This is a genomic window from Massilia sp. YIM B02443 (assembly GCF_030411955.1).
GTDB lineage: Bacteria > Pseudomonadota > Gammaproteobacteria > Burkholderiales > Burkholderiaceae_D > Telluria.
Window position 1 is genome coordinate 1 of the sequence record NZ_JASNRA010000002.1, and the last position, 57,240, is coordinate 57,240.

A 57,240-nucleotide genomic window follows, 5' to 3' on the forward strand; every position below is an offset into this window, starting at 1 on the left:
CCCCCTATGCTAAAACATCTCCTCCTCCCACTCGCATCGCTTATCTGCACGCAAGCCATTGCGCAGTCGATTCCACCTCTACCCGGCCCAATCGAGCCTGGCCCCAAAGACACCGAGACCTTCATATGCGCTGTCACAAGCATCAACGAAGACTTCATGGATCGTTCCAGAAACCTCTGGACAACTGCTGCACGCGGTGGCAAGTTCCAAGCGGTCACTCCGATTAAACTACGAGTCAAATCTGAATCGGCCAAAACGGCTACAACAGATGTTTTCAACTTTTATAAAAAATATGCCGCTGCTGCCTATGTGAAGTCGCCGATGTATGACAAAGGTACCCAGCGCACTCAAGAATTTGTTGTTAGCAAATGCGAAGTAGACGCAAGTAGGGCAACAAACGTCGCACTAAAAAAGTTGCCTACTGATGCGTATAAGCCACTTCGAACAGATCGAGAGCAAATTCTGAACTACTTGAAGCTTAACAAGACTCGCCTCACCGATGAGCAGCTGGCGTCGTTGGTGTCAGACAAGCCCTTCCCCACCGATGCGTTCGAGCGTAGAGACCAAATCCAACAGATTGCAGATCAAAGCAGGATCGAGATGAAGAAGTTGCCACTTCAGAATATCGTCTTAGAAGGAAACCTTATTCTTGGCAAGTACGATTTCGATACTAACACCTTTGATTTGTCGAACCTTAAATCTAGCGCCGAAAAATACGTGTATGAGTCTGAACGCGGCAAGACTGCGAGGACACCCACATATAAACTGACTGTACCTGCCAAGTTCTTGGCTTATAAACCGGCGTCTATAGCCGAAGCGAAGAAAATCGAACGTGCTCGCAATCACAGTTCTTACATGCAACTGAAGAGTTACATACAGGTGACGGAAGCAACCTATGGACAAGGCGTACTGATCAACGCTAATCTGGCTGGAATTGAAGTGAGGACTCGAGAAGGTGAACTCCTTTTCACCCTATTTGCACAGTAAACGCGATCGTAAATGAAAAGAGAAATGAAATCAGCGTGATTTCATTTCTCTTAACTTATTGATACAATCATAGACAGTAGGCAGCCCATCAGGAAACAAAATTAAGCTGAACTCACCCCGAAGCCCAGAGCAAATTAACCTCGCCGATATCTAACGAGTCTCCGTGAATACTGTCCTTTTGCATAGTACCATCCTGGCACTTATAGAAATAAACCCCAGGACAACTGACGCTTTCAAAAACTTCCTCCACTGTGCGCATCGCGTAGTCCTCGCGGTCCTCACGCTTGGATTGGAGGCTAATTTTAACCTTCGAAAAATCTCCTCCGATAAGAAGCTCGACCACATCCCCGAAATTATCAAGAATAAATCGAGCGTAATAACATTCGTCGTCAACTATGACCAATGCGTCTACGTGAAACAGCTGCACGTTTAACGATAATTCAACCGATCGATAACACTGCATTCCGGGCCGAGAAAAAATTGCCTGGAGGACATCGGAGTTCTTACACTTCCACTGTTGGTCTACTTGGAACATGTTAGAGAGGTGAACAGGATGAGTAGAGCAGGACCGGCGATCCTACGTTAAACGTAGAATATAACCCAAATTTACCGGATTGGCACGGTTTTCGCTAGGAATTTAAAAGAAATTTCTTATCACGGCATGTCGCTCATCAATGGAGGAATGACATGACTTTTAGGGAATGTTCCAGCTGAATCGGACTTACGGCTGTAAGACTTATGGCAGTGATCACGCGACAGACTTCAATGAACGTTTGTGAACAAGACTAGAATCCCGGTCTACCGCGTCGAGCGGGCTGTCAAGTCTCCAATAATCGATACCCTGCATATGCGCATTTGCCGCCCATCTCGCAAACTGTTCTAGAAAAAGCGCCTCGGCTTTCTTAAGCCGAGCGATTTCAGCCCGCTGTGTTTCAATAATTAGAAGAGCTTGGTCCAGCTCGACAATTCCAGTATGCTTTTTTACAGAAGGACCCTGTGCTAGATATTCGTTCTTCTTGGCGTAGGCGGCTTGAACTAATTCATGCTTCGCTAATGCCTGCCGGGTGTACTCAACCTGAGTAGAACGCTCAATAGCATCGATAAGTGCGTCCCAAGTCAGGCGACCCTCTGACCAACGATCAATAATAAACAGAATGCCGGCGATCCGCTCTTCTGTCAGGTTCGGCGCCCTTTTTTTCTTCTCGTTATTTTTCAACGTATCGAGCCTATCAATTCTGTGACTTCGTTAAACCAAGCAATGAGAACCCGCCCTCCTGCGCCGGTTTCGAATTTCCTTTCACGGCGCCAAGTTCAGTGTGGCCGCTATCTTCAGCCGCAATGCTGCGAACATGCTCAATTCTAGAATAATTTCCTGCTCCGTTCAACCGGATGGGGACGCCATATGGTACGTTTGGATGGTCCAAGATAGAAATGAGGTCGGACGCTCGTTTCAATTTAATTTTCTGTCGTTCAAGCCAGCGATCGGCTCCATATACACCGGATTCACAAGCAGCCTCAGCTCTAGCTATTAAAGACTCCAGCTCTTCTCGTTCGCGCCTTATATTAGTTTCTTTGACCAAATCACCTTTGATACAAAACTGCTCACTGCAATCTAAACATTCCTCATGTTTTTCACACGGGGCTGCCGAGAAATCGTGTACGCAGTAGCCGAACGCTGTGGTATGCCCTGATTCGATCCCTAGACGTTTGAATTCGTGCCTGGCATACAACTGTATCGGGCTGGCCTTAGCCACTGGAAGAGTCGATGTCGCGTCACCAACAAGCAGCGCTGCCCTATTTGCAATTTCAGAACTACCTACATGGTTGTAGGCCTCACCGCGAGAAGTCCGACCTGACCAAAGGTCAATGTCAATATCTGACAACTCACCGCTCTCGTGAGCAAGGTGGTTCAAATAGTGACGAAACGAGTGTGAAGACACTTTGAAGGGGACCACAACTCCATCCACTACGTCTGCAAGTCCCACTTTGGCGAAAATCGACGTCTTATTTCGACCGTCTAAACGATAATTGAGATCTACTCGATCCATCGGAACATAGATGCACAAATACGGCAAACGGGCGGTATTACTGAATTTCGGAAGGGTGAAGAGGAGTTCACTGCATTTCCAACGCTGGGTGTTATCTGCATACGGAAAATGCCGTGGCAGATTCTTGATAACCGCATCTTCCAAATCGGCAAACCGATGGAGATATTTTCGCCCATCTAATTTAGCGACAGGAAGTTGATTGCTCTTGCACCATGTATATGGATCGATCGTCTCGTCTCCCCACAAGATCAAAGAAATTTCGGATCGAGTGACTAGCTCTTTATTCCGTAAATACTCAAGGTGCTTAGGAAGGTAAATTTTTGTAGGCATCGAACGCGCAGGTGAAATCTGATCTTCATACCATTTTGCGATTTTACGAGCAGGCTCAGTAATCTTCTTTATACGTCCGATTGCATCTCTTACTAAATCTTGCATTACTCCTGGGATGGCTTTCAGTTGGGGCAGCGCTCCTTTTGAGGGCCACCAACGCAGCGCATATCCGAGCGAACCGTCACCTAGCGTTGTTGACTCGCAGTCAACCAGCAACGAAACGACTTCATTCGCCCGGTCTGGGGAGCTCAACATCAACGCACACATCGAAGAATAGACAATGTCCTCTGGATCAGAAGCTAGATGATAAGCGTTGCCGAGCGCTGTAAGAATTTCGCTACTTGGCAGCTTTCTAAGCCGGCGCTTCTCGAATTCCTCGCCGAGACGTCCGCGCGAAACCGGTGCTTCGAGCGGGCTTCGCCACTGGATAGGTGCGTCACCAATCATTTTGTCGTCTAGCAATGACGAAATTTTTTGCAATACGCATGCGATACCGTGTGCGGCTTCCGCACTGTGCTTTTCCGTTATGACGTTTGCCGCGATATTGAAGACGCTCGATGTTAGTTTCGTGGGGCTACTATGACCGCAAGCATTTAGCGCATGATCTAGCGCACGAAGCGCCTGAAGATCTCTAACAAAAGTTACCTTCTGAGTAAGCTCATATTGATAGACAACATATGCCTTCGCGAATTGCAAAAAAGGCCCGGAGATCCACGCGATCTGGACATTCTTACTCGGCCGTGGCTGCCCCCATGCGCCAAAAACGATTGTAGTCTGACTGCGTTTTGATTTCTGCGCGACCTGCGCCGTGACGTCCCAAATATTCGAATTGAAATTAAAATTGCTGCCGAATGCAGCGCTACTCCTCGCCTGAGCAACAAAATTCGCCAAATTTAATTCTGAAGCAATGACTCGCTTCGACGAAAATTGAACAACTGAATTGCTCATGAGTCGGCTTTCTCGTTACATTGCAAGATGACTTGCGCTACAGCTAATATCGTACGATCATGAAGCATCGTCATGTGCACGTCTTTTTCAAAATCTGCAGAACGTTTCCTGCGACGCTCCCAAAGAAAATCGAATATCAATTCGTGTGGAGCATCTTTCCATGGGCGGAATTTCTTACATGTATAACAAGCGACAGGGGCTGCATAACCACAATAACCGGTCTTATCACATTTCCCCAACTGCTCGCCCGAGGGGACTAACCTTAAATCCCTAATAACCGCTCCGTTAGATCGGTTATCTGCCTCAGTCAAAAACTCGCCCCGGAACGCCTGAGCAAGCGGAGCCAGTTCAAATGCCAACGATTTATCAAGCCGATCCTGAAGACGTGAGGTCGCAGCAATATACGGTTTGCTGCTCCTAATATCTCGGTGTCCAAGCATCGCTGCTAGCACGGGAGCAGGAACATTGTCCGCAGCCAATCTAGTGCCATACGTCTTCCTTAATCGCCGCGCATTCAGAACAATTCTATTTCCCACACGCTCGGATGAGAAATCGAGACTATCAAACACGTTTCTTAGCACATCAATTACGGAACTGACCGCCATGTGTAATGACAAATTTGCGCCACTGTTTTTAGACTCGCGGCTTTCTTCTCCGCGCCCCTTATTAGCTGTCGGAAAAATTGGCTGGGGAATACCAACGTCACAATATACTTCATCAGTAAACAACGGTGATTGGTCGATATCATTTACGAGTCCGTCAAACATCTTTTCCTGATTACGGCCATGCTTGTAAAGTAAGCTACCAATTTCATCGATAACCGGCCACTCATACATTTCATCCCGTGGAATCTGACCTCGTTGCTTAATACGTGGAATCGAAATTGAAAAGGATTCAGTTCCGTTATCTGTTTTCCGCAAGACGTCACAGACCTTAAGCAGCGCAACCTGACGTGGGCGAATTCCCAACGCCGTGACAAGCCACGTTATTAAGAATTCGTGTTCCTTCAATCTTGCTTCAGCATATGCATCGATGAGGCTTTCGTAATAGCCCTTGAATTCGTTATCAGTTAACGGACCTGAGATCGGATCCCATGTCAGCACAGACTCGCCAACGATTCGACGAGTTACCTTCTGTCGCCTCAAAAACTCGAGAACTGCTTCATCGATCCCAGTAAAACGATTTTTCGTCCAACGCTCGATAACACCTCGAAATAAAAATTTGTAATCCTCAAGTACGTTCGCATCATTCCAAAAGTGACGCACACCGGCCAAATCAATACGTTCTAAAATCGTTCCAATAGATAACGATTCAATAAATTTTTCAACGCTTTTGTGACACTTAACCAAATAAAGCGGCGATACTTCCTGCGCCGCATGAACCAAAATGACCTTTATATTTTGAACAAAATCGTCAGAAACGTTGCGACGAAGAAAACAGAAATCTATATACACCCAATCCAGACCATCATAAAAGTCCCAAACATCAGCCCGTGGATTGAATTGCACGCCAGAAACAGTTATAGCAAAGTCAGGCAATTTTGGAGCGCCTAACGAAGCTACAGCGACTGAGTTCTGGGTGCCTCCATTTTTCATTTCAGATTTCTCTTTCTAAAGCCGTGAATTTTTTCTTGCACCTTGATTGATTCTTGCTGGGCTTTCTTGTTAATCGCCAATGTCGAATAGTAATTCGGCATCTTACTCTTATCGGACCATCCATTTTGATTTTTCATGAGGTCTTCGCGAGTTTTGTCCTGCATATTAGATTCAAACGCGTGCATTGTAAAGAGGGAATTCCATGTGTGTCGTAACACGTGCGCACTTAATGTCGGCGGAAGCCCAGATACTTTTCTCCTAAGGGCATAGAAAATATCACGAGCTGCACTTTGGCTTAATGCCTCTCCCCGCCGGCTGGATACAAACAGATATCCGTGACTTGCGTTAACGTAGTCACGCCGCATTTCAAGATATTCTTCGGTGAATTCAAGCAAGGTATCGTTAATGCGCAACTCGCGTTCGTTCGTTTTCACCAGAGGAGGGTCGCTTCTAGGATCGTGCGGATTGTCTGGACGCCGAACGATTTTAGCCGAGCCAGAACCAAAAATAATATCTTCTAAGGTCAACCCGAGTGCTTCACCCTTCCGAAGGGCAACGTCGAGCAGCCAGTAGATATAGAGACGGTTTCGGTAGCGATTGAAACCGGGACGCCATGGATTCTCTGGAGATTCTGGGTCCAACACCTCGTGCAGTCGCGTTATCACTTCGGTCGTCAGCCCCATGCGTTTCATTTTTGATTTCCTATTTCCGCGATGGATACGCTTTGACTTGATCGCCCCGAGGGCTGCGTCAACATTTGCCCTCGTAGCGAGCTGGATAGAACTATCCGCATCAATACGCATGATTTCGCGAGCAGTGAGCCATCGCAGATAGCTATGGATGTAGCCAAGGCGAATGTTTGTAGTGCCACGATGAACAGAGAGAACCGGACGTTCCGGCGTGCGCGCGCGGAACGCCTGCAGCAACTTTGCTCCGTTTTTAAATTTGAATTTGGGTTTGGCCCGAGCGTCGGGCGCGCCGGGAGGAACATTCAATCTAATTTGAATTTCGGAAAACTGGAGTTTACAAAGGGAAGTAAGCTGCTCCACTTCACCCATATCGAAGAGTCTGCCACTCTTGTGAATCCGGTAATGGACGTCGATCGATTTCGAATTCAAAAATAAAATTAGTATTCGGATCGCATACATCGCTTGTTTTATTGTCGAGTGCGCATCTCCGCGCTTTCGCAACTCGAGCATCGCAAAAACGGTGGGGTCGATGAGAGGGACGCCGGTCTCTGCATCGACGAGCATCGCAAAACGCTCTCCAGAGACCCACTTTATTGATCTAACAGAAAGCTCGGGGATACTTGTTGACATATTCGATTTCCGACTGATAATCGTGGTATAATAGTTATCAGAATTATAAGCGTCAACAACTTTTCGGCGCTTCCCCTATGAGAATGACGGAGTTGTTTACAAATGAGTGAATTACGTTACTTATGGCACGACTATGAAACCTTTGGCGCCGTGCCGCGCCGCGACCGTCCGGCCCAGTTCGCCGCGATCCGCACCGACGCCGAACTCAACGAGATCGGTGATCCGATCATGCTGTACTGCCAGCCCGCCAACGATTTCCTGCCCGACCCGCAATCGTGCCTGATCACCGGCATCACGCCGCAGCACTGCCTGCAGCACGGCGTGCCGGAACACGAGTTCGCGCGCCGGATCGAGGCCGCCTTCAGCGAGCCGGGCACGATCGGGGTCGGCTACAACACGATCCGCTTCGACGATGAAGTCACGCGCTTCCTGTTCTGGCGCAACCTGATCGACCCGTACGCGCGCGAATGGCAGAACAATTGCGGACGCTGGGATCTGCTCGATGTGGTGCGCATGGTGTACGCGCTGCGCCCGGACGGCATTCAATGGCCGAGCAAGGAAGACGGCAAGCCGAGCTTCCGCCTGGAACACCTCACCGCCGCCAACGGCCTGGCGCATGAGGCCGCGCACGACGCGCTGTCCGACGTGCGCGCCACCATCGCGCTGGCGCGCCTGATCCGCGCCAGGCAGCCGCGCCTGTTCGACTTCTGCCTGGAACTGCGGCGCAAGGACCGCGTCGCAGCCGAGATCGGCCTGCACCTCGACCCGTCCCAGCGCCAGCCCTTCCTGCACGTGTCGGGCATGTTCCCGGTCGAGTACGGTTGCCTGGGGCTGGTCTATCCGCTGGCCCAGCACCCGACCAACAAGAACGAGATCCTGGTCTGGGATTGCCGCCACGATCCGTCCGAACTGTTCGCGCTCGACGTCGACACCATCCGCACCCGCATGTTCACGCGCAGCGCCGAGCTGCCGGAAGGCATGACGCGGCTGCCGATCAAGAGCGTGCACCTGAACAAGTCGCCAATGCTGGTCGGGAACCTGAAGACGCTCAGCGCCGACCTGGCGACGCGCTGGGACATCGACCTGGAACGCGGACGCGCGCACGCGGCGCTGGCGGCGAGCGGGCCGGACATGAAGGCGGTGTGGGCGCAGGTGCTGAACAAGCCGGGGTCAAGCGAGCCGGTCGACGTCGACGAAGACCTGTACAACGGTTTTGTGAGCCGCGACGACCGGCGCCAGCTGGAGTCGGTGCGCATGCAGACGCCGGCGGCGCTGGCCGGTAAACGCTACAGTTTCGAGGACGAGCGCCTGAACGAGCTGCTGTTCCGCTACCGCGCGCGCAACTTCCCGCAGACCTTGTCGGAAGAGGAGCATGCGGCGTGGGAGACGCATCGGGCGGCGCGGCTGTTCGATGGCGCGGCCGGGGCGCGCACGGTCGATCAGCTGTTTGGGGAGATCGATGCCTTGTCGGAGACGGCGGACGAGCGTGCCGAAGAGATCCTGGGCGCGCTGTATGAGTATGTGGAGATGATTGCGCCGGAGCAGCACTGACTCGCAGGTGCGCTGGCAACCGGTACTGCAAGCGTCTCGGCTGCTCTACGGACTTGGGTCCCCGCCTTCGCGGGGACGACGGTTTTTAAGGTAACGAAATTCGTCCAGCTAACCTGCAATCGACGGTGGCTGCTATCCTCGACACCGTCGTTCCCGCGCAGGCGGGAACCCAAGTTCCCACGCAGCACCACTAACGGCAATTCAGCCGCTACGCCCGCCGCGCCGCATTGATCGCATCCCGCGTTTCGCGCGCCACCCGCTTGGCAGCCGCCGCGAAATCCTCGCCATCCTTCGGCGTCGCATACAGGATCGCGCGCGACGAATTGATCATCATGCCGGCGCCGTCCGCCGTGCGCCCCGCCTTGACGGTGGCCTCGATATCCCCACCCTGTGCGCCGATCCCCGGGATCAACAGCGGCATATCCCCCACCAGCGCCCGCACCTGCGCGATCTCTTCGGGGAAGGTCGCGCCCACCACCAGCGCGCACTGGCCGTTGCCGTTCCACTTCTCGGCCACCAGTTGCGCCACGTGCTGGTACAGCGGCTTGCCGCCCACGTCCAGGAACTGCAGGTCCGAGCCGCCCGCGTTCGAGGTGCGGCACAGCACGATCACGCCGCGCTCCGGCCACGCCATGTAGGGCTCGATCGAATCGGAGCCCATGTAGGGGCTGACCGTCACCGCGTCGGCGCCGTAGCGGTCGAACGCTTCGCGCGCGTACTGGTGCGCGGTGGCGCCGATGTCGCCGCGCTTGGCATCCAGCACCAGCGGAATGTGCGGGTAGTGCTCGCGCAGGTAGCGGCAGATCGCTTCCAGCTGGTCTTCGGCGCCGAGCGCCGCGAAATAGGCGATCTGCGGCTTGAAGGCGCAGGCCAGGTCGGCGGTGGCGTCGATGATCGCCTTGCAGAACTGGACGATGCCGTCCGGCTGGCCGCGCAGCTGCGCCGGCAGGCGCTCCAGGTCGGGATCAAGCCCGACGCACAGCAGCGAATCGTTGCGCGCCCATGCGGCGGAAAGTTTGTCGATGAAATTCACCTGTGGCCCCCAGTAGCTTGAAATTGCAAACCCTCTATTGTACCGCCGTGTGCGGTGCGTGGTGCGCCGCGCCGACCGGGCCTGCCCGGCCGCTGCGCCGTGTTGTCGGCAATTCGGGTATATTTTGATTATTCAACAACTTGTACGGACAACACCGATCATGAGCCAATCCTTCCTCTTTCGCTGGACCCGCCTGCTGGGCGGCGCGGTCCTGGCCGGCGCCCTGCTGTCGGGCTGCGGCTACAACGACTTCCAGACCAAGGACGAAGCCACCAAGGCGGCGTGGGGCGAAGTGGTCAACCAGTACCAGCGCCGCGCCGACCTGATCCCGAACCTGGTCAATACCGTCAAGGGCTATGCCTCGCACGAGCGCGAGACGCTGGAATCGGTCACGCGCGCCCGCGCCGCCGCCACCAGTTTCCAGATCACGCCCGAGGTGCTCAACAACCCGGAAGCGTTCCAGAAGTTCCAGCAGGTGCAGGGCGAACTGTCGGGCGCGCTGTCGCGTCTGATGATGGTCTCGGAAAAATATCCCGACCTCAAGGCCGACACCAGTTTCCGCGACCTGCAGTCGCAGTTGGAGGGCACCGAGAACCGCATCACGGTGGCGCGCCAGCGCTACATCGCTTCGGTGCAGGACTACAACGTGACCGTGCGCCGCTTCCCGAACAACCTGACCGCGATGGTGTTCGGCTACGACACCAAGCCCTCGTTCACGGTCGAGAACGAAAAAGCGATTTCGACCGCACCGAGCGTCGACTTCGGCAAGTAAGCGCATGAACGCACCGCTGCGTTTCCTCTTTGCCCTGCTGCTGGCCGTGGCCACGGCCATGCCGGCCCTCGCCCAGCTCAAGGACGTGCCGGCCCTGACCACACGCGTCACCGACCAGGCCGGCATGCTGGACGCGTCCCAGCGCCAGCGCCTGGAAGCGGTGCTGGCCGAGTACGAGCAAAAGACCGGCAGCCAGATCGCGGTGCTGCTGGTCAAATCGACCGAGCCGGAACCGATCGAGCAGTACAGCATCCGCGTCACCGACGCCTGGAAGCTCGGCCGCAAGGGCGTCGACGACGGCGTGCTGCTGCTGGTCGCGCGCGACAACCCGAGCTCGCTGCGCCGGCTGCGCATCGAGGCTGGACGCGGCGTGCAGGGCGTGCTGACCGACGCCCAGTCGAAACGCATCCTGCAGGACACGATCGCGCCGCACTTTAGACAGAACCATTACTACGAAGGCCTGGTGGCCGGCGTCGGCGCGATTGCCACCCTGCTCAACCAGGAAGCCTTCCCGGCGCCGGCCCAGCAGCCACAGCAGCAGCCCGCCACGCCTTATGCTGGACTCCTGACATTTCTTGGGATACCACTCCTCGGTTTGATCATGCTGGTGAGCATCATGGGTCTGACTATTGCAAAAAAACGCAAAATCACAGTTCGCAGCCACCGCAGTCAATCCGACTGGGGCAACGCTGCCGCCGGCTTCATTCTTGGCAGCGTGCTCAATAGCGTAGGCCGCAGTGGCGGTGGCGGTGGTGGTGGATTTGGCGGTGGTGGATTTGGCGGTGGCGGCTTTTCGGGCGGCGGCGGCAGCTTTGACGGCGGCGGCGCCTCGGGAGACTGGTAATGACTGACACCATGCAACAACCGAGCTTCGGGCAACGCCTGCGGCGCGCCTGGCGCCACTTCAACAGCGGCACGGGCGAAGCGCGGCGCGCTTTCCCCAGCACCACTCTGGACTCCATCGCTGCGGCTATCGACGCCGGCGAGCGCACCCACCGCGGCGAAGTGCGCCTGATCATCGAGAAGGCCCTGCCCTTCGAAGACGCCTGGAATGGCGTCACCAACCGCCAGCGCGCCCTGGCCCTGTTCGCGGACCATGGCGTGTGGGATACCGAAGACAATTGCGGCGTGCTGATCTACGTGAACCTGGCCGAGCACAAGATCGACATCGTGGCCGACCGCGGCATCGACCGCAAGATCGACCGCGCCACCTGGCAGGCGGTGTGCGCGACCATGACCGAGGGTTTCCGTCGCGGCCAGTTCCACGACGCCACCCTGGCCGCGATCGCCCAGGTCAACGAACTGCTGCGCCAGCACTTCCCCGCCAACGGCGAGCGGCCCAACGAGTTGCCGGACCATCCGGTCATGCTCTGACCAAGGCAGCGCCCGCCAACGTTCGGCGCGCCATTGCGTAGAATGGCGGCTTTCCGATTCCCTAGAAAGCCCGCCATGAAACTCCAGAACAAGATTGCCATCGTCACCGGCGCCAGCCAGGGCATCGGCCTGGCCTGCGCCGAACGCCTGGTGCGCGAAGGCGCGCGCGTGATGCTGGTCGACATCCGTCCCGAAGGCGCACAGGCCGCCGCCGCGCTGGGCGAGGCGGCGCGCTTCTTCCGCGCCGACGTCGGCATCAAGCAGGAAGTCGACGCGATGGTGCAGGCCACGCTGGATGCTTTCGGGCGCATCGACATCCTGGTCAACAATGCCGGCGTGACCCACGCCGCCGACTTCCTCGACCTGGCGGAAGATGACTTCGACCGCGTGCTGCGCATCAATCTGAAATCCATGTTCCTGTGCAGCCAGGCGGTGGCGCGCGACATGGTCACGCGCGGCGAAGGCTGCATCATCAATATGTCGAGCGTCAACGCCGAGCTGACCATCCCGAACCAGGTGCCGTACGTGATCTCGAAAGGCGGCGTCAACCAGCTGACCCGGGTGGCCTCGATCGCCCTGGCCCAGCACGGCATCCGCGTCAACGCCATCGGCCCCGGCACCATCCTCACCGAGCTGGCCAAAAAAGCGGTGCTCGGCAGCCCGGAGGCGCGCCACACCATCCTGTCGCGCACCCCGCTGGGCCGCTGCGGCGAACCGGAAGAAGTGGCGTCGATCGCCGCCTTCCTGGCCAGCGACGACGCCTCGTACATGACGGGCCAGACCCTGTACGCCGACGGCGGCCGGCTGGCGCTCAACTACACGGTGCCGGTCAAAGAGTGAACTCCATGAAAGGTAGCGTATAACATACAGCAGGAGATATTACGCAATCGCATGTCTGGTATCCGCATTCGCAATTGGACACCCTTGCGGGCGAGGCCGATAATTACACCTGTCTCCACTATTCTCCTCCAAGAAAATAGTTTTAAGCCCGCAAACTGAGCGGGCTTTTTTTTTGCCCGTGCAGCTCGTGCGGCCTCCGCTCATCACCTTCATTAATCAACCGCTCCGTTCAATATTCACTACGGATGATGCCGCGGAAACCTTGCGCAGCGTCATAGCGAAGTCACATTCCCTGCCTATACTGGACTTACTGCGATACACGTAACCGATATGCGTGATGGCAGCAGGTGTGCTGCGCCCCGGGTGCAACACACCAACCGGTTTCCGCGTCTCTTGGCCCTATCTTGGGTTGTGCCCGCCACTGGCGGGCATTTTTTTCTGCACTGCAGAAAGCTGCGGCAAAAAAATGGACCGCGAGGCTTGCAGCCTGCGCCGATTTGACTATCATGAAACTCCGCTTCCGGATTCGCAACGCCCCGGAATGCCTCGTACGACGAAACGATCCAGGAGCCTGTCCTATGAGTTTACGTGTACCCGATGACGCCATCTACCCGCCGGAAGCCTGCCGCCGCCAGCATGAAGCCGGCGACCTCATCCTTAGCGAACTCAATCCGCATGCGGTCGTCGATGCGGTCGACGACGACAGCGTGCCGCTCAACCTGCTGACCTTCGGCAGTGTCCGCGAAATGTGTCCCAAGTGCCAGCACACCCACCTGAAGCTGGTCCTGCGCCAGGGCAGCGTGCGCATGGCCCACCTGTTCTGCGCCGACTGCGAGAGCTGCTTCGACGCGCGCTACGCCAATGGCACGCCGGCCCTGAGCATCTAGGCCCCGGCAGTGTGGGTGGGCGCCGGCGCGGCATGGTATCGTAGGCGTTTTCACCATCCCGTCTTGCCATGCCTGCCCTGTCGACCCTGTTCCAGCTCGAACCGAAAGTGCGCCAGGCGCTGCACGCCCTGGCGCTGCTGCTGTTCGCCGGCATCGTGGTGGCCGGCTCGATTCCCGGCGCGCGCGCCGAGGTCGGCAACTACGCCTCGGGCGTGGTGCTGCACGGCCTGGCCTATGCGTTTCTAACCACGCTGTGGTTCCTGGGCGCCAGCGGCAGCCCGGTGCAACGCGCCCTGAAGGCGGTGCTGACGATCGCGCTGATGGGCGCCTTCGACGAGCTGGTGCAGAGCTTCCTGTCGTACCGCTCGGGCGACGTGCGCGACTGGCTGATCGACTTCACGGCTGCCATCGTCGCTTCCAGCCTGCTGGCCGTGGTGGCGAGCCTGGCGCCGCAAGCGGCCGCACAGTCGCCGCGCGAGCGCTGACCATCAGCCGCGCGGCTGGTTCCGCGCAATCTGCCTGTTCTTGATCCAACCCGCCATCAGACGAGTCAGCTGGAACGCCGGCTCGCGCAACGCCTCTTATCCACGTGGCACGCTGCATCGTCACATCCCCACTGAACATCCAATAGAGGAGTTGATCATGAAGCAAACACACCAGAGCGTGGCCCTGGCGGGCCTGCTGGCGGTTGCGCTCGCCCTGACCGGGTGCAACGCCATGCGTGGCCACAGTGGATCGTCGGGCAGCGGCATGTCCGGCGGATCGAGCGGCACGGGCGGCAGCACCGGCGCCAGTGGCTCCAGCAGCTACGGTTCCGGCAGCGCCACCGATGCCTCGGGCAATCCGACCGGCAGCAGCGGCAGCTCGGGCACCAGCGGTAGCTCCGGTACCAGCGGTAGCTCGGGCACCAGCGGCAGTTCCGGCACCACCGGCACCGAAAGCAGTTCGGGCGGGACACCGATCCAGGACGGCACCTCGGGCAGCTCCGGCTCGTCCGGCAGCATGGGCAGTTCGGGCAGCTCCGGCAGCATGGGCACGGGAAGCTCGGGCAGCATGCAGCAGGACGGCGGCGCCACGGCCGCGGCAGGCAGCGCAGTGCCGAACGGTACCGTGCTGGCGATCGAGATCATGCCGGGGTCGAGCGTCGGCACCGAGAGCGGTTCGATGGGCGCCAGCGGTGCGGCGGGCGCCACCGGCAGCTCCGGATCCGAGCAGTCCTACCGCGTCACGGTGCGCAAGGACGACGGCAGCACCGAGGTGGTCACCCACAACAGCACGCCCGACTTCCGCAGCGGCGACCGCATCAACGTCACCAGTGGCGTGATCCAGCGCTAGCTGCCGCGGCCGGCGACCGATTGAATGGGAAGTCGTGGACGGCGCAGCCGTCCACGTATCCGGCCAGGCATGATCGCCCGGGTGTCCCTCAGGTATCCGCTTGCGAGGACCTATCCACGACGGCCTACCTGCCGGACGCACCCCGTTCAGGGCGTGGACGGATCCTTGTTCGCATCCATGCCGGATTGCGGATCGCGCGGCTGCGTCGGGGCATTGCGCGTCGCGGCGCTGATCACGTCGAGCGGCAGCTTGGGCGTGCGGTCGGCATTGAGCAGGCCATTCGCTTCCTGGAAGGTGTCGGTGAACTGGGTATAGCAGAAACCGCTGAACATGAAGGTTTCGTTCACCACCTGCAGCAGGCGCTGGTACTGCTTGAGATAGGTCTCGGCCGTGTGCGCGCGGCTGTAGCCCCACGTGGTCTCGTCCGGATTCGGGGTCTGCTTCGGATCGTAGGCGATGCCGCCGAACTCGGTCAGCACGATCGGCTGGCCGCGGTGCGGGAAGCCGTCCAGCGTCAGGATGCGCCCGCCCGGACGGCGCTGATCGAACAGCGTGCGCACCGGATCGGTGACCGCGTAGCGCGCCTGGATCTTTTCCGGATCGCTGTCGTAGTCATGGATGCCGAGGATGTCGGTGGCCGACGCTTCCCAGCCGTCGTTGCCGATCACCGGACGGGTCGAGTCGAGCGTGCGCGTCAGGTGGTACAGCGCTTCCACCGCGTTGCGATGCGCTTGCGTCAGCGTCAGGTTCGGCACGCCCCACGATTCGTTGAACGCCACCCACACGATGATGCAGGGGTGGCTGTAGTCGCGCTCGATCGCCTCGGTCCACTCCTTGACCATGCGCGTGATGGCGCGCGGGCTGAAGCGGTAGGCCGACGGCATCTCTTCCCACACCATCAGGCCCAGTTTATCCGCCCAGTACAAAAAGCGCGGATCCTCGATCTTCTGGTGCTTGCGCACGCCGTTGAAGCCCATCAGTTTGACCAGCTCGACGTCGCGTTTCAGGTGCTGGTCGGACGGCGCGGTCATGAACGATTCCGGCCAGTAGCCCTGGTCCAGCACCAGGCGCAGCTGGTATGGCCTTCCATTGAGCATGAAACGGTCGCGGTTGATCGACACCGAACGCAGCGCCGTGTACGAGCGGATCCGGTCCAGCACCACGTCGCCGCAGCGCAGGGTCACTTCGGCGTCCAGCAGCGTCGGCCGTTCCGGGCTCCACAGGATCTCGTTGCGCGAGTCATCGATGCCGGGGTCGGACAGCGCGATCTTGCGGTTCGCCTCGCCGGCCAGCAGCTTGTAGTAATCGTCGGCCAGCAACTGGTCGCCGTGCCAGATCTTGACCTCGACAAACAGGTCTTCCTGGATGTCGCCGGCGGCGAACACTTCGCAGCCGATCTCATAGGTCTCGAACACCGGGGTCCAGCGCAGCTTCTGGATATAGGTCGGCGAGACCTGCTCGACCCACACGGTCTGCCAGATGCCGGTGGTGCGCGGATACCAGATCGAGTGCGCGTCCAGCAGCCAGTCCTGCTTGCCGCGCGGCTTGGCCAGGTCGGCCGGATCGTCCTCGACCCACACCGTCACCAGTTGCTTGCCGTCGCTGTTCAGGGCGCAGGTGATGTCGGCCGAGAACGGCGTATGGCCGCCCTCGTGCTCGGCCACCAGCTGGCCGTTGACCCAGACGCGCGCCGAATAATCGACCGCGCCGAAGTGCAGGATGGTGCGCCCGTCGTTGGGCGTCATCTCGAACTCGCGCTGGTACCACACGAAGCGGTGGAAACCGGTGTCCTCGATGCCGCTCATCTCGGTTTCCGGCGCGAACGGCACCGTGATCTCGTGGGTCCATTCGGTCACGTCCGCCGGCTGGGCGTAGCGGCCTTCGTCGTCGAAGCAGAAGCGCCACTTGCCGTTCAGGTTCAGCCACTGGTCGCGCACCAGCTGTGGACGGGGATATTCGAACTGATTCATTGTTATCCTTTCTGTTCAGTCGGAACCGGGACCAGGATGCGTCCCTGTCGTCCATTGACATTGTTGTAGGCCGCCAGCGCGGTGGCGGCAGCTTCCTGGCCCTGCCCTTTCCTGCACAGGGCCACGCAGGCGCCACCGAATCCGGCGCCGGTCAGGCGCGCCCCGAGCACGCCGGGCGCGGCGCGCAAGGCGTCGCACAGCGCGTCGAGCTCGGGAATCGACACCTCGTAGTCGTCGCGCAGGCTGACGTGCGACGCGTTCATCAGTTCGCCGAAGCGCTCGGCGCTCACGCCTTGCGCCGCTTCCAGCACGCGCAGGTTTTCCTGCACCACGTGGCGCGCCCGCTCGCGCAGCGGCGAAGGCAGGCTTTCCACCGAATCCGGATCGGCGACGTCGCGCAGCGCATCCACGCCCAGCTTGCGCGAGGCTTCCTCGCACTCGGCGCGGCGCTCGTTGTACTTGCTGGCGGCCAGCGTGCGCGCCACGCCCGAGTCGATCACGATCAGTTCGGTGTCCGCGGGCAGCGGCACCAGCCGGTGCTCGAGCGTGCGGGCGTCGATGAACAGCATATTGCTTTCGTCGGCCAGGCTGGACGCCATCTGGTCCATGATCCCGCAATTGACGTGCGCGTACTCGATCTCGGCGCGCCGGGCGATCTGCGCCAGCCGCACGTCGTCGAGCTCGAAGCCGAGCAGCGCGCGCATGGCGCGCAGCGTCGCCACCTCGAGCGCGGCCGACGACGACAGGCCGGAACCCACCGGCAGGTTGGTGTCGACATAGATGCGCAGCGGCGGCACCTCGATGCCCTCCGCCTGCACCAGGCGGATGCAGCCTTCGATATAGCTGCCGTAGCCCTGCGGCGCATTGCCGTCGCGCGCGAACGTCACGGTCTGGTCCAGGTTCGGCGAATAGAAATGGAAATGGTCGTCGCCGCTGCGGCTCATCGCCACCAGCGTGCCCTGGGGCGTGGCCACCGGCAGCATGAAGCCGTCGTTGTAGTCGGTGTGTTCGCCCAGCAGGTTGACGCGGCCCGGCGCGCTGGCGTTGACCTCGGGCGCGCCGCCGAAGAAGGTGTCGGGTGTGACCATGTTATTGCATCTCCAGCCAGAGCGGCCGCTTGCGGCCATGTACGTCCAGCGCCGGCCAGCCGGGGTCGAACGTCAGGTTCTCGAGCCCGTCGGGCCCGAGCAGGAAAGTGTCTTCGAGCTTCATGCCGCCGAAGCCAGGACTGAACGCGAACGCCATGCCTTCTTCCAGCAGGGTCGCGCTGCTGTGGGTGGCCACGACTTCGCGCGCCTGGTAGCCGGTGATGCCGCCCTGCTGGTGGTCGCGGATCGCATCCTCGACGTCGGCATGGTGGTAGGCCTGGGCCAGCGCGTGGTACACGGCGGACAACGAACCGCCCGCCTTCACCGCCTCCAGCCCGGTGGCCTCGAGGTCGATCAGGGTGCGCTGGTTGTCCGGGGCGCACTCCGCTCCAAAGCAGACGAAGCGCGTCAGGCTGGCGTACAGGCCATGGCGGCGCGCGCTGAAGGTCAGCATCGCGCGCCGGCCGATCGGTTCATTCGTCGGCGTGGCGCGGCGGTACAGCGGCAGGCGCCGCTCGCCGGCCGCCAGCACCAGCGCCGGATGGATGCCGCGCCGCCACAGGGCCTCGGCGCCGGCCGCGGCCAGCTGCTGCTCGCTCCACTCGGGACGGGCGCGGTGCAGCACCTCGGTCATGGCCTCGGCCGCCTCGCGGCCCAGCGCGCGGTAGCGTTCCTGCTCGGCGGTGCTCAATACCAGGCGGCGCTGGCGCAGCGCCGGCGGCAATGGCTGTTCGCCATTCGCCGGGCGGTCGGACAGCACCGGCAGGCCGCCGGCCGCGTTGGCGACGAAGCGCTCGCGCAATTCCGGCTCGGCCCACGGTTCGATGTGGAACGTAAAACCTTCCGGCACCTCTTCAGTGCGCAGGCGCTCGCCTTCGGTCTGGTCGGTCAGCACGCAGGCGTCGCCCGCCGTGATCAGGATCTCGGCGCCGCCGGCCTCGAAGGTGTGCAGCAGCGCGTTCGCGCCGCCCGCCGTGATCCAGGCGAACCAGTCGGCGCCGCGCAGGCGCAGCGCGCCGGCGCCCTGCCCGGCCAGCGCCTCGCGCAGCAACGCCAGCTTGCTTGCCACCTCTTGCGCACGCAGGCTCGGGTCGATCATGCGGACTCCTCTAGGTTGACCTCGACCTGCTGCAGCTCATAGGCCGTGGTCTCGGGCAGCACGTCCATCGCGAACATGCCGGCCGCCAGCTCGGTGCCGGCCAGGTATTTCAGGCGGTCCCTGGTGCGGTATGGCGGATAGAACTGGGCATGCAATTGCGTTTCCGGATGCTCGGCGCCGTCGGTCGGCGCCTGGTACCAGGCCATCAGGTAAGGGAACGGACGGTTCCACAGGGTCTCGTACTTGAGCAGCACGGTCTTCAGCGCGCGCGCCAGGCTCTCGCGCTGCGGCGGCGTCAGTGCCGCGAAATCCTTGCACGGTGCGGTCGGCATTACCCACACCTCGTACGGATAGCGCGCGCAGGCCGGCACAAAGGCGATCGCGTAGTCGTCCTGGTACAGCACGCGCTTGCCGTCGGCGGCTTCGTCGCGCGCCATGTCGCACAGCATGCTCGAGCCGTGCTGCAGGTAGTACTCGCGTTCCTGTCCCAGCATGCGCGCCGGCACCGCCGGCACGAACGGGTAGGAATAGATCTGGCCGTGCGGGTGGTGCAGCGTGACGCCCACTTCGGCGCCGCGGTTCTCGAACGGCAGCACGTAGTGGATATGCGGCTGGCTGCCGATGCGCCGGGTACGGTCGCCCCACACCTGCAGCAGCAGTTCGATGCGCGACAGCGGCAGGTGCACCAGCGCCGTATCCGGGTCTTGCGTGAACACCACCACTTCGCAATGGCCGTTGGCCGGCGCGCTCGGCACCGTCAGGGTCGGCGGATCGTGCGATTCCAGCGCCAGCGACGGGAAGCGGTTGTCGAACACGGCGATCTCGTAGTCGCCGGCCGGCATTTCGGTTGGATGCTCGGGGTCGCGCGTCGGCGCCAGCGGGTTGTACTGCGGCGGCGGTTGATAGGTGCGGTTCTGGCGGAAGCCTGCGTAGGTCACCCATTCGCCGCGCAGCGGATGCCAGCGCAGGTGCGGATTGGCGTGCTGCGGATCGGGGAACGGGCTGGGCGCCACCAGACCGTCGGGAATCGCCCGGTTGCTGTACAGGGTAAGGTTGCGTCCGTCCGGCTTCTTGAGTTCTTTACTGTGCATGGCAATCAATAGGATATCGGTCACGTCCGGCGCGAACGCGCACGACGGATCGATGCGCTCGCGGCTCTAAAAACCGATCCTATCATGCTGTTTTCGCCACACATTTTCGTTAGCGCTGGCTCATTTTCCAGCCGTAAATTCTGGCCCGTCGCAGGCGTGACAGGCGGTGCGCGGTAAGCCTTGGATTCGCAAGGACAAGCCGCTCAGTTAGCGCTAACAGGGACCCTTAGTGTAGTTTAATTCCTACGCCATGATTAGAAGTTTTTACACGATTTGGCGAGGCAGGAACCTACCTCGCCGCTGAGCGCACTGCTGTGTTGGCGCGACGCCGTGACGCAGCCCGTCAGGCTTACCTGGCCAGCTCCACCAGCACGGCCGTGTACATCTGCAAGTTCAGCAGCAATTGCTTGGTGGTGATGAACTCGTGCTCCGAGTGCCCGGTGTACTTCTTGCCCGGCATCGCCGGCCCGAAGCTGACCGCGTTCGGGAACAGGCGCGAATTGGTGCCGCCGCCGATCGCGACCGGCTTCGGATCCTTCATGCCGGTGAAGTACGAGAAGGTCGACAGCAGCGTCGGCACCTGCGGCGCATTCGGCAGGATCCACGGCTCGCGCACGCCGATCTTGACGTTGGCCAGCGGCACGCGGCGTCCCTGCCATTGCGCCAGCGCCGCGTTGATTTCGTTGGTCAGTTGTTCGGTGGTCTTGCCTTGCGGGCGGCGCACATTGATCGCCACCTCGATGCCGTCGTCCAGCTGGCGGATCACGGTCGGGACGAACGTCATCGCCCCCATGAAGCTGTCGCGGTAGGCGATGTTGCCGAACTTCTCGCCATGGATGCCGGTGCCGACCATGTCGTTCAGGTAGTTGACCACCGCGCCGGCCGTGGTGTTCGGCCATGGCTGAACGGCCAGTGCGTCGGCCAGCATGCTGACCGCGTTGACGCCTTCCTGCGGTTTCGACGAGTGCGCCGAGACGCCCTTGGCGGTGACGGTGAGGTTCTTGTCCTGCCAGGCGAAGACATAGCTCATGCCCTCTTGTTTCGCCCCACGGGCGCGGATCTGTTTTTCGATCTCCGGCGTGGCGTTGGCGACCACGGCCTGCGCATCCTCGGGGATCTGGGTGCCGAAGAAGCCGCCCTTGAAGCCGGCGATGTGCGGCTGGCCCTCGCCGGCTGCCTGGGCATTGGCGTTCTGGATGGTAACGGCCACGGTGCCGCCGCCCTTTTCCGCCGTCACCACCGGATATTCGGCGTCGAGCGTAATGCTCATCTGCGGCGGGACGTGGGTCTTGAGGAACTCGGTCAGCGGCCCCCAGTCCGACTCTTCGCCCATGTAGACGTACAGTTCGATGCGCTTGGTGAGCGGCACCTGGTGGTCGCGGATCGACTTCATCGCATACAGCGCGGTGGCGATCGGGCCCTTGTCGTCCTCGGCGCCGCGCGCGATCAGCTTGCCCGGCTCGCTGGTTCGGTCCAGCACGAACGGCGACTTCTTCCATTTGCTGGCGTCGACCGGCTGCACGTCGCCATGGGTGACGATGCCGACCCGTTCGGTGCCCTGCCCCAGGCCGATGATCACGGTCCAGCCGTGGTCGGCGTAGTCGAGGCCAAGGCGCTCGGCTTCTTCTTTCAGCGTTTTCTTGAACGCGATGTGCACCGGATTCTGGTCCGACGGCACGGTCTTGTCGGCCACGGTGTTGAAGCTGACCAGCTTGGCCAGGGTGTCGACCACGTCGTTGCGATAGGTTTCGACGGCATATTTTGCCGTCTTGACGGCGACCGGGCCGGGGACCGTGGATGCCGATGAAGCCCCCTGCGCTGCCGATGCGGTTACAGGGGAAATGAATGAAGCCAGCAACAGACTGGCGAGCAAGGTTTTCTTGAACGTGCTTTGGTTGAACATCGTGTGCCAGTCTCCGGTTACTAAAGCGCAGGTTGCAAAAGCGCAATGAGTCTAGCACAGCAATTTATGCGTTCAGTCCCCTGCGCATGTGCGCCACTTCGGCTATGGTGATGCCTTTGGCACAACGGCAGGAGCCCTCCATGAACACCAAGCAACTTCTCCGGGTCCACCCCGCCCTGCGCGACGACATCGGCGACCTGCTCACGCAGCGTCCGGTGCCGGCCGCGCACCTGGACCAGATCGACCCCTTCCTGTTCCTCAACCACCATGGCCCGCAGACTTATCCTCCGCACAATCGCGGCCTGCCCTTCGGCCCGCATCCGCACCGCGGCTTCGAGACCGTCACCTTCATCCTCGACGGCCTGCTGGCGCACCGCGACAGCGCCGGCCACGAAAGCATCATCGGCCCCGGCGGCATCCAGTGGATGACGGCCGGGCGCGGCATCGTGCACGCCGAAGTCTCGCCGCGCGAATTCCTGGAGCAAGGCGGCAAGCTCGAGATCCTGCAACTGTGGGTCAACCTGCCATCGCGCCTAAAGATGAGCGAGCCGGCCTACGTCGGCCTGCAGCACGAGCAGATCCCGGCCTTGTCGATCGACGACGGCAAGGTGACGCTGAACCTGATCGCGGGGGAATGGGAAGGCACGAAAGGCCCGGTGGACTCGCTGACCGGCGTGTTCATGAGCACCGTCGCGATGCAGGCCGGCGGCGTCCTCCGCCTGTCCGGCCTGCACCTGCGCAACGTGCTGCTGTATGTGGTGCGCGGAAGGATCGGCGTGGGTCAGTACGACGATCTCATCAGCGCATACCACCTGGTCGAGCTGAGCGAAAACGGCGACACGGTCGAGATCCGCGCCGAGGAAGACGCCCTGCTCCTGTTCGGTCACGCCGAGCCGATCCGCGAACCGGTGGTGTCGCACGGCCCCTTCGTCATGACCACGCGCGAGGAAATCGTGCAGGCGGTCACCGACTACCAGGCCGGACGGTTCGGCTCGAGCCTCGGATAAGCCTCCCGGGCTGGCGATTGAAGCCAGTCTAGCGCCCGGCCGGCGCGCCTCAAGCGCCGGCGGCACGAAGCGCGCCATGGCGCGACGAACGGCCGAAAATGCGGGCTGGATGGCGTACGGTCGAGCCGCCAACGGTGCGTCGGCCCGGTCCCTTGATGGCTTACATTGAAGGCATCGACAACCAACCCATCCATCCCATGCAAGCGATTCCCCTGGTCGCCACCACGCGCGGCTATCCCGACAGCGGCAACGTCATCGAAAACGTCCACGCCGGCTCGGTGGCCGTGGTCGACACGCAGGGCCGGCTGCTGTGGTCGGCCGGCGACCCGAACTACCTCACCTTCACCCGCTCGGCCCTGAAACCGTTCCAGGCCCTGCCCTTCATCCTCGCCGACGGCCCGGCCCGCTTCGGCCTGACGCGCGACGAAGTGGCGCTGCTGTGCGCCAGCCATTCCGGCGAAGCGATCCACCTGGACGGCGTGAGCGCGATCCTGAACAAGATCGGCCTCGATCCGGCCCACCTGGAATGCGGTTGCGCGGTGCCGCTGCACTACGAATTCGTCGGCCAGCCGGCGCCGCAGGACCGCAGCTGGACGCCGCTGCATCACAACTGCTCCGGCAAGCACAGCGGCTTCCTGGCCTGGTGCCGCCTGCACGGCAAGCCGACCGGCGGCTACGTCGAGCGCGGCCATCCGCTGCAGCAGGCGATCCGCGCCACGCTGGCCGACACGGTCGGGCTGCCGGCCGACAGCATGCCGACCGGCATCGACGGCTGCTCGGCGCCGAACTACGCCATGCCGCTGCACAAGCTGGCGCACCTGTATGCGCGCCTGGCGCAAGGCAGCGCCGACCCGCAGCTGGGCGCGGCGATGGGAATCCTGGGCGACGCCATGACGGCGCGCCCGGACATGGTGTCGGGAGAGAATCGCACCGACCTGCACTGGATGACGGCCGGCGGCGGCGACTGGGTGGCCAAGATCGGCGCCGACGCGGTGCAGGCGATCGGGGTGCGCTCGGCCGGGATCGGCATCGCGATCAAGATTGCCGACGGCAATAGTCGGGCGCTGCATCCGGCCGTGTTCGCGGTGCTGGACCAGCTCGGATTGTTGAACGAAGAGCGCCGGGCGCAGCTGGAACGTTACCGCCAGCCGCCGATCAAGAACGCGCGCGGCACAGTGGCGGGCGACATCCGGCCGTTGTTTTCGCTGGTACGGGCCGCCTGATGGGCCGGAAAATGGAGCGGGCTCTGTCGGTTCGCTCGCCGCTCCGGTAAAATTCGCCGATGAATCAGAATCCCTTCCAACCGTTTGTCATTGGGGTCGCCGGCGGTAGCGGCAGTGGCAAATCTACGGTTTCCAAGCAAGTATTGGCGTCGTTCGGCGACGAAATGGTCTCGGTGGTGATGCAGGACGACTACTACCGCGACCAGACCCACCTCACCCTCGAAGAGCGCCGCAAGCAGAACTACGATCATCCGAACGCCTTCGACTGGCCGCTGCTGGTGCAGCACATCCAGGCCCTGCGCAATGGCGAAACGATCCAGATGCCGGAGTACGACTTCACGGTCAGCAACCGCACCGGCAAGACGATTCCCGTCAAGCCGGCGCCGGTGATCGTGATCGAGGGCCTGTTCGTGCTGTACGACGCCGACCTGCGCGACATGATGTCGCTGAAGATCTTCGTCGACACGGCGCCGGACGTGCGCTTCATCCGCCGCATGCAGCGCGACATTACCGAGCGCGGCCGTACGGTGGAGAGCATCACCAACCAGTACCTGGACACGGTGCGCCCGATGCACAAGCAGTTCATCGAGCCGACCAAGCGCCACGCCGACGTCATCCTGCCGCACGGCGCCAATTACCCGGCGGTGGACGTCATCACCACCAAGGTGGCGAGCGTGATCGGACAACTGAAGCGGCGTTCGACCGACTGACGGATGGACGGACAGTCAGGCGCGCCCACCGGGGCGCGCCTGTTTGAAACTTATTCGAAATCCTCGGCCAGGTTTTTCCAGCCGCGGCTCTTGGCGAACGCCGAGAATTCCTCGGGCGCCTCGAGCACGATCAGGCGGCTTTCCTGCAGCCCCGGATCGCTGTGCCCGAAGTCCGGCCCCTTGTAGCCGACCGCGCGCAGGCGCTCGACGATCGCGCGCGTCAGCACGCCGTCCCTGAAGGCGCCCGGCTCGAGTCGGTCCTTGAAGTCCACGTACACATCAATAATCCCGTAACCCTCGTCGAAGATGCCGATCTTCTTCACCTCGAGGGTACGGCCGCTGGCGTCCCTGGCCTGGAACGGGCCGGACAGTTCAATATCGGAATCGGTCGTCATGGCCGCCAGCATATCACCTGGCGCGCGGCCTCGCCGCGCACGCCGGCCACGGCGCCGAGCATTCCAGAAAGTATCGAACCAGCCATGTTGTCGCTTTGCTCTAGCATTGCCTCAACCTGAACCTGGAGCTTTTCGATGACCACCTACCGCACTCCTGCATGGCGCCTGTTGCCATATCTACTGTTGCTGAGCGCCGCCCTGCTGCTGGGCGGCTGCGCCACCGCCCTCTCGACCGACGAGCAGCGCCTGGTGGCCGGCAAGACCTATGTCGTGACTGGCGCCTCGAGCGGCCTCGGGCGCGGCGTGGCCGAACGCCTGGGCGCGATGCGTGCCAACGTGGTGCTGGCCGCGCGCCGCGCCGACGCGCTGGAACAGGTCGCCGGCCGCATTACCGCCGCCGGCGGCCAGGCGCTGGTGGTGCCGACTGACGTTGCCGATCCGGCGCAAGTGGAGCGGCTGGCGCAGGCGACGTTGACGCGTTTCGGACGCATCGACGTCTGGATCAACAACGCCGGGGTCGGCGCCATCGGCCGCTTCGAGGACGTGCCGCTGGCCGACCACGCGCGCATCGTCGACGTCAACCTGAAGGGCGTGATCTACGGCAGCCACGTGGCGTTGCGCCAGTTCCGCGCGCAAGGCAGCGGCAACCTGGTCAACCTGAGTTCGGTGGAAAGCGTGATCCCGCTCGCCTACCACGCCTCGTACGCCTCGACCAAGGCCGCGATCCTGGGCCTGGGCCGGGCCTTGAACGAGGAACTGCGGCTGGCGAAACTGGACAAGGTGCACGTGACCACCATCCTGCCATGGGCCACCGACACCGAGTTCTTCAACCAGGCCGCCAACTACAGCGGCCACAAGCCGCGCATGCCGCTGATGGACGATCCGATGAAGGTAGTCGACATCATCGTGCGCGCCACCGTCTATCCGCGCGAGGAGGTGCTCACCGGCTGGAAGGCGCGCGGCGCCTACTGGTCGCACCGCATCGCGCCCGACGTTGCCGAGCGCCTGGCGGCCGACATCGCCCACCAGGCGCAGTACGAAACCTCGCCGCCCGCGCCCGCCACCAGCGGCGCGCTGCACCGGCCGATCGCGGGCACCACCGGCATCGACGGCGGCGTGCGCGAGCGCATGCGGCAGGAGGATGCGGCGCGCGCGGCGGCGCCGCAGCGCTGAGCGCTACCTTGACGTGTCCCGGGCGGCGCCGCTGCCGCTGTCCGGCAGGCGTTCGACTTCCTGCTGAAGCCGGCAACGCAAGTTTTGGCGGTGCCGTCTGCAGAAATCTGTAAAACGCGAGAAAATAGCGAGCTACATTTCTTCCGTCTCACATCGCAATGTCCAATACAGCAACTCTCTCCCATCGTCCCGGCACCGACATCAACCTCAAGCCGCTCGGCGTCGCCGCGCTGCTGATCGTGCTCGGCGCCCTGTACCTGGCCCAGGTCGTCGGTCCGCGCCAGGCCGCCCTGTACGTGGTCGGCGCCCTGCTCGGCCTGACCCTGTATCACGCCGCGTTCGGCTTTACCTCGGCCTGGCGCGTGTTCATCGCCGACGGCCGCGGCGACGGCCTGCGCGCGCAGATGCTGATGCTGGCCGTCGGCGTCGCCCTGTTCTTCCCGGTGCTGGCCAGCGGCACGCTGTTCGGCGCGCCGGTCACCGGACTGGTGCAGCCGGCCGGCACCTCGGTGATCGTCGGCGCCTTCATCTTCGGCATCGGCATGCAGCTGGGCGGCGGCTGCGCTTCCGGCACCCTGTACACGGTCGGCGGCGGCAGCACCCGGATGCTGATCACGCTGGCGTTCTTCATCGTCGGCTCGCTGATCGGCACCGCCCACATGCCGTTCTGGACCTCGCTGCCGCAACTCAAACCCATCGCTGCCTATAACGCGCTGGGCCTGATGCCGGCGCTGCTGCTGAACTGGCTGGTGTTCGCGGCGATCGCCGCCATCACCGTGGTGGTCGAGAAGCGCCGCCACGGCCGCCTGGTACCTTCGATCCGTCCGGCGCAGCGCTCGCCATGGCTGCACGGCCCGTGGCCGCTGGTGGCCGGCGCGCTGGCGCTGGTGGTGCTGAATTTCGCGACGCTTGCGCTGTCCGGCCGTCCGTGGGGCGTGACCTCGGCCTTCGCCCTGTGGGGCGCGAAAGCGGCCGGCGCGGTCGGCATCGACACCGCCAGCTGGGCCTACTGGTCGACCAAAGCCAACGCCGCGGCGCTGGCCCAGCCGATCTCGCACGACGTGACTTCGGTGATGGACATCGGCATCGTGCTCGGCGCGATGGCCGCCGCCGCCCTGGCCGGCCGCTACGCGCCGGTGTGGCGCCTGCCGCTGCGCTCGGTCATCGCGGCGGTGGTCGGCGGCTTGCTGCTCGGCTACGGCGCGCGCCTGGCGTATGGCTGCAATATCGGCGCCTACTTTAGCGGCATCCTGTCGGGCAGCCTGCACGGCTGGCTGTGGCTGGTGGTCGCTTTTGTCGGCAACATCGTCGGCACCCGCCTGCGTCCGCTGTTCGGCCTGGAAGTCGAACGCGTCAAGCCGAGCGGCTGCTGATGCCTATCTCCGGCCGTCGAGACCGTTCGGACGGCGGCCGGAACTCCCCTCCCCCTTACGCCGCCAGCCGGCGCAGCATGGCCGCCACCGTATCGAGCACGGCCGCATCATCCCAGTAATTGTTGTGCGACAGCGGATTCCAGCTGCGCAGCAGCAGGTCGGCCGCGCCGCCGGACGCATTGATGGCGCGGTCCTCCACCAGTTCGCGGTAGCCGCGCGACAGCGGCTGCAGCGGCCAGCCGAGGATGTCGTCCGGGTCGTAGTAATTGATCCACTTGAACAGCGAGGTCGGCGGCGCGATCGGGATGATCTGCATTTCCTGGTGCGCGGCCACGAAGATCGGGATGTTGCAGCCGGTGGTCACCAGCGCGGCGCAGGTGCCGCCGGCCAGGAACAAGCGCTCGCTGGCGGTCAGCGCGCGTCCCAGCGCAGTGGACGCCCAGGCGTCGATGTTGCGCCAGATGCCGGCGCCGACCGGCTTGCCGGCAGCCGCCTTCTGGGCGTCGTAGATATAGCTCGACAGCACCTGGCAGCCCAGCGACTGGGCGACGAACACCACCGGCATGTTCGGCCGCGCCGCGTGCGCCGACAGCAGTGTGGTGGCGATTTCTCCCTGCGCCTGTTCGTACACCGAGCCGGGGATTTCCTTGCGGTTTTCCAGCCCAGCGGCGTCGCCCAGGCCGTACAGCACGAACTTGCGCAGCGCCTCGTAGCGCACCCGGCCGGTGGCGGCGGTGCGTTCCCATACCAGGCGCTGATTGTCGTGCAGGATGCCCTGGTAGTACACCGAGCGCATCACCACCTGCGGCGCCAGCGCGCCCAGGTGGGTGCGCAGCCCGGCCATCAGGCCATCCGCGTAGTCGGGCGGCGTTTCTCCCATGCCGTGGACGGCAATCAGTGCGACCTCTGTCATGGCTCCCTCCCTGCGGCATCCGGCAACGGATGTGGCCGTTGGCGCTAGCGTATCAAATTTTGCGCGCGTTGAGGCGACACAAAAACTGGCAGAATGATCGGCTTGCCTTCTTGAGCTTCGACACCATGGATGTACTTTTTGAGCGCTTTGCGCCGGCGATCCGCTCGCTTGAGTTACCGCGCATCGCCACGCCGGCCGACATTCCCGACACGTTCCTGCTGGCGCGCGAGGGGCGCTACAGCAGCTATTACCTGCCGTTCGAATCGGTGAACCGGGCGGCGCGGGTGGTGGTGGTCGGGATTTCGCCCGGGTTTGCGCAGTGGAAGATTGCGACGGGCGAAGCGCAGCGCCAGCTGGCAGCCGGGGCATCGGTCGACGATACCTTGCGCGCGGCGCGCCGGACCGGCGCGTTCAGCGGCGCGATCCGGCCCAACTTCGTGGCCTTGCTCGATGCGATCGGGGTGCAGCGCTGGCTCGGTATCGCCAGCTGTTCTTCACTGTTCGGGGAAGACGCGCCCCTGGTGCACATCGGCGCGATCCTGCGCCATTCGGTGTTTGTGGATGGCAAGAACTACAGTGGGACGCCGGCGATGCACAAGCAGGCGTTTCTGCGCGAAGAGGTGCTGCGCTACTTTGCGCATGAGGCGCAGGCGTTGCCGAAGGCGCTGTACATCCCGATGGGCGCCAGCGTGAGCGAGGGTCTGGACTGGCTGGCGGCGCAGGGCGTGCTTCGCCCGAACCGGATCCTGCATGGCTTGCCGCATCCCTCAGGGGCGAATGCGGAGCGGGTGGCGTACTTCCTGGGGCGCAAGGAGCGCGCGGCCCTGTCGGCCAAGACCAACGGCGACCAGATCGACGCCGCGCGCGCCCGCTTGCTGGCGCAGATGGCGGCGCTCGGCGGCTGAACAACCGCCGCCCGCGGCGCCGGATCGCAGACGAACGTCAGGCGATCTGCAGCTCGAACACCTCGACCCCATCCACGCCACCGCGCACGCGGTCGCCCGGCTTCAAGGCCGCCACACCCGACGGCGTGCCCGAATAGATCAGGTCGCCCGGCGCCAGCGTCACCAGCCGCGACAGGGACGCGATCACGTCCGCCACCGGCCAGATCATCTCATTGAGGTTGCCCTCCTGCTTGAGCTCGCCATTCACCTCGAGCCAGATCCGTGCGTCGGCAGGATGCCCGACCGCGCTCACCGGATGCAGCGCGCTGCACGGCGCCGACGCATCGAAGCCCTTGGCCATGTCCCACGGCCGGCCACTGTCCTTGGCCACTGCCTGCAGGTCGCGCCGGGTCAGGTCGATGCCGACGCCGTAGCCCCACACCAGGTCCAGCGCGTTGGCCGGGTCGACGTTCGAACCGCCGCCGCCCAGCGCCACCACCAGCTCGATCTCGTGGTGCAGGTCTTGCGTGGCGGGCGGATACGGCACCGCGCCGCTGGCGGGCACGACGGCGTCGGCCGGCTTGGTGAAGAAGAACGGCGGTTCGCGGTTCGGGTCGCTCCCCATCTCGCGCGCGTGGGCGGCGTAGTTGCGGCCGACGCAGAACACGCGGCGCACCGGGAAGCGGGCCTGGGAACCGGCCACGGCCACCGACGGCGCGGCAGGAGCGGTGATGACGTATTCAGACATGCTCATCCTTTCATTGACGGAAACGCCATCATACTACCGGCGCCGCCGTCGCTGGCGGGATGGGTTCAGGCCGGGGCCGCCTGCTCCGGCTCGCCAGGCGTGGCAGTCGCTTCGGCCACGACCTGGACCGCCAGCGCCGTGGCCGCTGCCGCCACCGCCACCGTGGCCGCCACCACCGGCGCGGGGATGGTGGCGGCCGCGTCCGGCGCCGGGGGATCGCCCTGCAGCGCCGCCGCCGCCGCGCTCGATTCCAGGATGCGCACCAGCGCCGTCATGTCGACCGGCTTGACCAGGTGATGCGCAAAGCCGGACTCGATCGCCCGCTCGCGGTCGCGCGCCTGGCCGTAGCCGGTCACCGCCACCAGCGTGGTGTGCGCGGTCTCGGGCCGCACCCGCAGTTCCTGCGCCAGCTGGTAGCCATCGACGTCGGGCAGGCCGATGTCGATCAGCATCACGTCCGGCCGCTCGGCGCGGGCGCGGCGCAGCGCCGACTGGGCGTCGTATTCGACCGCGGTGGCGTTGCCCTGCACCGCCAGCAGCGTGGCCAGGCTGTCGGCGGCATCGCTGTTGTCGTCCACGATCAAGACCTGCAGCTTGCGCTGCAGGACTGCGCGCGCGGTTTCGCCCTCGAGCGGCGCCGCCGCCAGGCCGTCCGGGGTGGCGGCGATGCACGGCAGCGTCATGGTGAAGGTGCTGCCGAAGCCGACGCCGTCGCTGTGGGCGCGCACCTCGCCCTCGTGCAGCTCGACCAGGCGCTTGACCAGGGTCAGGCCCAGACCGAGCCCGCCCTGCGAGCGCGCCAGCGTGCGCGCGCCCTGGGTGAACAGGTCGAACACGCTCGGCACCAGGTCCGGCGGCATGCCGGAGCCGTTGTCGCGCACGCTCAGGCTCATGCGCCCATCGTGCTGCTCGAGCTTCAGGGCCAGCGTGCCGGCCTTCTGGGTGTACTTGGCGGCGTTGTTCAGGATGTTGGCCACGCTCTGCACCAGCCGGGTCTGGTCACCGCGCACCAGCACCGGCGCGTCCGGCAGCTGCACGGTGACGTGGTGCGATTTTTCCAGCACCAGCGGCCGGGTCTGGTCGAGCGCGCCGCTGACCACGTCGCGGAAGTCGACCGTCGCCAGTTTCAGTTTCACCAGGCCGCGGGTGACGCGCGAGACGTCCAGCAGGTCGTCGATCAGGCGGCTCATGTGCTTGACCTGGCGGCTGATGATGGTGGTGGTCTGGGCGATGCGCGGCTCGCCCGCGAACTGCAGGCCCAGCAGGCTGGCCGAGCTGCTGATCGGCGCCAGCGGGTTGCGCAGCTCGTGCGCCAGCATGGCCAGGAATTCGTCCTTGGTGTGGCTCAGGCGCTCGGCCTGCACCCGCGCCAGGCGTTCGCTCTGCAGCAGCGCGTCGCGCTCGCGCGCCGAGTTCTGCGCCACTTCGTAGAGTTGCGCGTTGTCCATCGCCACCGCGGCCTGGGCCGCGATGCCGGCCACGATGCGCTCGGCGCGCCCGGTGAACACGCCGGCGTCCGGGTGGCCGAAGAACAGTCCGCCCAGCACCTTGCCGCTGTGCGACACCACCGGCACCGCGAGGAAGCTGCGCACCTTCAGGTGGCCCGGCTGCATGCCGTGCGCCACCAGGCTGGCGTAGCGCGGGTCGGCGCCGATGTCGTCGCTCCGGATCGGCGCTTCGCCGCGCATCACCTGCTGGAACACGGCGGCCGGCGGCGGCGGGCCGATGCGCTCGAACGCCTCGCGCGCGGCGCCCGACAGCGCGTGCAGGCGCATCGGTTCGCCATCCTGGCCGGCGTTGTAGAAGAAGGCGCCGTAGCGCGCTCCACTGAGTTCGGTGCCAGCGTCGGTGATCGCCTGCGACAGCGTGTCCAGGTCGAGCGTCGAGGCCAGCAGCTGGCCGGTGCGGTGCACCGCTTCCAGGATCCGGCTTTCGTCGCGCAGGTGTTGTTCCACGCGCGAGCGGCGCACCACTTCGCGCGTGTGGCGCGCCACGTCCTCGGCCATCGCCACTTCCTGGTCGGTCCAGTGGCGCGCCGCCGGTTCGTGCAGGTAGAACACGGCGCCAAGCCGTCCTTCCTCGATGATCGGCACGATCACCGCGGCGCGCGCGCCGATCGCGGCGTAGCCGGCCGCGTACGGCGCCGCGTGCTCGTCGGCCATCACGTCGTCCAGGCGCACGCTGCGGCCCTGGCGCAATTTGTCGACGATCGCCGGGCCGAAGCCGTCGAGCGCATGCGACAGGCCGGCCAGGCTGGCCATGGCGCCGTCGGTCCAGTCGCGGTCGATGCTGACGGTGCGGCCCGCGGCGTCGATCTCGCCGTAGCCGACGCGGCCGACGCCGAGCGTCTTGCCGGTCATGGCGCTGGTGGCTTTCATGATATGCACCGCGTCGTCCAGGCCGTCGAGCGTCTCGCCCAGTTTCTGGTGGAAGGCGTGGCGGTGCTCGGACAGCACGTCGGACGTGGTGTCGGTCAGCACGCAGTACACGCCGGCCACCTGGCCGTCATGGCGCACCGGCGACAGCGAGACGCAGAAATAGCGCCGCTCACGCTTGCCGTTGCGCTCGAACTCCATCAGCGCATGCTGCAACTGGGTCGCCTCGCCGGCCAGCACGTGCTCGAAATAGGGGCGCATGCGCTCCCACAGTTCGGGCCGCACGGCGGCGTACGGCGCGCCGCGCGCGGCCGGGTGCTTGTCGCCCAGCAGGTCGGAATACGCGTCGTTATAGAACAGGCGCAGGTCGCGGCCGACGGCCAGGAACATCGGGAAGCGCGAGGCCTGGATCAGGTCGGCGATGGCGCGCACGCCTTCGGGCCAGGTCGACGGTTCGCCCAGCGCAAGGACAGGTGTGGATGCGACTGCAGGATGGAGCGGCGCGAAGGAGGAAAGCTCGTCGCCGTGCGGGTGGTCCGGCAATGTCGGACCGCCGGCAGCCATCGGTAGGAAGCTGCTCAGATTGCTCATCAGGATACCCGGTTTGGTTCTCGCAAGGCTGGCCGGGCTTATTACACTGGAACGTTTCCCCGCGCGTTCGTATTGCACCGCCGCCAACTTTTCTTATTACCGGCGATTATAACCAGCAAACCGATTGCGCCGCGCCCGATACGCTCGGGTTCGCTATTAAGGGGAAAATTGTTGTTTTGGCGTCATGAGAACTTCCGTTTCAGGCGTGCAAGAAGCGCGCCTCGGGCAGGCCGCGCACCTCCAGCGCCTGGCGCAGCACGGCGCCGGACAGCGGTGCGGCGGCGCGCTGCGCGTCGCTCATGCCGGCGTGCGCGGTGCTCACGTACAAGGTCGCCAGGTCCGGTCCGCCGAAGGCCGGACAGGTCGGCTGCGGGGCGTCGGTCAGCAAGGTCTGCAGCAGGCGCCCGTCCGGGGCGAAGCGCAGCACCCGCCCCGCTCCCCAGCGCGCCGACCACAGGCAGCCTTCGGCATCGACCGTGGCGCCGTCCGGCGCGCCGGGCGCCGCCCCGGCCGCGACCAGGGTGTGCACTGCCCCTACCTCGGCGCTGCAGGGGTTGTAGTGGCACCAGCGGATCGCGCCGTCGGTCGAATCGGCGAAGTACATGCGCCGCCCGTCCGGGCTGAAACAGATGCCGTTGGCGATGCGCGCCGGCGGCAGCGGCAGGCATTCGAGGGTCAGGTCCAAGTGCAGGCGATAAAAGCCGCCGGCCGCCGCCTGCGGATCGTCGCCCTCGGTGAGCATGCCGAACACGAAGCGCCCCTGGCGGTCGCAGCGGCCATCGTTGATGCGCGTCGGCAGGCCGGGCTCGACGTCGCAGATGCGCGTCACTTTGCCGGTCGAGAAGCGGAACAGCGCCAGCCCGGACGCCAGCCCCAGCAGCAGGCGGTCGTCGCTGCCGGTCAGGGCGAACGAGCACAGGCGCTCGGGCATGGCCCAGCTGCGCGCGCGGCCGCTGGCCGGCTCGTACGACCACAGGGTCGACGCCGGGATGTCGGTCCACAGCAGGCGCCGGCTGCGCTCACACCACAGCACGCATTCGCCCAGCGCGTGCCGGGTGTCGAGGAAGGCTTGCACCGCCCGGCTTACGTCGCGCTCGACGCTTCGACCAGGAAACGGAAGCGCGACTCGGTCCGATATTCCTCGCCCGGGCGCAGGATCACGTTCGGGAATTGCAGCCGGTTGGGCGAATCGGGGAAGTGCTGCGGCTCCAGGCAGAAGCCGCTGCGGTGGGCATAGCTGCGGCCCTTGCCTTCCAATGTGCCGTCGAGGAAGTTACCGCTATAGAACTGTACGCCCGGTTCTTCGGTCCACAGTTCCAGCACCCGGCCCGATTGCGGCTCGACCACGCGCGCTGCACGGGTCAGGGTCTTGCCATGCGGCTTGTTGAGCGCGAAGCAGTGGTCGTAGCCGCCGCCGTTGCGCAATTGCTCGCTGTCCTCATTGATGCGCGCACCGATCGCTTGCGGCGACCGGAAATCGAAGGCCGTGCCGGCCACCGGCGCCAGTTCGCCGGTCGGGATCGACCCGTCGTCGATGGCGACGAAGGCGTCGGCGTCGATCTGCAGCAGGTGGCCAAGTATATCCCCGTCTGCGTCGCCGCCGCCGGCCAGGTTGAAGTAGCTGTGCTGGGTCAGGTTCACCGGGGTGGCGCGGTCGGTCACGGCGTGGAAGCGCACCACCAGCTCGTTGTCGTCGTTCAGCGTGTACACCACGGTGGCGTCCAGGTTGCCCGGATAGCCCATCTCGCCATCGGCGCTGCGGTAGCGCAGGCGCAGGCTGGCGCCGTCGACCTCGGCCTGCCACTTGACCCGGTCGAAGCCGTCCGGCCCGCCGTGCAAGTGGTTGCGGCCATTGTTCACCGGCAGCTGGATCGTTTCGCCATCGAGGGTGAAGCGCCCTTCGCGGATGCGGTTGCCGTAGCGCCCGATCAGGGCGCCGAAGTACGGGCTGTCGCCGCGGTAGGGTTCCAGCTCGTCGAAGCCGAGCACCACGTCGGCCAGGCGGCCGTCGCGGTCGGGTGCGTGCAGCTCGGTGACGATGCCGCCGAAGTCGATGATCCTGGCCACCATGCCATGGGCATTGGTGAGCGTGAAACAGGTGATGGGAGTGCCGTCAGGCAGTTGTCCGAACGGGGCTTGCGTGATTCCGGTCTGCACGTCGTCGTGGTCCTCGAAAGGTTGCGGCCGCCTGTCCGAATAGCGCACGGCCGGGAAACCGGATCCTAGCATGGGCGCAAAAGCGACCGCGCAGAGCATGGCACCTTACCCAACGATAACTTTCTGGCATTGTCAAGAAAATATCGCGACAGGCCGCTTGCACTATTGCGGTGCAAAAGCGCATAAGCATCTGCTCAACCCTCATGAGCCGCCTGATGTTACGCGTCATAACATGTTGCTTTTGCTCATGTTTGAAGGCGTCATCGCGCGCTTGGAACATTGCAACAGAAAACCACGTATGCACTCTTTTTGCGCATCGCAGCACATATCAAAACCTAAAATGTGGCGTTACCGCAACGGAATCTGTTGATTTGCGGCAAAATTTTTCATTCGACTGTGGCGCTGCGTCGGGCCGGGCAAAAGTCACCTAACTGTCGGTTTTGGTAGGGAAAAACGGCATTTTGGCGGGCTATAGGAGGCGCGCAAATGCGGTTTTTACGTACTGTCCACATGGTTTGCCTCGATGACAAATGTCTCTCTGGCATGTCATCATGAATAGGCACTTTCAACAAATCAATCATTGGAGAGACATCCATGAAACAAAAACTGCTCGCCGTCGCCCTGGTTTCGGCCCTGCCACTGTTCGCTCACGCGCAATCCAGCGTCACCGTCTACGGTACCCTGGACGCCTCGATCGGCGTCGAAAACAACGACGCTCCGGGCACCGAAAGCCGCACCGTCGTCCAGTCGGGCACCCAGTCGGCAAGCCGCATCGGCTTCCGCGGTACCGAAGACCTGGGCAATGGCCTGAAAGCTCTGTTCAACATCGAAGCATCGATCGCTGCCGACACCGGCGGCACCGATTCGAACCTGTGGCAGCGTCGCGCCGTCGTCGGCCTGCAAGGCGACTTCGGTACCCTGACCGTCGGCCGTGAATACAGCCCGATCGCTGCTGTCGCCGCCGCTTCGGACATCCTGGGCCACGGCTTCTACGGTTCGAGCCTGGTGGTGTTCAACACCCCGACCGGCGCTCAGCCACGCCTGACCCGTCGCCTGTCGAACTCGGTCAACTACAAGAGCAATGCAGTGAGCGGCTTCACCGTCGGCGCAGCATACTCGACCGGCGAAAGCAACATCCAGGACGGCCCGACCGGCGACCTGGCCGGCGTCTCGCTGGAATACGCAAACGCAGGCTTCTACCTGGGCGCTGGTTACCACCAGATCGAACGCCTGGCGAGCGGCGACGACAAGGAATACGGCGTTGGCGCCGGCTACAAGTTCGGTCCGTTCGAAGTGCGCGCCGGCTACCTGGCTGCCAATCCTGAAGGCGGCAACAACAAGTACGAACAAGCCAACGCCGGCGTGTCGTACGAAGTGGGCGTCAACAAGTTCTTCCTGAACTACAACCAGCAAGAACTGGAAACCGGCGCCAAAGGCCGCGGCGTGACCCTGGCTTACAGCTACACCCTGTCGAAGCGCACCAACGTCTACGCTTCGTACGCCAAGCTGCGCAACAACGACCTGGGCACCTTCTCGCTGACCTCGCCAGCGAACACCATCGCGCTGCCGGCGACCGCCTTCGGCGCCGATCCGCAGGTGTACAACCTGGGTATCCGTCACTCGTTCTGATCGACGAGGTTCGAGACGCTCTCCGGCCGGCTGCCTGACAGCCGGCCCGGATGGCGTCGAAGGACAAATAAAAACGGCAAGCCTCGCGGCTTGCCGTTTTTGTTTGCGCGCCGTTCCTTCAAACTTACGTAAAACTATTTACAGCTAGCTTTACCGTTGAATTCCTGCTTCGTCGAAGCTGGTTTCACCCTGCAATTTTGCAGGGCCAGAGCCGTCTTCTCCACAGGCTGACACGGTGGAACTCACCGCCGTATGATAAGACTACGCAAGTTTGAATGAGTTCCAAGCTAACTGCTAAAACCCGGTTCTCAAGGCGCGCATGTCACATCGACCGGATTCCGGTCAGAACTCTTCCCATTCGCCGGCGACCACCGCCTGCTTGCCGGCCACGTCCCTGGCCGGGGCCTTGGCCGGGGCCGGACGTGGCGCCGGCCTGGCCGCCGTCAGTGGCTGCGCCAGCTTCGGCTGCTGCACTTTCTGCGCGGCGCGCACCGGCTGCTGCTGCTGCGCCGGCGTGGCGCCGATACGGAACACGGCCACCGCCGCCGCCAGCTTGGCGGCCTGCTCCTGCATCGAAGCCGACGCGGCGGCTGCCTCTTCCACCAGCGCCGCGTTCTGCTGCGTGCCCTGGTCCATCTGCGTCACCGCCCGGTTGATCTGCTCGATGCCGGCGGTCTGCTCGCGGCTGGCCGCGCTGATCTCGCCCATGATATCGGTCACGCGGCGCACGCTCTCGACGATCTCTTGCATCGTCGTGCCCGCCTCGGCCACCAGCTTGCTGCCGGCCGCGACCTTGTCGGTCGAATCCGCGATCAGGCCCTTGATTTCCTTGGCCGCCGCCGCCGAGCGCTGCGCCAGGTTGCGCACTTCGCTCGCCACCACCGCAAAGCCCCTGCCCTGCTCGCCGGCGCGGGCCGCTTCGACCGCCGCGTTCAGCGCCAGGATATTGGTCTGGAAGGCGATGCCGTCGATGACGCCGATAATGTCGCTGATCCGGCTCGACGAGGCGTCGATCTCGGTCATCGTGCCCACCACTTGCTGGATCACGTCGCCGCCGCGCGCCGCCACGGTCGAGGCGGTTTCGGCCAGCATGTTCGCCTGGCGCGCATTGTCGGCGTTCTGCTTGACGGTCGAGGTCAGTTCTTCCATCGATGACGCGGTTTCTTCCAGCGAGCCGGCCTGCTGCTCGGTGCGCGAAGACAGGTCCTGGCTGCCCGCCGCCACCTGGGCCGCGGCCACGGCGATGGTGTCGGTGCCAACGCGCACCGTGCCCACGGTCGCGGCCAGGCTGTCGTTCATGCGCTTGAGCGCCTGCAGCAGCTCGCCCAGCTCGTCGCGGCTGGTAACCTCGATGCGGCTGGTCAGGTCGCCGGCCGCGACCGTGTTGGCCACTTCCAGTGCGCGCGCCACCGGACGCGTGATCGAACGGCCGATCCACCAGGCGATGGCGCCGCCCAGCAGCAGCGCGGCGGCGCCGATGCCGCCCATCACCCACAGCGCGCTGCGGTAGGTGGCGCCGGCGTCGTCGGATGCGGCTTCGCTGAGTTCCTTCTGCAGCTTGATCTGGCCGGCGGTGGCGGCCTTGAGCGTGGCCAAGCGCGGGCGCAAGGTGTCGGTCAGGAAGGTGCGCGCCTGCTGCGGCTGGTCGCCGTTGATCAGGGCTTGCAGCTCGACCTGGCTGGACAGATAGGCCGCGGCCGCGGCCTCCATCGCGCGCAGCTGCTCGACCGCCTGCGGGTGCTGGCGCAGCACCGGCGCGAGTTCCTTCAGGCTGGCCGTCATCCCGGCGTGCGCCGTGTCGATCGAGGCGGTCTGGCGCGCACGGTCGGCGGCGTCGTCGTTGAGCATCATGTTGCGCAGGGCGATGGCGATGATGCTGGTGTCGGCGTCGATGCGGTTGGTCAGCTCGATGGCCGGCATGCGGTTGTCGACGATTTCGTCGGTGCCGGCGCTGACGCGCGCGATCATGCCGTTGGCCAGCGCGATCAGCAGCGCGAACATCAGGCCGACCAGGCCGAAGCCCAGCGCCAGGCGCTTGCCGATCTTCAGGTTTGCGATATTCATGGGTTCTCCTCGTTCGTGGTTCAGGCGGCGTGCGGCAGCGCCGTCACCAGGCCCAGCTCGTCGGATTGCATCAGGCGCTCGATGTCGAGCAGGATCAGCATGCGTTCGCCGATCGTGCCCAGGCCGCGCAGGTGGCTGGCGTCGACCGCACTGCCCATCTCGGGCGCCGGGCGGATCTGGTCGCTGGTGAGGGTGACCACGTCGGACACGCTGTCGACCACCATCCCGATCACGTGGTGCGCGATGTTGAGGATGATGACCACGGTGAAGCTGTCGTATTTCGGCTCGGACATGCCGAACCGGATGCGCATGTCGACGATCGGCACGATGCTGCCGCGCAGGTTGATCACGCCTTTCAGGTGCTCCGGCGCGTTGGCCAGGCGGGTCGGCTGTTCGTAGCCGCGGATTTCCTGTACCTTGAGGATGCTGATGCCGTACTCTTCCTTGCCGAGCTTGAACGACAGCACTTCGCTGTCGTCGAGGGGAATTGCGGTGTTCATGATTTTCTTGCCCTTTGTGAAACTATATTTCTGAAAGGAAATAATCATACTGGCTGGCCGATGTGCGCACGATACAATGTGTGCAATTTGGCGCGAAAACGATCATCTTCGGTGCAAGTCCTGGACGAATTGCACAGTTTGATCGCATGAATACAGCAACACGCGATAAAAAAACGGCAAGCCGCAGCTTGCCGTCTTGTCGAACACGCAGGGATCAGAGCGTCAGAACTCTTCCCACTCTCCTGCGTCCGCTTGCGGCGCGACGCGCGCCGCAGCGGCCTTGGTAGCTGCCTTCGGCGCTGCCTTGGCCGTCGGCCTGGTCGCAGCCAGCACCGGACGCGCAGCAGCCGCCGCTTGCACGCGTGGCGCCGGCGCAGCGCTCTTCGACGGCGCCGCTGCCACCGACGCCTTCGACGCCGCCATCGCCTGCGCACCGTCGATGCGGAACACCGCCACCGCCTGCGCCAGCAGGGTCGACTGCTCGCGCATCGCCGTCGCCGCCGCCGCCGCTTCTTCCACCAGCGCCGCGTTCTGCTGCGTGCCCTGGTCCATCTGCGTCACCGCTTGATTGATCTGCTCGATGCCGGCGCTCTGCTCCGAGCTGGCAGCGCTGATCTCGGCCATGATATCGGTCACGCGGCGCACGCTGTCGACGATCTCTTCCATCGTCGACCCCGCTTCTGCCACCAGCTTGCTGCCCTGCTCGACAGCGCCGGTCGAGTCGCCGATCAGGCCCTTGATCTCCTTGGCCGCCGCCGCCGAGCGCTGCGCCAGATTGCGCACTTCGCTCGCCACCACGGCAAAGCCGCGGCCCTGTTCGCCGGCACGGGCCGCTTCCACCGCAGCATTGAGCGCCAGAATATTGGTCTGGAACGCGATGCCGTCGATCACGCCGATGATGTCGTTGATGCGGGCGCTGGCGGCATTGATGTCGTTCATCGTGCCCACCACCTGCCTGACCACGTCGCCGCCGCGCGCGGCCACGTTCGAGGCGGCTTCGGCCAGCACATTGGCCTGGCGCGCGTTGTCCGCGTTCTGGCGCACGGTCGAGGTCAGTTCTTCCATCGACGACGCCGCTTCTTCCAGCGCGCTGGCCTGCTGCTCGGTGCGCGAGGACAGGTCCTGGGCGCCGACCGCCACCTGCGAGGCCGCTACCGCGATGGTGTCGGTGCCGACCCGCACCGTGCCGACCGTATTGGCCAGGCTGGCGTTCATGGTCTTCAGCGCGGCCAGCAGCTGGCCGGTTTCGTCGTGCATGGTGACCTCGATGCGGCTGGTCAGGTCGCCGGCGGCGACGGTGTTGGCCACCTCCAGCGCCTGGTTCAGCGGGCGGGTGATCGAACGGGTGATCAGCCACGCCACCAGGCCGGCCAGCGCCAGCGCCGCCGCGCCCAGTCCCCACATCAGCAGCGAGGTGCTGCGGTAGGTGGCGCCGGCTTCCTGCGCCGCCCTGGCCGCGAGCTCTTTCTGCAGCGCGGCCTGTTCGCCGGTGGCGGCCTTCAGGCGCAGCAGCAGCGGACGCATGTCGCCGCCCATCAGCGCGTGCGCCGCGTCCATCTCGCCGGCCTGGACCAGGCGGATGACGTCGTCCTGCCCACGTTGATAGGTGGCGGTTTCCTGTTCCATCTGCGCCAGCAGCGCGCGTCCCTGCTCGCTCTGGATCGCGTCCCTCATCTGCGCCAGCAGCTCGTCCATCGTGCGGCGCGACGCCATGATGTCCTCGACCTGGCGCGCGCGGTCGGCCGCGTCGCGGCTGAGCATCACGTTACGCAAGGCGATGGCGATGCTGTTGGTTTGGTCCTGCACGCGCACCGCCATGTCGATGCGCGGCATGCGCTGGTTGACGATCTCGTCGGTGCCGGCGTTGATGCGGCCCAGCATCGCATTGCTCAGGATGATCATCAGCACCAGCATGGCGCAGATCACGCCATAGCCGAGCGCCAGGCGCTTGCCGATGTTCAGGTTTGCCAGTTTCATTCGAAGTTCCTCTGTCGTGGAAGCGGTGGGGCGGGCTCGTGCCGGGTCAGGCCGCTTGCGGCAGCGCCGTCACCAGGCCCAGTTGGTCGGATTGCATCAGGCGGTCGATGTCGAGCAGGATCAGCATGCGCTCGCCGACCGTGCCCAGGCCGCGCAGGCAGTTGCCGTCCAGCGTGGCGGCCATCTCCGGCGCCGGGCGGATCTGGTCCTGGCTCAGGGTGACCACGTCGGACACGCTGTCGACCACCATCCCGATCACGTGATTGGCGATGTTCAGGATGATCACCACGGTAAACGCGTCGTACACCGGCTCGCCCAGGCCGAACTTGATGCGCATGTCGACGATCGGCACGATGTGGCCGCGCAGGTTGATCACGCCCTTCAGGTAGTCGGGGGCGGTGGCCATCCGGGTCGGCTGCTCGTAGCCGCGGATTTCCTGCACCTTCAGGATGCTGATCGCGTATTCTTCCCGGCCAAGGCGGAAGGACAGCACTTCGCTGTCCTGGCTTGCTGGCGTTTCCATATGGTTCCCTTGGAGCGCGGTCTGCGATCCCGTGACAATCACGGGTCATTGCCGCATAGCAAGCACATTACTGATTTTTTTGCTGACTTTCGATGGATGAGTGTCAAGAACCGGTAATTATCCGCGTTAAAACGGTAAATATGGCAGCCGCGCAACACTGTAATGACAGAAATGCGACAGTACGCGACAGCGCAGGAGCAAACGCTTACCATTGCTGGCACACATCGTGCTTGACACTTGGTTACAGGTATCGCGCCCGTTACGCCTGACGCGGCGCGCCGATCCACCCTCGTTCAACCAGGAGCCCCCATGATCATCCGCCGCCTCGACGCCCGCGCCATCGCCGAAGTCCGGCCCCAGCTTGGCACGCTGCTGCTGGACGCCGTCGCCGACGGCCATTCGCTGGGCTTCCTCAACGGCCTGGACCAGGACGGACTGGACGCCTACTGGGATTCGGTGGCGCTCGAAGTCGACGCCGGGCGGCGCGTGCTGCTGGCGGCCGAGCGCGAACGCGCCCTGGTCGGCTGCGCCCAGCTCGACCTGTGCCAGAAGCCGAACGGCAGCAACCGCGCCGAAGTGCAAAAGCTGCTGGTGCACTGCACCGCGCGCCGCCGCGGCGTGGCCACCGCCCTGCTGCAGGCGCTCGAGATCGAGGCGCTGGCGCTGCGCCGCGGCCTGCTGTTCCTCGATACCGAAGTCGGCTCGGGCGCCGAGCAGCTGTACCGCAAGAGCGGCTACACCCGGGTCGGCGAGCTGCCGGAATACGCCTGCACCCCCAACGGCGTGTGGCGCGGCACCGCGATCTATTACAAGACCTTGTTCACGCGCGCACGCCCGGGCACGGCGCCGTGAGCATGCCCGCCGCGGCCGGTCCTGACAACCGTGTCGGCTGCACGCGACGCGCTCACCATGAGTGTGTGCTTACCTGAATACACGTACAATCTGGAAATACCTAGTTTCTGGATAGCAATGTGACTGGCTCTTCTTCGACTCTGCACCGCAGGCCGCTGCGCACTTATCTGTTGCGCCTGGTAATGGCGACCCTGTTGCCGGGGGTGATCGGCGCATCGCTGATGCTTGCCTATCAATACCAGAAGAGCCGCGCCCAGTACGAGCGCAACACCATGCAGACCGTGCACGCGCTGGTGCAGACGGTCGAGAGCAAGCTGCTGCAGGTGCAGGCGATCGGCCAGACCCTGTCCACCTTCGACGCCATGGAAGCGGGCGACTTCTCGCGCATGCACCGCCAGGCGCGCGAGGCACTGTCGCTGGCCGGCGGCGACATGAACCTGGTGCTGCGCGACCGCGCCGGCAAGCAGCTGCTCAACACCGCCGTCCCCTACGGCACCGTGCTCCCGACCGAGCCGTCCGAGCAGCTGGAAAAAGTCTTCGCCAGCGCCGCGCCGGCGGTCTCCAACATGTTCGAAAGCGCCGGCCGCCGCCGTCCCACCGTCAGCGTCGACGTGCCGGTGCTGGTCAAGGGCCAGGTAGCCTACGTGCTCAGCGTCGGCGTGCGGCCCGACTACTTCAGCGACATGCTGACCCCGCGCTCGGTGCCGAACGGCGCGCGCGCCTCGATCTTCGACGGCGCCGGCGTGATCTTCGCGCGCAACATCAGTCCCGACCGCTTCATCGGACGGCGCGTCACCGACCCGCTGTACTACGCGACGCTACGCGCGCCCGAGGGCATCGTCGAATCGATCAGCCAGGAAGGGACCGCGCAACGCACCTTTTATTCGCGCTCGCGCCTGGGCGGCTGGGGCGTGGCGATCGGGGTGCCGAACGCGATCCTGAACCAGGCCCTGCTCGAGCAGCTGACGGTGCTCCTGATCGGCGTGACGCTGCTGTTCGCGGTCGGCCTGTGGCTGGCCTGGCAGATCGGCGGACGCCTGGCGCGCTCGGTGCATGCGCTGATGGCGCCGGCCGTGGCGCTGGGCCGCGGCGAGGCCGCGCCGCCGTTCAAGCCGGTGCACATCAAGGAGATCGACGACGTCGCCGCCGCGATGGGCGCCGCTTCACAGTTGCTGGGCGAACGCGCGCAGGCGCTGGCGGCCAAGGAGACCGAGCTGCGCGACGCCCACCGCCTGGCGCACTTCGGCACCTGGTACCTGGACCTGGCCAGCGGCGCGATCACCGCGTCGGAATCGGTGCCGCACATCTACGGCCGCGTGCCGCCGCCGTTCAGCGAGCAGCGCGGCACGCTCTTGAGCGAGGAATCGTGGGAACGCGCCAACCGCCTGATCCGCGAACTGGAACGCAACGGCGGCAGCGGACGGCTGCAGGTGCAGGTGCTGCGCGCCGAAGGCCAGCGCATCTGGATCGACCTGCATTGCGAGGCGGTGCAGGACGCCGACGGCCGCGTGACGGCGCTGCGCGGCACGCTGCAGGACGTGACCGACCGCGTCAACGCCGAAGAAGCGCTGCGCCAGGCCGACCAGCGCAAGAACGAATTCCTGGCCATGCTGGCGCACGAGCTGCGCAACCCGCTGGCGCCGATCGCTTCCGGCGCCCAGCTGCTGGGACAGGATGGGCTGGACCGCGCGCGCACGCGCCAGATCAGCGCCATCATCGCGCGCCAGGCGCGCCACATGTCGGGGCTGGTGGATGACCTGCTGGACGTCTCGCGCGTGACGCGCGGGCTGGTGGCGCTCTCTAAAGCGCGCATCGACATCGGCGAAGTGGTGGCCGAGGCGCTCGAGCAGGCGCAGGAGCCGGCACGCCAGAAGGGACACCGCATCGACACCGCCATGCCTGCTGCGCAGGGACCGATCTATGTGATGGGCGACCGCAAGCGCCTGGTGCAGGTGGTCGGCAACCTGCTGCACAACGCGGTCAAGTTCACCCCGGGCGGCGGCAACATCCAGGTCGCGCTCGAAGCCGACGACGGCCTGGTGCGCATCGTGGTGGCCGACAACGGCATCGGCATGCTGCCGGACGAGCTGGAACGCGCCTTCGAGATGTTCGTGCAGGGCGAGCGCACGCCGGACCGCGCCCAGGGCGGCCTCGGGATCGGCCTGGCGCTGGTGCGCAGCCTGGTGCTGCTGCACGGCGGCAGCGTGGCCGTGGACAGCCCCGGCCCGGGCCAGGGCAGCACCTTCACCGTGACCCTGCCGCGCAGCGCGCGCCGCAACGAGAGCGGGGCGGATGGCGCCGAGGCGGCCGTGGCGGCGCCGCTGCCGGCGCATGCGCGCAAGGTGATGGTGGTGGACGACAACATCGACGCGGCCCAGGTGATGGCGATGTACATCGGCGGCGCCGGCCACGAAGTGGTGGTCGAGCACGACCCGTTCGCCGCGCTCGAACGGGCGCCGCGCTTCGCGCCCGAGGTGTGCCTGCTCGACATCGGCCTGCCGGGCATGGACGGGCACGAACTGGCGCGCCGCCTGCGCGCGCTGCCGCAGACGGCCAACGCCTTACTGGTCGCGGTGACCGGGTACGGGCAGGCCCAGGATCGCGATGCGAGCCAGGATGCCGGGTTCGATCATCACCTGGTCAAGCCGGTGGACATGGCGGCGCTGGAGCGGATCCTGGGCGGCTGAAGGCGGGTCGGTCGCGCAACCCGCCTTCGGTAGTTCGCTGCTCAGCGCTTGACGCTGCCGAACGGATCGCCCTTCTTCCAGGTCGGCATTGCCGGCGCATTCGCCACCGCGTAGCCCAGGTTCAGCGTGAACTGCGCCTGCTGCACCATCCCCGACAGGTCCCACTCCGGACGGTACTCGTCGCTCACCTGGTGGTAGTGGTTCTTGAAGCCCTTCATGCTGGCGCTGGCATCGTGCTGGTGATGCTCGAACTCGAAGTGGCCGTCGCCCGAGAACACCGCCGAGCCGACGTTAAACGCCGGCACGCCGGCCTTGGCGAACGCGAAGTGGTCGGCGCGGAAGTAGGCGCCCGACAGGTCGGGCGTGGCCGGCGCGATCTTCAGGTCCATGCTTTTCGCGACGCCGGCAGCGGTTTCGTACAGGCTGCTGCGCTCGGAGCCGGCCACGCCGATGTCCCTGGTGCGGCCGACGAAGTTCAGGCTGTCCAGATTCAGGTCGGCCGCGGTCTGCGCCAGCGGCACCACCGGATTCTTGACGTAGGCCGCGGCGCCCAGCAGGCCCTGCTCCTCGGCCGCCGGCCACAGGAAGATCTGGGTGCGGCGCGCCGGCTTCCTGACCGCTTCGGCCGCCATCGCCAGCAGCGCGGCGGTGCCGGAGGCGTTGTCGATGGCGCCGTTGTAGATGCGGTCGCGCTTCGGATCGCCGCCGTCGTCCTCGTCCATGCCCATATGGTCCCAGTGCGAGGAATACACCACCGCCTGCGACTTCAGCTTGGGGTCGCTCCCCGGCACGATGCCGACCACGTTGAACTGCTCGACCGGACGAATCTTGGAGCGCAGTTCGACGTGCGTGGCGACCTTCAGGTCGACCGGGCGGAAGTCCTTGCGCTCGGCCGCGGCGCGCAGCTTGTCCAGGTCCTGCCCACCGGCCGCGAACAGCTGACGCGCGGTGTCTTCGGTGAACCAGCCTTCGACCGGATTGCCCGGTCCCTTCAGGCCGAAGCGCTCGTGCGAGAAGCCGTTGGCCGGCACGCTGAACGGATACGAGGCCGAGCGCGTGGTGTGGATCAGCATCACGCCCGCCGCGCCGCGGCGCGCCGCCTCTTCGTACTTGTAGACCCAGCGCCCGTACCAGGTATAGGCCTTGCCGGCGAAGCGGTTCGGTTCTTCCGCGGTCGGCTGCGGATCGTCGACCATCATCACCAGGATCTTGCCCTTGGCGTCCAGGCCCTTGTAGTCGTCCCAGCCTTCTTCCGGCGCGGTCACGCCGTAGCCGACGAACACCAGCGGCGCGTCGAAGGCGATCGCCTCCTTGCCGCTCTTGGTGCCGAACACGATGTCCTTGCCGACGACCGGCTTGATGGTCTTGCCGCCGGCGGTGAACGTCATGCCGCCGTCGATCATCTTGCTGCCCTCGATGTCGACCTTCTGGCGGTAGCCGCCGCCCGGGATCTGCTGCAGGCCGATCAGTGCGGCCTGGGTTTCGAGGTAGCGCACCGTCAGGTCGCCGCCGCGCTGGCCGGTGCCGCGGCCTTCCAGCAGGTCGTCGGCCAGGAAGGCAAGATGGGCGCGCAAGGCGGTTTCGGAAACGGCGCCGGGTTGCTGGGCGTGGGCCACGCCGGACAAGGTCAGTACGGCAGCAGCGAAGGCAAGAGGTTGAAGTCGCATCGAATTCTCGGAAGGTCTCTCGGATGGGTGGAACGGTCATCTTAACCCAGCGTGCGTGGACGGTGGCGAGGTAGTTGCCTAAGTATCTATACTTAGGGGCTTGAACGGCATATACTGTTTATCCAACCCTGGGAGGAAACGGCCATGTACGGATTGATTGGTAAGATGCGCGCCCAGCCGGGGCAACGCGACGCCCTCATCGCCATCCTGCTGGAAGGCACGGCCGCGATGCCGGGGTGCCTGAGCTATGTGATCGCCAAGGACAAGGCCGATGCGGATGCGCTGTGGATCACCGAAGCGTGGGATAGCCAGGCCAGCCACAAGGCGTCGCTGGCCTTAGCGTCGGTGCAGGCGGCAATCGGCAAGGGCCGGCCGCTGATCGCGGGGTTTGGCGAGCGCTTCGAGACCGAGCCGGTGGGTGGGCAGGGATTGACAGGCTGACGCAGCCCTACCCCAGCCACAGCCGGTAGCCGACGCCGGTCTCGGTCAGGAAGTGGCGCGGCTGGGCCGGATCGGCTTCCAGCTTGTGGCGCAGATGGCCCATGTAGATGCGCAGGTAATGGCCGCTCTCGGCATGCCCCGGCCCCCACACCGCGCGCAATAGCTGCGGATTGGTCATCACCCTTCCCGCATTCCCGACCAGCACCGACAGCAGCCGGTACTCGGTCGGCGTCAGGTGCACGTGCTCGCCGGCGCGCGTCACCGAGCGGTCCTGCAAGTCCACCGCCACGTCGCCAAAGCGGATCGCGCCATCGGCGCCCGCGGCCGGCTGGCGCTGGCGGCGCAAGGTGGCGCGCACGCGCGCCAGCAATTCTCCGGTGCCGAACGGCTTGGTCAGATAGTCGTTGGCGCCGGCGTCGAGCGCGCGGATCTTCTCCCCTTCCGCCACGCGCGCCGACAGCACGATGATCGGCACCGCCGACCACTTGCGCACGTCCTCGATGAAGTCGATGCCGTCGCCGTCGGGCAGGCCGAGGTCGAGCACGATCAGATCGGGGCGGCGCGTACCGGCGTCGATCAGGCCGCGGTTGATACTGCCTGACTCGTGCACCTGCCAGCCCTCCTGTTCCAGGGCGGCGCGCACGAAGCGGCGGATCTGCGGTTCGTCTTCGACCAGCAGGGCGCTGGGGGTGTCACTCATGATTCCGTTCCATCGTTGGCGTCAGGGCCAGTGTATCCAATTCCGGTGCGCTCGGCGGCGTCCCGCTCGGCAGCGAGAACACGAAGGCCGCGCCGCCCAACGTCGATGCGGTTGCGCGGATCGTGCCGCCGTGCGCCTCGACGATGGCGCGGCAGATCGCCAGCCCCAGGCCGACGCCGGGCAGCGCCGATTCGCGTTCGCCGCGCGTAAACTTCTCGAAGATCGCTTCTTCGCTGCCGGCGCGCAGGCCCGGCCCGTCGTCGCTGACCGTGACGTCGACCCAGTCGCCGCGCTGGCGCGCCGCGATCTCGATGCGCGAACCATCCGGCGTGTATTTGGCCGCGTTCTCGACCAGGTTGCACAGCACGCGTTCGATCAGCACGGCGTCGAACTGCACCAGCGGCAGGTCGGGCGGCAAGCGCACCTCGATGCGGTGGCGGCGCAGCGCATTGCCGCAGGCGCGCAGCGCCGAGCCGACCACTTCTTCCAGCGCCTGCCACTCCAGGTTGAAGCGCACCTCCCCGCTCTCGATGCGCGCCATGTCGAGCAGGTTGGCGACGAGAAGCCCCATGCGCACCGCTTCGTCGTGCAGGGCCTGCGCCAGATCGTGCGACCCGGCCGGCAGCGGCGCGCCGCGCAGCAGCGATTCGGACAGCCCGACCAGCGCCGTGAGCGGCGTGCGCAGGTCGTGCGACAACGCCGCCAGCAGCGAATTGCGCAGGCGTTCGGATTCCATGTTCACCAGCGCCGCCTGCGCCACCTCGACGTAGTGCACCCGTTCGAGCGCGATCGCGGCCAGCGCCGCCAGCGCGTCGAGCTGGCGATGCTGCTCGGGCGACAGGCCCCAGCTGCCGCCTTCCGGCTCGATCGCCAGCACGCCGCGGGTGCGCATCGGCGCCACCAGCGGCAGATAGAACGCGGGGCTGGCCGGCAGCGTGTCGGTGCCCAGGCCGGCCGCCTGCGCGTGGTCGTAAGCCCACTGCGCGACGCCGTGGTCGACGTTGGCCGGCAGCGCGCCGCCCGGGCTGCCGTCGTCCAGCGGCGGCATGCCGAGCTTTCCGCCCGCGTCCGGCACCAGCAGCGTGGCGCGCGCGCCGAAGGCGTTCTGGATCACCGCGCGGCTCGACTCGAACACCTGCGACGCCGCCAGCACGCCGGACAGCTCGCGCGCGAACTCGTACAGCGCGCGCACGCGGCGCTCGCGCTCGGCCGCGACGCGCGCCTGGAAGCGCAGGCCGGCGGTCAGGTGGCCGGTGATCAGGCCCACCGCCAGCATCACGCCGAAGGTGACCACGTACTGGAAGTCGGACACCGCCAGCGTGAAGCGCGGCGGCACGTAGATGAAATCGAAGCAGGCCACGCCGACGCAGGTGGCGGTGACCGAGGGCGCGCGCCCGAGGCGCATTGCCACCAGCAGCACCACCAGCAGGAACAGCATGGCGATGTTGACCAGGTCGAAGCGGCCCTGCAGCGGCGCGGCCAGGGCCGCCGCCAGCAGGCTGGCGCCGGCGGCCCAGGCATGCGCGGACAGCGGTGCGCGCGGCGCGCCGCCGCCGGCCGCGCGGACCTCGGCTGCGGGCGCGCGCTCGACCAGCGCCGGCAAGCCGATCTCGATCAGGTCCACGCCCGGCGCGCGGCGCGCCAGCTGGCGGCCGGTGCGCGGCGCGAAGCGGCGGCGCCAGGCCGCGCCGAAGCCGGTATGGGCGCGCCCGAGCGCGATGCGCGACAGGTTGTGGTCGCGCGCATAGTCGAGGGTGGCGGCGGCGACGTCGTCGCCCGCCAGCACGGCAGTGGCGGCGCCCAGGTCCTGCGCCAGTTTGAGGGTGTCGGTCACGCGCGCGCGCTCGCGCTCGGGCAGGCGGCCCAGGCGCGGCGTCTCGACGTACACCGCGTGCCAGGCGGTGCCCAGCTGCGACGCGATGCGCGCCCCGCTCCTCACCACGTGTTCGGCGTCGGGGCCGGGGCCGACGCACACCAGCAGGTTGGCGCCGGTCTTCCAGATCGCGTCGATCGATTGCTGTTCGCGCCAGGCGCGCACGTCGCCTTCGACGCGGTCGGCGGTGCGGCGCAGCGCCAGTTCGCGCAGCGCGATCAGGTTGCCCTTCCTGAAGAAGTTGCCGGCGGCGCGTTCGGCCTGCAAGGGCTGGTAGACCTTGCCCTCTTTCAGCCGCGCCAGCAGCGCATCGGCCGGCAGGTCGACCATCACCACTTCGTCGGCGGCGTCGAACACGCCGTCGGGCACGGTTTCGGAAACGCGGATGCCGGCGATCCCGCCCACCACGTCGTTCAGGCTTTCCAGATGCTGGACGTTGACGGTGGTGAGCACGTCGATGCCGGCGTCGAGCAGTTCTTCGACGTCCTGCCAGCGCTTGGGATGGCGCGAGCCGGGCGCGTTGGAATGCGCCAGCTCGTCGACCAGGATCACGCCGGGCGCGCGCGCCAGCGCGGCGTCGAGGTCGAATTCCTCCAGCCGGCGCCCACGGTGCTCGACCTGGCGCCGCGGCAGCACATCAAGACCCTCGAGCAACTGGGCGGTCTCGGCCCGGCCGTGGGTCTCGATGATGCCGACCAGCGGCGCCCTGCCCTCCGCTTGCTGCTTGTGCGCCTCTTCCAGCATGGCGTAGGTCTTGCCGACGCCGGCCGACGCACCGAAGTAGATGCGCAATCGGCCGCGCGCGGCGCGCCGCTCCTGCTCGCGCATCTGTGCGAGCAATGCGTCGGGGTCGGGTCGCCGCTGTTGGTAATCCTCTTGGGGCATGGTTCAGCGAGTATGCCCGGTTTTGGCAACCGTAGCCACCTTGGCCTCCTTGTCGAGGTCCAGGTTCAGCGCCAATGCATTGACGCGCGGTTCGCCGAACAGGCCCAGTGCGCGCAGCTGGGTGTGCTGCTCGACCAGGGCGTTCACGCGTTCCTGGCTCAAGCCGCGCGCACGGGCCACGCGCGCAGCTTGATACTGCGCGGCGGCCAGGCTGATCTCGGGATCGAGGCCGCTGCCCGAAGCGCTGACCAGGTCGACCGGCACCGGGGCGGTGTTGTCCGGGTCCGCTGCGCGCAGGGCGGCGATGCGGCCCTTGACGGCTTCCTGCAGCGCCGGATTGAGCGGGCCCTGGTTCGAGCCGCCCGAGCCGCCGCCGTTGTTCGGCATCGGGCCGGTGGCCGATGGACGGCCCCAGAAGTAGCCGGGTGCGGTGAACTGCTGGCCGATCAGGGACGAACCAACGACCTGGCCGTCTTTCTCGACCAGGCTGCCGTTGGCCGCAGCCGGGAACGCGGCCTGGGCGATGCCGGTGACGGCGGCCGGATACAGCACGCCGCAGATCAGGGTGAGCACCGCGAACAGCACGATCGCGGGACGAAGAATCGCTTGCATGACGGTTTCCTTACGTGAGATTGAATGCGGCCAGCAGCATGTCGATCAGCTTGATGCCGGCGAACGGCAGCAGCAGGCCGCCCAGGCCATAAATGAACATGTTCCGGCGCAGCAGCGAGGCGGCGCCGATCGCACGGTAGCGCACGCCGCGCAGCGCCAGCGGGATCAGGAACACGATGATCAGGGCGTTGAAGATCACTGCCGACATGATCGCCGACGCCGGGCTGGTCAGGTTCATGACGTCCAGCGCCTTCAGGCTCGGATAGGTGGCCACGAACATCGCCGGCACGATCGCGAAGTACTTGGCGATATCGTTCGAGATCGAGAACGTGGTCAGGGCGCCGCGCGTCATCAGCATCTGCTTGCCGATCTCGACGATCTCGAGCAGCTTGGTCGGGTTGGAATCCAGGTCGACCATGTTGCCGGCCTCTTTCGCGGCCTGGGTGCCCGAGTTCATCGCCACCGCGACGTCGGCCTGGGCCAGCGCCGGCGCGTCGTTGGTGCCGTCGCCGGTCATCGCCACCAGCTTGCCTTCGTTCTGGTAGGTGCGGATCAGCGCCAGCTTGTCCTCCGGCGTGGCTTCGGCGATGAAGTCGTCGACGCCGGCTTCCGCCGCAATCGCGGCCGCAGTCAGCTTGTTGTCGCCGGTGACCATCACCGTCTTCACGCCCATGCGGCGCAGCTCGGCGAAGCGTTCGCGGATGCCCCCCTTGACCACGTCCTTCAGCTCCACCACGCCCATCACGCGCGCGCCGTCGGTCACCACCAGCGGCGTGCTGCCGCGGCGCGAGGCGTCGTCGACGCTGCGTTCGACGTCCAGCGGCCACGGTTGGCCGAGCGACTCCACGTGCTTGCGGATCGCGCTGGCAGCGCCCTTGCGCAATTGACGCGCGCCGAGATCGACGCCGCTCATGCGGGTCTGCGCGGTGAACGGCACGAACACGGCGCCCAGCGGCTCCATGGCGCGCTCGCGGATATTGAAGCGCTTCTTGGCCAGCACCACGATGCTGCGCCCTTCCGGCGTTTCGTCGGCCAGCGACGCCAGTTGCGCCACGTCGGCCAGTTCTTCTTCGCGCACGCCCGGCGCCGGCAGGAAGGCGGCCGCCTGGCGGTTGCCGAAGGTGATGGTGCCGGTCTTGTCGAGCAACAGCACGTCGACGTCGCCGGCCGCTTCCACCGCGCGGCCCGAGGTGGCGATCACGTTGGCGCCCATCATGCGGCTCATGCCGGCCACGCCGATGGCCGACAGCAGGCCGCCGATGGTGGTCGGGATCAGGCATACCAGCAGCGCCACCAGCGCGGTGATGGTCACCGGCGAACCGCTGCCGGCCGCCTGCACCGCGAACAGCGAGAACGGCAGCAGGGTCACGGTCACCACCAGGAACACGATGGTCAGGGCCACCAGCAGGATGGTCAGCGCGATCTCGTTCGGCGTCTTCTTGCGCGCCGCGCCTTCGACCATGCCGATCATGCGGTCCAGGAAGGTCTCGCCCGGATTGGCGCTGACGCGCACCACCAGCCAGTCCGACAGGATACGGGTGCCGCCGGTGACGGCGCAGAAGTCGCCGCCCGACTCGCGGATCACCGGCGCCGATTCGCCGGTGATGGCGCTTTCGTCGACCGAGGCCACGCCGTCGATCACTTCGCCGTCGACCGGAATCACGTCGCCCGCTTCGACCAGGAAGAACATCCCTTTGCGCAGGTCGGTCGAAGCGGTGTGGTGCCAGGCCGCGCCGTGGCCCGGCGCATCGAGCTTCTTGGCCATCACGGTCTGGCGCAGGTTGCGCAGCGAGGCCGCTTGCGCCTTGCTGCGTCCTTCGGCCAGCGCTTCGGCGAAGTTCGCGAACAGCACCGTGAACCACAGCCAGACGGCGGTGGCCAGGATGAATCCGGCCGGCGCTTCTGCGTTGCCCATCAAGGCCTGCACATACAGCAGCGTGGTGAGGATGCTGCCGATGTAGACGACGAACATCACCGGGCTGCGCAGCTGGGTGCGCGGATCGAGCTTGCGGAAGGCGTCGACGATGGCCGGGCCGAGCAGGCTCGCATCGAACAGGGTCAGCGAGCGGCGCGCGCCCTGGCCTTGAGCCTGCGCTTGGGTTTGGACTTGGGGTATCGATTGATCCATATTATTCTCCGAACAGCTGGAGGTGTTCGACCACCGGGCCGAGGGCCAGGGCCGGGACGTAGTTGAGCACACCGACCAGCACGACGACGGCGGCCAGCATGCCGATGAACATCGGGCCGTGCGTGGGCAACGTGCCGGAGGTGACGGGGAGGCGCTGGCGCGACGCCAGCGAACCGGCGATCGCCAGCACCGGCACGATCACGGCGAAGCGGCCGAACCACATGGCCAGGCCAAGCAGCGCGTTGTAGAACGGTGTGTTGGCCGACAGGCCGGCGAAGGCGCTGCCGTTGTTGTTGGCCGCCGAGGTCACTGCGTACAGGATCTCGGAGAAGCCGTGCGCGCCAGGGTTGGCCACGCCGACCGTGCCGCTGGCGGATGTCACCGCCAGCGCGGTGCCGAGCAGCACCAGGCACGGGGTCACCAGGATCACCAGCGCCGCCATCTTCATCTCGTAGGCCTGGATCTTCTTGCCCAGGTATTCCGGGGTGCGGCCGATCATCAGGCCGGCGATGAACACCGCCAGGATCGCGAACACCAGCATGCCGTACAGGCCGGTGCCGACGCCGCCGAACACCACTTCGCCCAACTGCATCATCACCATCGGCACCATGCCGCCCAGCGGCATGAACGAGTCGTGCATGGCATTGACCGCGCCGCACGATGCGGCCGTGGTGACCACTGCGAACAGGCTAGATGCGGCGATGCCGAAGCGGGTTTCCTTGCCTTCCATATTGCCGCCCGATTGCAGGGTGCTGGCGCTGGCGTCCACGCCCAGCTGGGTCAGCAGCGGATTGGCCTGTTGCTCGGCCGAGTAGGCGACGCAGCAGGCGACCACGAACAGCAGCGTCATGGTCGCCAGCACCGCCCAGCCCTGGCGAATGTCGCCCACCATGCGTCCGAAGGTGAAGCACAGCGCGGCCGGGATCAGGAAGATGGCGATCATCTGCGCGAAGTTGGTCAGCGCGTTCGGGTTCTCGAACGGGTGCGCCGAGTTGGCGTTGAAGTAGCCGCCGCCGTTAGTGCCGAGCATCTTGATCGCTTCCTGCGAAGCGACCGGGCCCATCGGAATAGTTTGCGTGTCCGCGCGTGCCTCGGTTGCGGGTGCGCCGTCGGCGCCCGGCACCGAATAGGTGATCGGCTCCAGCATCTTCGCATCGACGTGGCTGGCGAAGTTCTGCACCACGCCTTGCGCCGACAGGAACACGGCCAGCACGATCGACAGCGGCAGCAGCACGTACAGGGTCGAACGCGTGACGTCGACCCAGAAGTTGCCGATCGAGCTGCTCGACTTTGCCGCGAAGCCGCGGATGAGCGCGAACACCACGGCGATGCCGGTGGCGGCCGAGAAGAAGTTCTGGCAGGCCAGGCCCAGCATCTGGGTCAGGATGCTCATGGTCTGTTCGCCGCTGTAGCCCTGCCAGTTGGTGTTGGCGACAAAACTGATGGCGGTATTGAAGCTGGAGTCGGGGCTGACGTTGGCCATGCCTTCCGGGTTGAGCGGAAGCGAGGCCTGCACGCGCTGCAGCAGGTAGACGAACAAGGCGCCGACGGCATTGAATGCGATCAGCGCGATGGCGTAGGCTTTCCAGCCCTGGTCCGTGCTGGCGGCAGGGCCGGCCAGGCGCAGCAGGCCGCGTTCCATGCGCGCGCCGAATCCGGCACCATCATTGGCAGGACGGCTGGCGATGCGCGCCATCAGCGCGCCGAGGGGCCAGCTCAGCGCCAGCAGAACGGCCAGGAAGGCAGCCAGCAAGAGGAGGAATTCGCTCATCACAGATCCTCCGGCTTGAACAGCGCCACAAGCAGGTAGACCAGCAGCGCGGCGGCGGCCAGGCCGCCGACGAGATAGGAGAGAGTCATGGCTTGGCTCCCAGGCGTGCGCAACCCACGACCAGCAGCCAGGTCAGGAGGAAGAACACGAGGAGCGCGCCGATAAAGATGAAGTCCATGGACGTTCGCTTTCAGCGTTGTTGTTGTGGATTCGAGCGTAGCGGCATCGCCCTAAAGATGGGATAAAAAGCGGGCGACGCCGCGTAAACGCGATGTAAACGCGGCTCTGGCGCAGGCGCTCAGAAAGTGCGGCTGACGCTCAGCACCAGCGCATCGCGGCCGGTGAACTTGCCATTCTTCGGCGAGGCGTAGGCGCTCTTGCTGGCGTTGGTGCCGACGTAGGCCAGTGCCACGGTGGCGACCTCGAACTGGCGGCTGACGCCGATCTTCCAGTTGGTGTAGTCGGCGGCCTCATTGTTCTTGACCTTCTGGTGGCCGGCGTGCAGCTGCACGGTGAGGCCGTTGCCGGCGTCGATGTTGGCGCCGATGTCCAGGTAGCCGCTGTTCTCGCTGTCGACGAAGCCGAACAGGTTGGTGGTCGCGTGCGAATACTTGACGTAGGCCGGGCCATATCCCAGCTGGCCGTAGACCTCGGTGGTGTGGGCGCTGACGAAGCCGGGGACCTGGCCCAGCTTGTTGTCCGGGTAGAAGTAGCGCAGCACGCCGACGTCGTATGACAGGCCGGGCGAGAGTTCGCCGCGCTTGCCGCCGTAGACGTCGATCTCGACCTCGCCATCGCCGCCGGCATCCTTGGCGAACTTGATGGTCGAACCCCAGGCGCCGACGTACCAGCCGTTCGCATGAACATAGTCGGCGCCGCCCTGCAGCGCCGGTTGCAGGCGGGTCTGCGAGATGCCGCGGTAGCGGTAGTCGGAGATGACGGTGGCGTTCCAGCTGAAGGTGGATGCCGGCGCCGCGGTGGTTTCGGTGGCCTGTGCTTCGGCGTTGATCTGGGCGTGGGCGGCGCCCGCCATGGCGATGGCGGCGGCCATGACGGCCAGGCGCGCTTGAATCGGTGCTTTCATGTTTCCCTGCTCGTGGTTGTTATTGAGACCATGCGGCGCGAGGACGCCGCATGGAACACGAGCAGGTTAGCGATTCAGGCGTAAAAAGTTGGTATAAAGGCCGGCGCGAAATGTAAACGCCGTGTATC

At 64.7% G+C, this 57,240-nt stretch carries 49 protein-coding genes; 20 read left to right on the forward strand and 29 right to left on the reverse strand.

The annotated features are described in order from the left end of the window. Positions 1 to 987 (forward strand): hypothetical protein (locus QPK27_RS02425; RefSeq protein ID WP_290416613.1); only part of this gene is annotated, 987 nt, incomplete at its 5' end. A gap of 748 nt (positions 988 to 1,735) precedes the next feature. Here QPK27_RS02425 and QPK27_RS02430 read toward each other — a convergent pair. Genes QPK27_RS02430 through QPK27_RS02445 form a run of 4 tightly spaced genes read right to left on the reverse strand, consistent with a single transcriptional unit; the run spans position 1,736 to position 7,227 of the window. Continuing rightward, positions 1,736 to 2,203, reverse strand: a complete 468-nt coding sequence (locus tag QPK27_RS02430; RefSeq protein WP_290416614.1) for a hypothetical protein — start codon at positions 2,201 to 2,203, stop codon at positions 1,736 to 1,738. Positions 2,204 to 2,216: 13 nt separating this feature from the next. After that, complete coding sequence (locus QPK27_RS02435) at positions 2,217 to 4,313, reverse strand: hypothetical protein (RefSeq protein WP_290416615.1); 2,097 nt, start codon at positions 4,311 to 4,313, stop codon at positions 2,217 to 2,219. After that, positions 4,310 to 5,908, reverse strand: coding sequence for a site-specific integrase (locus QPK27_RS02440; RefSeq protein ID WP_290416616.1), 1,599 nt, complete (start codon positions 5,906 to 5,908; stop codon positions 4,310 to 4,312). The genes QPK27_RS02435 and QPK27_RS02440 overlap by 4 nt, the downstream gene beginning before the upstream one ends. Next, entirely contained in the window at positions 5,905 to 7,227 is a 1,323-nt protein-coding gene (locus tag QPK27_RS02445; RefSeq protein WP_290416617.1) for a tyrosine-type recombinase/integrase, read from the reverse strand. Before QPK27_RS02445 ends, QPK27_RS02440 begins: the two co-directional genes overlap by 4 nt. 102 nt (positions 7,228 to 7,329) lie before the next feature. On the opposite strand from QPK27_RS02445, the gene sbcB reads away from it, so the two are divergent. Next, positions 7,330 to 8,778, forward strand: coding sequence for an exodeoxyribonuclease I (gene sbcB, locus QPK27_RS02450; RefSeq protein ID WP_290416618.1), 1,449 nt, complete (start codon positions 7,330 to 7,332; stop codon positions 8,776 to 8,778). A gap of 208 nt (positions 8,779 to 8,986) precedes the next feature. Here sbcB and pyrF read toward each other — a convergent pair whose 3' ends face one another. Next, positions 8,987 to 9,811 carry an orotidine-5'-phosphate decarboxylase gene (gene pyrF, locus QPK27_RS02455; RefSeq protein WP_290416619.1) on the reverse strand — a complete coding sequence of 275 codons (825 nt, stop codon included), beginning with the start codon at positions 9,809 to 9,811 and terminating at the stop codon, positions 8,987 to 8,989. A 160-nt stretch (positions 9,812 to 9,971) separates the two neighbouring features. Between pyrF and QPK27_RS02460 the strand changes: the two genes are divergently transcribed. The 7 genes from QPK27_RS02460 (at position 9,972) to QPK27_RS02490 (ending at position 15,019) form a co-directional block, all read left to right on the forward strand. Then, positions 9,972 to 10,583 (forward strand): LemA family protein, encoded by a 612-nt coding sequence (locus QPK27_RS02460; protein WP_290416620.1) that lies wholly within the window; start codon positions 9,972 to 9,974, stop codon positions 10,581 to 10,583. A gap of 4 nt (positions 10,584 to 10,587) precedes the next feature. Then, the gene (locus QPK27_RS02465) at positions 10,588 to 11,427 is read left to right on the forward strand and encodes a YgcG family protein (protein ID WP_290416621.1); all 840 of its coding nucleotides are present in this window, start codon (positions 10,588 to 10,590) and stop codon (positions 11,425 to 11,427) included. Then, entirely contained in the window at positions 11,427 to 11,957 is a 531-nt protein-coding gene (locus QPK27_RS02470; protein ID WP_290416622.1) for a TPM domain-containing protein, read from the forward strand. The genes QPK27_RS02465 and QPK27_RS02470 overlap by 1 nt, the downstream gene beginning before the upstream one ends. A gap of 75 nt (positions 11,958 to 12,032) precedes the next feature. Beyond that, positions 12,033 to 12,797, forward strand: coding sequence for an SDR family NAD(P)-dependent oxidoreductase (locus QPK27_RS02475; protein ID WP_290416623.1), 765 nt, complete (start codon positions 12,033 to 12,035; stop codon positions 12,795 to 12,797). A 578-nt stretch (positions 12,798 to 13,375) separates the two neighbouring features. Further along, entirely contained in the window at positions 13,376 to 13,684 is a 309-nt protein-coding gene (locus QPK27_RS02480; protein ID WP_290416624.1) for a hypothetical protein, read from the forward strand. A 68-nt stretch (positions 13,685 to 13,752) separates the two neighbouring features. After that, the gene (locus QPK27_RS02485; protein ID WP_290416625.1) at positions 13,753 to 14,169 is read left to right on the forward strand and encodes a VanZ family protein; all 417 of its coding nucleotides are present in this window, start codon (positions 13,753 to 13,755) and stop codon (positions 14,167 to 14,169) included. Between the two features lie 157 nt (positions 14,170 to 14,326). Beyond that, positions 14,327 to 15,019 (forward strand): hypothetical protein, encoded by a 693-nt coding sequence (locus tag QPK27_RS02490; RefSeq protein WP_290416626.1) that lies wholly within the window; start codon positions 14,327 to 14,329, stop codon positions 15,017 to 15,019. A 146-nt stretch (positions 15,020 to 15,165) separates the two neighbouring features. Here the strand turns inward: QPK27_RS02490 and QPK27_RS02495 are convergent, their stop codons facing one another. The 5 genes from QPK27_RS02495 to QPK27_RS02515 form a co-directional block, all read right to left on the reverse strand. Next, entirely contained in the window at positions 15,166 to 16,989 is a 1,824-nt protein-coding gene (locus QPK27_RS02495) for a glycoside hydrolase family 2 protein (protein ID WP_290416627.1), read from the reverse strand. A gap of 2 nt (positions 16,990 to 16,991) precedes the next feature. Further along, positions 16,992 to 18,077 (reverse strand): galactokinase, encoded by a 1,086-nt coding sequence (gene galK / locus QPK27_RS02500; RefSeq protein WP_290416628.1) that lies wholly within the window; start codon positions 18,075 to 18,077, stop codon positions 16,992 to 16,994. A gap of 1 nt (position 18,078) precedes the next feature. Continuing rightward, on the reverse strand, positions 18,079 to 19,176 hold the full coding sequence (locus tag QPK27_RS02505) for a Xaa-Pro peptidase family protein (protein WP_290416629.1): 1,098 nt from the start codon (positions 19,174 to 19,176) through the stop codon (positions 18,079 to 18,081). Next, positions 19,173 to 20,267: a galactose-1-phosphate uridylyltransferase gene (gene galT, locus QPK27_RS02510; protein WP_290416630.1), complete on the reverse strand. Its 1,095-nt coding sequence runs from the start codon at positions 20,265 to 20,267 to the stop codon at positions 19,173 to 19,175. Before galT ends, QPK27_RS02505 begins: the two co-directional genes overlap by 4 nt. Before the next feature lie 349 nt (positions 20,268 to 20,616). Continuing rightward, positions 20,617 to 22,170 (reverse strand): dipeptidase, encoded by a 1,554-nt coding sequence (locus QPK27_RS02515; protein ID WP_290416631.1) that lies wholly within the window; start codon positions 22,168 to 22,170, stop codon positions 20,617 to 20,619. Between the two features lie 140 nt (positions 22,171 to 22,310). On the opposite strand from QPK27_RS02515, the gene QPK27_RS02520 reads away from it, so the two are divergent. The 3 genes from QPK27_RS02520 (at position 22,311) to udk (ending at position 25,110) form a co-directional block, all read left to right on the forward strand. Then, complete coding sequence (locus QPK27_RS02520; RefSeq protein ID WP_290416632.1) at positions 22,311 to 23,177, forward strand: pirin family protein; 867 nt, start codon at positions 22,311 to 22,313, stop codon at positions 23,175 to 23,177. Between the two features lie 197 nt (positions 23,178 to 23,374). Continuing rightward, entirely contained in the window at positions 23,375 to 24,400 is a 1,026-nt protein-coding gene (locus QPK27_RS02525; RefSeq protein WP_290416633.1) for an asparaginase, read from the forward strand. 59 nt (positions 24,401 to 24,459) lie between these two features. Continuing rightward, complete coding sequence (gene udk / locus QPK27_RS02530; RefSeq protein WP_290416634.1) at positions 24,460 to 25,110, forward strand: uridine kinase; 651 nt, start codon at positions 24,460 to 24,462, stop codon at positions 25,108 to 25,110. A gap of 50 nt (positions 25,111 to 25,160) precedes the next feature. On the opposite strand, the gene QPK27_RS02535 is transcribed toward udk, so the two are convergent. After that, the gene (locus QPK27_RS02535; RefSeq protein ID WP_290416635.1) at positions 25,161 to 25,505 is read right to left on the reverse strand and encodes a hypothetical protein; all 345 of its coding nucleotides are present in this window, start codon (positions 25,503 to 25,505) and stop codon (positions 25,161 to 25,163) included. Next, entirely contained in the window at positions 25,502 to 25,648 is a 147-nt protein-coding gene (locus QPK27_RS02540; RefSeq protein WP_290416636.1) for a hypothetical protein, read from the reverse strand. The genes QPK27_RS02535 and QPK27_RS02540 overlap by 4 nt, the downstream gene beginning before the upstream one ends. Between QPK27_RS02540 and QPK27_RS02545 the strand changes: the two genes are divergently transcribed. Next, complete coding sequence (locus tag QPK27_RS02545) at positions 25,641 to 26,678, forward strand: SDR family oxidoreductase (protein ID WP_290416637.1); 1,038 nt, start codon at positions 25,641 to 25,643, stop codon at positions 26,676 to 26,678. The two genes, QPK27_RS02540 and QPK27_RS02545, sit on opposite strands and share 8 nt — an antisense overlap. A 158-nt stretch (positions 26,679 to 26,836) precedes the next feature. Continuing rightward, a complete protein-coding gene (locus QPK27_RS02550; protein WP_290416638.1) occupies positions 26,837 to 28,051 on the forward strand; it encodes a YeeE/YedE family protein in 1,215 nt (404 codons plus the stop codon). A 55-nt stretch (positions 28,052 to 28,106) separates the two neighbouring features. Here the strand turns inward: QPK27_RS02550 and QPK27_RS02555 are convergent, their stop codons facing one another. Beyond that, positions 28,107 to 28,964: a hypothetical protein gene (locus QPK27_RS02555; RefSeq protein ID WP_290416639.1), complete on the reverse strand. Its 858-nt coding sequence runs from the start codon at positions 28,962 to 28,964 to the stop codon at positions 28,107 to 28,109. A gap of 125 nt (positions 28,965 to 29,089) precedes the next feature. Here QPK27_RS02555 and QPK27_RS02560 point away from each other — a divergent pair, with 125 nt between their 5' ends. Beyond that, positions 29,090 to 29,869: a hypothetical protein gene (locus QPK27_RS02560; protein ID WP_290416640.1), complete on the forward strand. Its 780-nt coding sequence runs from the start codon at positions 29,090 to 29,092 to the stop codon at positions 29,867 to 29,869. A 37-nt stretch (positions 29,870 to 29,906) separates the two neighbouring features. On the opposite strand, the gene QPK27_RS02565 is transcribed toward QPK27_RS02560, so the two are convergent. From QPK27_RS02565 to QPK27_RS02580, 4 genes are all read right to left on the reverse strand, one after another. Continuing rightward, complete coding sequence (locus QPK27_RS02565) at positions 29,907 to 30,596, reverse strand: fumarylacetoacetate hydrolase family protein (RefSeq protein WP_290416641.1); 690 nt, start codon at positions 30,594 to 30,596, stop codon at positions 29,907 to 29,909. A gap of 65 nt (positions 30,597 to 30,661) precedes the next feature. Further along, a complete protein-coding gene (locus QPK27_RS02570; RefSeq protein WP_290416642.1) occupies positions 30,662 to 33,562 on the reverse strand; it encodes a GAF domain-containing protein in 2,901 nt (966 codons plus the stop codon). A gap of 199 nt (positions 33,563 to 33,761) precedes the next feature. Beyond that, positions 33,762 to 34,637: an SMP-30/gluconolactonase/LRE family protein gene (locus tag QPK27_RS02575; protein WP_290416643.1), complete on the reverse strand. Its 876-nt coding sequence runs from the start codon at positions 34,635 to 34,637 to the stop codon at positions 33,762 to 33,764. An 8-nt stretch (positions 34,638 to 34,645) separates the two neighbouring features. Continuing rightward, complete coding sequence (locus QPK27_RS02580; RefSeq protein WP_290416644.1) at positions 34,646 to 35,719, reverse strand: aldose epimerase family protein; 1,074 nt, start codon at positions 35,717 to 35,719, stop codon at positions 34,646 to 34,648. A gap of 70 nt (positions 35,720 to 35,789) precedes the next feature. Between QPK27_RS02580 and QPK27_RS02585 the strand changes: the two genes are divergently transcribed. Beyond that, a complete protein-coding gene (locus tag QPK27_RS02585; protein ID WP_290416645.1) occupies positions 35,790 to 36,089 on the forward strand; it encodes a hypothetical protein in 300 nt (99 codons plus the stop codon). Between the two features lie 224 nt (positions 36,090 to 36,313). Continuing rightward, positions 36,314 to 37,348 carry a porin gene (locus QPK27_RS02590; protein ID WP_290416646.1) on the forward strand — a complete coding sequence of 345 codons (1,035 nt, stop codon included), beginning with the start codon at positions 36,314 to 36,316 and terminating at the stop codon, positions 37,346 to 37,348. Positions 37,349 to 37,690: 342 nt separating this feature from the next. Here QPK27_RS02590 and QPK27_RS02595 read toward each other — a convergent pair whose 3' ends face one another. From QPK27_RS02595 to QPK27_RS02610, 4 genes are all read right to left on the reverse strand, one after another. Further along, complete coding sequence (locus QPK27_RS02595) at positions 37,691 to 39,412, reverse strand: methyl-accepting chemotaxis protein (RefSeq protein ID WP_290416647.1); 1,722 nt, start codon at positions 39,410 to 39,412, stop codon at positions 37,691 to 37,693. A gap of 20 nt (positions 39,413 to 39,432) precedes the next feature. Next, the gene (locus QPK27_RS02600; RefSeq protein ID WP_290416648.1) at positions 39,433 to 39,912 is read right to left on the reverse strand and encodes a chemotaxis protein CheW; all 480 of its coding nucleotides are present in this window, start codon (positions 39,910 to 39,912) and stop codon (positions 39,433 to 39,435) included. Between the two features lie 222 nt (positions 39,913 to 40,134). Then, positions 40,135 to 41,889 carry a methyl-accepting chemotaxis protein gene (locus tag QPK27_RS02605; protein ID WP_290416649.1) on the reverse strand — a complete coding sequence of 585 codons (1,755 nt, stop codon included), beginning with the start codon at positions 41,887 to 41,889 and terminating at the stop codon, positions 40,135 to 40,137. A 46-nt stretch (positions 41,890 to 41,935) separates the two neighbouring features. Then, the gene (locus tag QPK27_RS02610) at positions 41,936 to 42,412 is read right to left on the reverse strand and encodes a chemotaxis protein CheW (RefSeq protein WP_290416650.1); all 477 of its coding nucleotides are present in this window, start codon (positions 42,410 to 42,412) and stop codon (positions 41,936 to 41,938) included. Between the two features lie 309 nt (positions 42,413 to 42,721). Here QPK27_RS02610 and QPK27_RS02615 point away from each other — a divergent pair, with 309 nt between their 5' ends. Together QPK27_RS02615 and QPK27_RS02620 are read left to right on the forward strand one after the other, a co-directional pair. Further along, entirely contained in the window at positions 42,722 to 43,264 is a 543-nt protein-coding gene (locus tag QPK27_RS02615; protein ID WP_290416651.1) for a GNAT family N-acetyltransferase, read from the forward strand. Between the two features lie 119 nt (positions 43,265 to 43,383). Next, a complete protein-coding gene (locus QPK27_RS02620) occupies positions 43,384 to 45,951 on the forward strand; it encodes an ATP-binding protein (protein WP_290416652.1) in 2,568 nt (855 codons plus the stop codon). 41 nt (positions 45,952 to 45,992) lie between these two features. Here QPK27_RS02620 and QPK27_RS02625 read toward each other — a convergent pair whose 3' ends face one another. Then, entirely contained in the window at positions 45,993 to 47,618 is a 1,626-nt protein-coding gene (locus QPK27_RS02625) for a M28 family peptidase (RefSeq protein ID WP_290416653.1), read from the reverse strand. Between the two features lie 144 nt (positions 47,619 to 47,762). Between QPK27_RS02625 and QPK27_RS02630 the strand changes: the two genes are divergently transcribed. Beyond that, positions 47,763 to 48,059 (forward strand): putative quinol monooxygenase, encoded by a 297-nt coding sequence (locus QPK27_RS02630; RefSeq protein WP_290416654.1) that lies wholly within the window; start codon positions 47,763 to 47,765, stop codon positions 48,057 to 48,059. Between the two features lie 7 nt (positions 48,060 to 48,066). On the opposite strand, the gene kdpE is transcribed toward QPK27_RS02630, so the two are convergent. The 7 genes from kdpE to QPK27_RS02665 all read right to left on the reverse strand — a co-directional run bounded on the left by kdpE (position 48,067) and on the right by QPK27_RS02665 (position 57,112). After that, positions 48,067 to 48,759 (reverse strand): two-component system response regulator KdpE, encoded by a 693-nt coding sequence (kdpE, locus tag QPK27_RS02635; RefSeq protein WP_290416655.1) that lies wholly within the window; start codon positions 48,757 to 48,759, stop codon positions 48,067 to 48,069. After that, positions 48,752 to 51,517: a DUF4118 domain-containing protein gene (locus tag QPK27_RS02640; RefSeq protein ID WP_290416656.1), complete on the reverse strand. Its 2,766-nt coding sequence runs from the start codon at positions 51,515 to 51,517 to the stop codon at positions 48,752 to 48,754. Before QPK27_RS02640 ends, kdpE begins: the two co-directional genes overlap by 8 nt. Positions 51,518 to 51,520: 3 nt before the next feature. Continuing rightward, positions 51,521 to 52,129, reverse strand: a complete 609-nt coding sequence (gene kdpC, locus QPK27_RS02645; protein ID WP_290416657.1) for a potassium-transporting ATPase subunit KdpC — start codon at positions 52,127 to 52,129, stop codon at positions 51,521 to 51,523. Positions 52,130 to 52,139: 10 nt separating this feature from the next. Continuing rightward, complete coding sequence (kdpB, locus tag QPK27_RS02650) at positions 52,140 to 54,257, reverse strand: potassium-transporting ATPase subunit KdpB (RefSeq protein ID WP_290416658.1); 2,118 nt, start codon at positions 54,255 to 54,257, stop codon at positions 52,140 to 52,142. Position 54,258: 1 nt separating this feature from the next. Continuing rightward, positions 54,259 to 56,028 (reverse strand): potassium-transporting ATPase subunit KdpA, encoded by a 1,770-nt coding sequence (gene kdpA, locus QPK27_RS02655; protein ID WP_308633383.1) that lies wholly within the window; start codon positions 56,026 to 56,028, stop codon positions 54,259 to 54,261. Next, entirely contained in the window at positions 56,028 to 56,117 is a 90-nt protein-coding gene (kdpF, locus tag QPK27_RS02660; RefSeq protein ID WP_290416660.1) for a K(+)-transporting ATPase subunit F, read from the reverse strand. Before kdpF ends, kdpA begins: the two co-directional genes overlap by 1 nt. A gap of 209 nt (positions 56,118 to 56,326) precedes the next feature. After that, on the reverse strand, positions 56,327 to 57,112 hold the full coding sequence (locus tag QPK27_RS02665) for a TorF family putative porin (RefSeq protein WP_290416661.1): 786 nt from the start codon (positions 57,110 to 57,112) through the stop codon (positions 56,327 to 56,329). Between the last annotated feature and the right edge of the window lie 128 nt (positions 57,113 to 57,240).

Bases quoted from the DNA above. Each gene is read 5' to 3' on its own strand.
- kdpB (WP_290416658.1), bottom strand. From the start codon at position 54,257: ATGGATCAATCGATACCCCAAGTCCAAACCCAAGCGCAGGCTCAAGGC.
- QPK27_RS02520 (WP_290416632.1), top strand. From the start codon at position 22,311: ATGAACACCAAGCAACTTCTCCGGGTCCACCCCGCCCTGCGCGACGAC.
- QPK27_RS02615 (WP_290416651.1), top strand. From the start codon at position 42,722: ATGATCATCCGCCGCCTCGACGCCCGCGCCATCGCCGAAGTCCGGCCC.
- QPK27_RS02570 (WP_290416642.1), bottom strand. From the start codon at position 33,562: ATGAGCAATCTGAGCAGCTTCCTACCGATGGCTGCCGGCGGTCCGACA.
- kdpF (WP_290416660.1), bottom strand. From the start codon at position 56,117: ATGACTCTCTCCTATCTCGTCGGCGGCCTGGCCGCCGCCGCGCTGCTG.
- kdpC (WP_290416657.1), bottom strand. From the start codon at position 52,129: ATGCAAGCGATTCTTCGTCCCGCGATCGTGCTGTTCGCGGTGCTCACC.
- QPK27_RS02505 (WP_290416629.1), bottom strand. From the start codon at position 19,176: ATGATCGACCCGAGCCTGCGTGCGCAAGAGGTGGCAAGCAAGCTGGCG.
- QPK27_RS02440 (WP_290416616.1), bottom strand. From the start codon at position 5,908: ATGAAAAATGGAGGCACCCAGAACTCAGTCGCTGTAGCTTCGTTAGGC.
- QPK27_RS02485 (WP_290416625.1), top strand. From the start codon at position 13,753: ATGCCTGCCCTGTCGACCCTGTTCCAGCTCGAACCGAAAGTGCGCCAG.
- QPK27_RS02435 (WP_290416615.1), bottom strand. From the start codon at position 4,313: ATGAGCAATTCAGTTGTTCAATTTTCGTCGAAGCGAGTCATTGCTTCA.
- QPK27_RS02630 (WP_290416654.1), top strand. From the start codon at position 47,763: ATGTACGGATTGATTGGTAAGATGCGCGCCCAGCCGGGGCAACGCGAC.
- udk (WP_290416634.1), top strand. From the start codon at position 24,460: ATGAATCAGAATCCCTTCCAACCGTTTGTCATTGGGGTCGCCGGCGGT.
- galT (WP_290416630.1), bottom strand. From the start codon at position 20,267: ATGCACAGTAAAGAACTCAAGAAGCCGGACGGACGCAACCTTACCCTG.
- QPK27_RS02535 (WP_290416635.1), bottom strand. From the start codon at position 25,505: ATGACGACCGATTCCGATATTGAACTGTCCGGCCCGTTCCAGGCCAGG.
- QPK27_RS02460 (WP_290416620.1), top strand. From the start codon at position 9,972: ATGAGCCAATCCTTCCTCTTTCGCTGGACCCGCCTGCTGGGCGGCGCG.
- QPK27_RS02625 (WP_290416653.1), bottom strand. From the start codon at position 47,618: ATGCGACTTCAACCTCTTGCCTTCGCTGCTGCCGTACTGACCTTGTCC.
- QPK27_RS02495 (WP_290416627.1), bottom strand. From the start codon at position 16,989: ATGAATCAGTTCGAATATCCCCGTCCACAGCTGGTGCGCGACCAGTGG.
- QPK27_RS02585 (WP_290416645.1), top strand. From the start codon at position 35,790: ATGGGCGCAAAAGCGACCGCGCAGAGCATGGCACCTTACCCAACGATA.
- QPK27_RS02525 (WP_290416633.1), top strand. From the start codon at position 23,375: ATGCAAGCGATTCCCCTGGTCGCCACCACGCGCGGCTATCCCGACAGC.
- QPK27_RS02600 (WP_290416648.1), bottom strand. From the start codon at position 39,912: ATGAACACCGCAATTCCCCTCGACGACAGCGAAGTGCTGTCGTTCAAG.
- QPK27_RS02555 (WP_290416639.1), bottom strand. From the start codon at position 28,964: ATGACAGAGGTCGCACTGATTGCCGTCCACGGCATGGGAGAAACGCCG.
- QPK27_RS02565 (WP_290416641.1), bottom strand. From the start codon at position 30,596: ATGTCTGAATACGTCATCACCGCTCCTGCCGCGCCGTCGGTGGCCGTG.
- QPK27_RS02595 (WP_290416647.1), bottom strand. From the start codon at position 39,412: ATGAATATCGCAAACCTGAAGATCGGCAAGCGCCTGGCGCTGGGCTTC.
- QPK27_RS02640 (WP_290416656.1), bottom strand. From the start codon at position 51,517: ATGCCCCAAGAGGATTACCAACAGCGGCGACCCGACCCCGACGCATTG.
- QPK27_RS02590 (WP_290416646.1), top strand. From the start codon at position 36,314: ATGAAACAAAAACTGCTCGCCGTCGCCCTGGTTTCGGCCCTGCCACTG.
- sbcB (WP_290416618.1), top strand. From the start codon at position 7,330: ATGAGTGAATTACGTTACTTATGGCACGACTATGAAACCTTTGGCGCC.
- QPK27_RS02605 (WP_290416649.1), bottom strand. From the start codon at position 41,889: ATGAAACTGGCAAACCTGAACATCGGCAAGCGCCTGGCGCTCGGCTAT.
- kdpA (WP_308633383.1), bottom strand. From the start codon at position 56,028: ATGAGCGAATTCCTCCTCTTGCTGGCTGCCTTCCTGGCCGTTCTGCTG.
- QPK27_RS02545 (WP_290416637.1), top strand. From the start codon at position 25,641: ATGACCACCTACCGCACTCCTGCATGGCGCCTGTTGCCATATCTACTG.
- QPK27_RS02480 (WP_290416624.1), top strand. From the start codon at position 13,376: ATGAGTTTACGTGTACCCGATGACGCCATCTACCCGCCGGAAGCCTGC.
- QPK27_RS02665 (WP_290416661.1), bottom strand. From the start codon at position 57,112: ATGAAAGCACCGATTCAAGCGCGCCTGGCCGTCATGGCCGCCGCCATC.
- QPK27_RS02560 (WP_290416640.1), top strand. From the start codon at position 29,090: ATGGATGTACTTTTTGAGCGCTTTGCGCCGGCGATCCGCTCGCTTGAG.
- QPK27_RS02470 (WP_290416622.1), top strand. From the start codon at position 11,427: ATGACTGACACCATGCAACAACCGAGCTTCGGGCAACGCCTGCGGCGC.
- kdpE (WP_290416655.1), bottom strand. From the start codon at position 48,759: ATGAGTGACACCCCCAGCGCCCTGCTGGTCGAAGACGAACCGCAGATC.
- QPK27_RS02550 (WP_290416638.1), top strand. From the start codon at position 26,837: ATGTCCAATACAGCAACTCTCTCCCATCGTCCCGGCACCGACATCAAC.
- galK (WP_290416628.1), bottom strand. From the start codon at position 18,077: ATGGTCACACCCGACACCTTCTTCGGCGGCGCGCCCGAGGTCAACGCC.
- QPK27_RS02465 (WP_290416621.1), top strand. From the start codon at position 10,588: ATGAACGCACCGCTGCGTTTCCTCTTTGCCCTGCTGCTGGCCGTGGCC.
- QPK27_RS02490 (WP_290416626.1), top strand. From the start codon at position 14,327: ATGAAGCAAACACACCAGAGCGTGGCCCTGGCGGGCCTGCTGGCGGTT.
- QPK27_RS02515 (WP_290416631.1), bottom strand. From the start codon at position 22,170: ATGTTCAACCAAAGCACGTTCAAGAAAACCTTGCTCGCCAGTCTGTTG.
- QPK27_RS02475 (WP_290416623.1), top strand. From the start codon at position 12,033: ATGAAACTCCAGAACAAGATTGCCATCGTCACCGGCGCCAGCCAGGGC.
- QPK27_RS02610 (WP_290416650.1), bottom strand. From the start codon at position 42,412: ATGGAAACGCCAGCAAGCCAGGACAGCGAAGTGCTGTCCTTCCGCCTT.
- QPK27_RS02445 (WP_290416617.1), bottom strand. From the start codon at position 7,227: ATGTCAACAAGTATCCCCGAGCTTTCTGTTAGATCAATAAAGTGGGTC.